The 54911-nt window shown below is 68.0% G+C and carries 58 protein-coding genes (2 of these 58 only partly in view); 29 read left to right on the top strand and 29 right to left on the bottom strand.

What is annotated here, in order from left to right; all coding sequences use genetic code 11:
* The 5 genes from AC07Q9_RS06970 to AC07Q9_RS06990 form a co-directional block, all read left to right on the top strand.
* A protein-coding gene (locus tag AC07Q9_RS06970; RefSeq protein WP_495308325.1) for an iron-containing redox enzyme family protein crosses the window boundary here: on the top strand, positions 1–841 show its 3' end. Its footprint begins 1079 nt before the window's first position; 841 of the gene's 1920 nt are visible here — the last part of the coding sequence; the start codon falls outside the window, past its left edge; it ends in the stop codon at positions 839–841.
* A complete protein-coding gene (locus tag AC07Q9_RS06975; RefSeq protein WP_495308327.1) occupies positions 825–1736 on the top strand; it encodes a DUF6999 family protein in 912 nt (303 codons plus the stop codon). The genes AC07Q9_RS06970 and AC07Q9_RS06975 overlap by 17 nt, the downstream gene beginning before the upstream one ends.
* A gap of 17 nt (positions 1737–1753) precedes the next feature.
* The gene (locus AC07Q9_RS06980) at positions 1754–2122 is read left to right on the top strand and encodes a hypothetical protein (RefSeq protein WP_159276639.1); all 369 of its coding nucleotides are present in this window, start codon (positions 1754–1756) and stop codon (positions 2120–2122) included.
* A complete protein-coding gene (locus AC07Q9_RS06985) occupies positions 2109–2357 on the top strand; it encodes a hypothetical protein (protein ID WP_056580179.1) in 249 nt (82 codons plus the stop codon). The genes AC07Q9_RS06980 and AC07Q9_RS06985 overlap by 14 nt, the downstream gene beginning before the upstream one ends.
* A 250-nt stretch (positions 2358–2607) precedes the next feature.
* Entirely contained in the window at positions 2608–3177 is a 570-nt protein-coding gene (locus tag AC07Q9_RS06990; protein WP_495300345.1) for a hypothetical protein, read from the top strand.
* 5 nt (positions 3178–3182) lie between these two features.
* On the opposite strand, the gene AC07Q9_RS06995 is transcribed toward AC07Q9_RS06990, so the two are convergent.
* A complete protein-coding gene (locus AC07Q9_RS06995) occupies positions 3183–4019 on the bottom strand; it encodes a metal-dependent hydrolase (RefSeq protein WP_495308329.1) in 837 nt (278 codons plus the stop codon).
* A 120-nt stretch (positions 4020–4139) separates the two neighbouring features.
* Between AC07Q9_RS06995 and AC07Q9_RS07000 the strand changes: the two genes are divergently transcribed.
* Positions 4140–4769, top strand: a complete 630-nt coding sequence (locus tag AC07Q9_RS07000) for a TetR/AcrR family transcriptional regulator (protein WP_489061504.1) — start codon at positions 4140–4142, stop codon at positions 4767–4769.
* On the opposite strand, the gene AC07Q9_RS07005 is transcribed toward AC07Q9_RS07000, so the two are convergent.
* From AC07Q9_RS07005 to AC07Q9_RS07035, 7 genes are all read right to left on the bottom strand, one after another.
* On the bottom strand, positions 4766–5908 hold the full coding sequence (locus tag AC07Q9_RS07005) for an ABC transporter permease (protein WP_495308332.1): 1143 nt from the start codon (positions 5906–5908) through the stop codon (positions 4766–4768). The genes AC07Q9_RS07000 and AC07Q9_RS07005 overlap by 4 nt on opposite strands.
* Positions 5908–7092, bottom strand: coding sequence for an ABC transporter permease (locus AC07Q9_RS07010; protein WP_495308333.1), 1185 nt, complete (start codon positions 7090–7092; stop codon positions 5908–5910). Before AC07Q9_RS07010 ends, AC07Q9_RS07005 begins: the two co-directional genes overlap by 1 nt.
* Positions 7093–7105: 13 nt before the next feature.
* Positions 7106–8092 carry an HlyD family secretion protein gene (locus AC07Q9_RS07015; RefSeq protein WP_495308335.1) on the bottom strand — a complete coding sequence of 329 codons (987 nt, stop codon included), beginning with the start codon at positions 8090–8092 and terminating at the stop codon, positions 7106–7108.
* Between the two features lie 2 nt (positions 8093–8094).
* Positions 8095–9534: a TolC family protein gene (locus AC07Q9_RS07020; RefSeq protein ID WP_495308336.1), complete on the bottom strand. Its 1440-nt coding sequence runs from the start codon at positions 9532–9534 to the stop codon at positions 8095–8097.
* A 5-nt stretch (positions 9535–9539) separates the two neighbouring features.
* Positions 9540–10271 (bottom strand): MerR family transcriptional regulator, encoded by a 732-nt coding sequence (locus tag AC07Q9_RS07025; RefSeq protein WP_070060925.1) that lies wholly within the window; start codon positions 10269–10271, stop codon positions 9540–9542.
* Between the two features lie 73 nt (positions 10272–10344).
* Entirely contained in the window at positions 10345–10713 is a 369-nt protein-coding gene (locus tag AC07Q9_RS07030; protein ID WP_489061493.1) for a nuclear transport factor 2 family protein, read from the bottom strand.
* A 1-nt stretch (position 10714) separates the two neighbouring features.
* Positions 10715–13231: a sodium-translocating pyrophosphatase gene (locus AC07Q9_RS07035; RefSeq protein WP_495308339.1), complete on the bottom strand. Its 2517-nt coding sequence runs from the start codon at positions 13229–13231 to the stop codon at positions 10715–10717.
* Between the two features lie 254 nt (positions 13232–13485).
* Between AC07Q9_RS07035 and ppa the strand changes: the two genes are divergently transcribed.
* Positions 13486–14013, top strand: a complete 528-nt coding sequence (gene ppa, locus AC07Q9_RS07040) for an inorganic diphosphatase (RefSeq protein WP_007834256.1) — start codon at positions 13486–13488, stop codon at positions 14011–14013.
* A 44-nt stretch (positions 14014–14057) separates the two neighbouring features.
* Here ppa and AC07Q9_RS07045 read toward each other — a convergent pair whose 3' ends face one another.
* Both AC07Q9_RS07045 and AC07Q9_RS07050 read right to left on the bottom strand, forming a co-directional pair.
* Entirely contained in the window at positions 14058–14810 is a 753-nt protein-coding gene (locus AC07Q9_RS07045; RefSeq protein WP_495308340.1) for a hypothetical protein, read from the bottom strand.
* Between the two features lie 77 nt (positions 14811–14887).
* Complete coding sequence (locus AC07Q9_RS07050; protein WP_495308342.1) at positions 14888–16048, bottom strand: GNAT family N-acetyltransferase; 1161 nt, start codon at positions 16046–16048, stop codon at positions 14888–14890.
* A 19-nt stretch (positions 16049–16067) separates the two neighbouring features.
* Between AC07Q9_RS07050 and AC07Q9_RS07055 the strand changes: the two genes are divergently transcribed.
* Positions 16068–17765, top strand: a complete 1698-nt coding sequence (locus tag AC07Q9_RS07055; RefSeq protein ID WP_495308344.1) for an NAD+ synthase — start codon at positions 16068–16070, stop codon at positions 17763–17765.
* The gene (locus AC07Q9_RS07060) at positions 17762–18100 is read left to right on the top strand and encodes a P-II family nitrogen regulator (protein ID WP_056580191.1); all 339 of its coding nucleotides are present in this window, start codon (positions 17762–17764) and stop codon (positions 18098–18100) included. The genes AC07Q9_RS07055 and AC07Q9_RS07060 overlap by 4 nt, the downstream gene beginning before the upstream one ends.
* Before the next feature lie 115 nt (positions 18101–18215).
* On the opposite strand, the gene AC07Q9_RS07065 is transcribed toward AC07Q9_RS07060, so the two are convergent.
* The 6 genes from AC07Q9_RS07065 to AC07Q9_RS07090 are packed head-to-tail and all read right to left on the bottom strand — an operon-like array spanning position 18216 to position 21658.
* Positions 18216–18806: an LOG family protein gene (locus AC07Q9_RS07065; RefSeq protein ID WP_495308348.1), complete on the bottom strand. Its 591-nt coding sequence runs from the start codon at positions 18804–18806 to the stop codon at positions 18216–18218.
* A gap of 31 nt (positions 18807–18837) precedes the next feature.
* Complete coding sequence (locus AC07Q9_RS07070; protein WP_495308350.1) at positions 18838–19236, bottom strand: diacylglycerol kinase; 399 nt, start codon at positions 19234–19236, stop codon at positions 18838–18840.
* A complete protein-coding gene (locus AC07Q9_RS07075) occupies positions 19233–19802 on the bottom strand; it encodes an RDD family protein (RefSeq protein WP_495308352.1) in 570 nt (189 codons plus the stop codon). Before AC07Q9_RS07075 ends, AC07Q9_RS07070 begins: the two co-directional genes overlap by 4 nt.
* Positions 19803–19812: 10 nt before the next feature.
* The gene (locus AC07Q9_RS07080) at positions 19813–20610 is read right to left on the bottom strand and encodes a DUF3106 domain-containing protein (RefSeq protein ID WP_495308356.1); all 798 of its coding nucleotides are present in this window, start codon (positions 20608–20610) and stop codon (positions 19813–19815) included.
* A 59-nt stretch (positions 20611–20669) separates the two neighbouring features.
* Positions 20670–21095: a DUF3619 family protein gene (locus tag AC07Q9_RS07085; RefSeq protein WP_489061481.1), complete on the bottom strand. Its 426-nt coding sequence runs from the start codon at positions 21093–21095 to the stop codon at positions 20670–20672.
* Positions 21092–21658, bottom strand: coding sequence for an RNA polymerase sigma factor (locus tag AC07Q9_RS07090; protein WP_489061480.1), 567 nt, complete (start codon positions 21656–21658; stop codon positions 21092–21094). Before AC07Q9_RS07090 ends, AC07Q9_RS07085 begins: the two co-directional genes overlap by 4 nt.
* A 283-nt stretch (positions 21659–21941) precedes the next feature.
* Here AC07Q9_RS07090 and AC07Q9_RS07095 point away from each other — a divergent pair, with 283 nt between their 5' ends.
* The 7 genes from AC07Q9_RS07095 to AC07Q9_RS07125 all read left to right on the top strand — a co-directional run bounded on the left by AC07Q9_RS07095 (position 21942) and on the right by AC07Q9_RS07125 (position 31319).
* Positions 21942–23726 carry an acetolactate synthase 3 catalytic subunit gene (locus tag AC07Q9_RS07095; protein WP_492676831.1) on the top strand — a complete coding sequence of 595 codons (1785 nt, stop codon included), beginning with the start codon at positions 21942–21944 and terminating at the stop codon, positions 23724–23726.
* A 130-nt stretch (positions 23727–23856) separates the two neighbouring features.
* The gene (gene ilvN / locus AC07Q9_RS07100) at positions 23857–24348 is read left to right on the top strand and encodes an acetolactate synthase small subunit (RefSeq protein ID WP_013540983.1); all 492 of its coding nucleotides are present in this window, start codon (positions 23857–23859) and stop codon (positions 24346–24348) included.
* Positions 24349–24496: 148 nt separating this feature from the next.
* Positions 24497–25513 (top strand): ketol-acid reductoisomerase, encoded by a 1017-nt coding sequence (gene ilvC / locus AC07Q9_RS07105; RefSeq protein WP_062478069.1) that lies wholly within the window; start codon positions 24497–24499, stop codon positions 25511–25513.
* Between the two features lie 193 nt (positions 25514–25706).
* Positions 25707–26531 carry a CDP-diacylglycerol--serine O-phosphatidyltransferase gene (pssA, locus tag AC07Q9_RS07110; RefSeq protein WP_056580207.1) on the top strand — a complete coding sequence of 275 codons (825 nt, stop codon included), beginning with the start codon at positions 25707–25709 and terminating at the stop codon, positions 26529–26531.
* A 208-nt stretch (positions 26532–26739) separates the two neighbouring features.
* Positions 26740–28443 (top strand): 2-isopropylmalate synthase, encoded by a 1704-nt coding sequence (leuA, locus tag AC07Q9_RS07115; protein WP_495308358.1) that lies wholly within the window; start codon positions 26740–26742, stop codon positions 28441–28443.
* 53 nt (positions 28444–28496) lie between these two features.
* Positions 28497–30035: a 2-isopropylmalate synthase gene (locus AC07Q9_RS07120; protein WP_495308360.1), complete on the top strand. Its 1539-nt coding sequence runs from the start codon at positions 28497–28499 to the stop codon at positions 30033–30035.
* 117 nt (positions 30036–30152) lie between these two features.
* Positions 30153–31319: a serine hydrolase gene (locus AC07Q9_RS07125; protein ID WP_095950197.1), complete on the top strand. Its 1167-nt coding sequence runs from the start codon at positions 30153–30155 to the stop codon at positions 31317–31319.
* 104 nt (positions 31320–31423) lie between these two features.
* Here AC07Q9_RS07125 and AC07Q9_RS07130 read toward each other — a convergent pair whose 3' ends face one another.
* The 3 genes from AC07Q9_RS07130 to aat are packed head-to-tail and all read right to left on the bottom strand — an operon-like array spanning position 31424 to position 33790.
* Positions 31424–32248 (bottom strand): IclR family transcriptional regulator, encoded by an 825-nt coding sequence (locus AC07Q9_RS07130; RefSeq protein WP_070060913.1) that lies wholly within the window; start codon positions 32246–32248, stop codon positions 31424–31426.
* Between the two features lie 30 nt (positions 32249–32278).
* The gene (locus tag AC07Q9_RS07135) at positions 32279–33028 is read right to left on the bottom strand and encodes an arginyltransferase (protein ID WP_495308361.1); all 750 of its coding nucleotides are present in this window, start codon (positions 33026–33028) and stop codon (positions 32279–32281) included.
* A gap of 6 nt (positions 33029–33034) precedes the next feature.
* Positions 33035–33790: a leucyl/phenylalanyl-tRNA--protein transferase gene (aat, locus tag AC07Q9_RS07140; protein WP_495308363.1), complete on the bottom strand. Its 756-nt coding sequence runs from the start codon at positions 33788–33790 to the stop codon at positions 33035–33037.
* Between the two features lie 226 nt (positions 33791–34016).
* Between aat and AC07Q9_RS07145 the strand changes: the two genes are divergently transcribed.
* From AC07Q9_RS07145 to AC07Q9_RS07165, 5 genes are read left to right on the top strand one after another with little or no spacing between them, the layout of a single operon-like run.
* The gene (locus AC07Q9_RS07145; protein ID WP_495308364.1) at positions 34017–36347 is read left to right on the top strand and encodes a xanthine dehydrogenase family protein molybdopterin-binding subunit; all 2331 of its coding nucleotides are present in this window, start codon (positions 34017–34019) and stop codon (positions 36345–36347) included.
* Positions 36348–36386: 39 nt separating this feature from the next.
* Positions 36387–37301: a helix-turn-helix domain-containing protein gene (locus AC07Q9_RS07150; protein ID WP_495303816.1), complete on the top strand. Its 915-nt coding sequence runs from the start codon at positions 36387–36389 to the stop codon at positions 37299–37301.
* Entirely contained in the window at positions 37280–37642 is a 363-nt protein-coding gene (locus AC07Q9_RS07155; RefSeq protein WP_099789834.1) for a VOC family protein, read from the top strand. The genes AC07Q9_RS07150 and AC07Q9_RS07155 overlap by 22 nt, the downstream gene beginning before the upstream one ends.
* A gap of 19 nt (positions 37643–37661) precedes the next feature.
* On the top strand, positions 37662–38069 hold the full coding sequence (locus tag AC07Q9_RS07160) for an SRPBCC family protein (protein WP_495308367.1): 408 nt from the start codon (positions 37662–37664) through the stop codon (positions 38067–38069).
* 8 nt (positions 38070–38077) lie between these two features.
* A complete protein-coding gene (locus AC07Q9_RS07165) occupies positions 38078–38512 on the top strand; it encodes a nuclear transport factor 2 family protein (protein WP_495308368.1) in 435 nt (144 codons plus the stop codon).
* Here the strand turns inward: AC07Q9_RS07165 and pobA are convergent.
* Positions 38482–39663 (bottom strand): 4-hydroxybenzoate 3-monooxygenase, encoded by a 1182-nt coding sequence (pobA, locus tag AC07Q9_RS07170; protein ID WP_495308370.1) that lies wholly within the window; start codon positions 39661–39663, stop codon positions 38482–38484. The genes AC07Q9_RS07165 and pobA overlap by 31 nt on opposite strands.
* Before the next feature lie 154 nt (positions 39664–39817).
* On the opposite strand from pobA, the gene AC07Q9_RS07175 reads away from it, so the two are divergent.
* The 4 genes from AC07Q9_RS07175 (at position 39818) to AC07Q9_RS07190 (ending at position 44223) form a co-directional block, all read left to right on the top strand.
* The gene (locus AC07Q9_RS07175; RefSeq protein WP_139704142.1) at positions 39818–40588 is read left to right on the top strand and encodes an IclR family transcriptional regulator domain-containing protein; all 771 of its coding nucleotides are present in this window, start codon (positions 39818–39820) and stop codon (positions 40586–40588) included.
* A gap of 62 nt (positions 40589–40650) precedes the next feature.
* Entirely contained in the window at positions 40651–41310 is a 660-nt protein-coding gene (locus AC07Q9_RS07180) for a response regulator (RefSeq protein WP_062478105.1), read from the top strand.
* Positions 41311–41321: 11 nt separating this feature from the next.
* Positions 41322–42662, top strand: a complete 1341-nt coding sequence (locus AC07Q9_RS07185) for an ATP-binding protein (RefSeq protein ID WP_495308374.1) — start codon at positions 41322–41324, stop codon at positions 42660–42662.
* A gap of 76 nt (positions 42663–42738) precedes the next feature.
* On the top strand, positions 42739–44223 hold the full coding sequence (locus tag AC07Q9_RS07190) for a Do family serine endopeptidase (protein ID WP_159276681.1): 1485 nt from the start codon (positions 42739–42741) through the stop codon (positions 44221–44223).
* A gap of 15 nt (positions 44224–44238) precedes the next feature.
* On the opposite strand, the gene AC07Q9_RS07195 is transcribed toward AC07Q9_RS07190, so the two are convergent.
* The 3 genes from AC07Q9_RS07195 to AC07Q9_RS07205 form a co-directional block, all read right to left on the bottom strand.
* The gene (locus AC07Q9_RS07195) at positions 44239–46035 is read right to left on the bottom strand and encodes a sensor histidine kinase (RefSeq protein WP_495308377.1); all 1797 of its coding nucleotides are present in this window, start codon (positions 46033–46035) and stop codon (positions 44239–44241) included.
* A 79-nt stretch (positions 46036–46114) separates the two neighbouring features.
* Positions 46115–46753, bottom strand: a complete 639-nt coding sequence (locus AC07Q9_RS07200; protein WP_082818203.1) for a response regulator — start codon at positions 46751–46753, stop codon at positions 46115–46117.
* 108 nt (positions 46754–46861) lie between these two features.
* Positions 46862–47839 carry a helix-turn-helix transcriptional regulator gene (locus AC07Q9_RS07205; RefSeq protein WP_495308380.1) on the bottom strand — a complete coding sequence of 326 codons (978 nt, stop codon included), beginning with the start codon at positions 47837–47839 and terminating at the stop codon, positions 46862–46864.
* 91 nt (positions 47840–47930) lie between these two features.
* On the opposite strand from AC07Q9_RS07205, the gene AC07Q9_RS07210 reads away from it, so the two are divergent.
* Both AC07Q9_RS07210 and AC07Q9_RS07215 read left to right on the top strand, forming a co-directional pair.
* Positions 47931–48335: a GFA family protein gene (locus AC07Q9_RS07210; RefSeq protein ID WP_307588603.1), complete on the top strand. Its 405-nt coding sequence runs from the start codon at positions 47931–47933 to the stop codon at positions 48333–48335.
* A 67-nt stretch (positions 48336–48402) separates the two neighbouring features.
* The gene (locus AC07Q9_RS07215; protein ID WP_062478117.1) at positions 48403–48816 is read left to right on the top strand and encodes a PaaI family thioesterase; all 414 of its coding nucleotides are present in this window, start codon (positions 48403–48405) and stop codon (positions 48814–48816) included.
* A 1-nt stretch (position 48817) separates the two neighbouring features.
* Here the strand turns inward: AC07Q9_RS07215 and AC07Q9_RS07220 are convergent, their stop codons facing one another.
* The 3 genes from AC07Q9_RS07220 to AC07Q9_RS07230 are packed head-to-tail and all read right to left on the bottom strand — an operon-like array spanning position 48818 to position 51151.
* Positions 48818–49354 (bottom strand): GrpB family protein, encoded by a 537-nt coding sequence (locus tag AC07Q9_RS07220; RefSeq protein ID WP_495308383.1) that lies wholly within the window; start codon positions 49352–49354, stop codon positions 48818–48820.
* Positions 49351–50217, bottom strand: a complete 867-nt coding sequence (locus tag AC07Q9_RS07225) for an alpha/beta fold hydrolase (RefSeq protein ID WP_495308385.1) — start codon at positions 50215–50217, stop codon at positions 49351–49353. Before AC07Q9_RS07225 ends, AC07Q9_RS07220 begins: the two co-directional genes overlap by 4 nt.
* A gap of 31 nt (positions 50218–50248) precedes the next feature.
* Positions 50249–51151: a LysR family transcriptional regulator gene (locus tag AC07Q9_RS07230; protein WP_495308387.1), complete on the bottom strand. Its 903-nt coding sequence runs from the start codon at positions 51149–51151 to the stop codon at positions 50249–50251.
* A 118-nt stretch (positions 51152–51269) separates the two neighbouring features.
* Here AC07Q9_RS07230 and AC07Q9_RS07235 point away from each other — a divergent pair, with 118 nt between their 5' ends.
* Positions 51270–52283 (top strand): zinc-dependent alcohol dehydrogenase family protein, encoded by a 1014-nt coding sequence (locus AC07Q9_RS07235; RefSeq protein ID WP_495308389.1) that lies wholly within the window; start codon positions 51270–51272, stop codon positions 52281–52283.
* A 7-nt stretch (positions 52284–52290) separates the two neighbouring features.
* Here the strand turns inward: AC07Q9_RS07235 and AC07Q9_RS07240 are convergent, their stop codons facing one another.
* Together AC07Q9_RS07240 and AC07Q9_RS07245 are read right to left on the bottom strand one after the other, a co-directional pair.
* The gene (locus AC07Q9_RS07240) at positions 52291–53367 is read right to left on the bottom strand and encodes an MBL fold metallo-hydrolase (protein ID WP_495308391.1); all 1077 of its coding nucleotides are present in this window, start codon (positions 53365–53367) and stop codon (positions 52291–52293) included.
* Between the two features lie 81 nt (positions 53368–53448).
* Positions 53449–54336 carry a CsgG/HfaB family protein gene (locus AC07Q9_RS07245; protein ID WP_489061443.1) on the bottom strand — a complete coding sequence of 296 codons (888 nt, stop codon included), beginning with the start codon at positions 54334–54336 and terminating at the stop codon, positions 53449–53451.
* Between the two features lie 177 nt (positions 54337–54513).
* On the opposite strand from AC07Q9_RS07245, the gene AC07Q9_RS07250 reads away from it, so the two are divergent.
* Positions 54514–54744 (top strand): hypothetical protein, encoded by a 231-nt coding sequence (locus AC07Q9_RS07250; RefSeq protein WP_495308393.1) that lies wholly within the window; start codon positions 54514–54516, stop codon positions 54742–54744.
* Positions 54745–54786: 42 nt separating this feature from the next.
* Here the strand turns inward: AC07Q9_RS07250 and AC07Q9_RS07255 are convergent, their stop codons facing one another.
* Positions 54787–54911, bottom strand: the end of a protein-coding gene (locus AC07Q9_RS07255; RefSeq protein ID WP_495308395.1) for a GreA/GreB family elongation factor. Its footprint extends 277 nt past the window's final position; only the last 125 of its 402 coding nucleotides appear in the window; its start codon lies beyond the right edge, outside the window — the gene reads right to left on this strand; the stop codon is at positions 54787–54789.

Here is a 54911-nt window from a genome sequence, read left to right on the forward strand (position 1 = left end):
GGAGTCGGGGCGCTTCATGGCGGCGTACATGCTGCTCGAGGTCGAGGCGGTCGATGCGGCGCCTGTCGTGATCGCGCCCCGCGCGGCGGCGGTAGCGCCCGACGACGACCTCGTCATCGCACCCCCGCACGACCCGGCCGCCGCGCCCGAAGGCTTGGGCGCCTTGCTGACCGAGCTGGCCGCCATCTGGCACGACTACCGCTCGCGCGTGTGGCGCACGCCGCTGATCCGCCAGATCCGCGAGCGCCGTTTTGCCGTGCCCGACTACCTGAACTGGATGGAGCAGTGGGTGCCGCAGGTGCGCGAAGGCAGCCTGTGGATGCGCGAAGGCGCCGCCTCGCTGAGCGAGCCGTACCGCATGCTGTCGTCGCTGATCGATGTGCACGCGGGCGAGGAGCAGAACGACTTCAACATCCTCTTCAGCGACTACCGCAAGGCCGGCGGCACGGTCGAATCGATCGACGAACTGCGCCGCAACCCCGGCGGCGAGGCGCTCAACGCCTACCTGCACGGCCTGGCCGCCACGCGCGACCCGATCGGCCTCCTGGGTGCGATCTACATCATCGAAGGCACGGGCCAGCGCATCGTGCCGGCGCTGCTGCCGCTGCTCAAGGCCAGCCTGAAGCTGCCGCCCGACGCCTTCCGTTTTCTCGAGTACCACGGGCACAACGACGAGCACCACCTGAACCGCTGGCTCGCCGCGGTCGAGATGGTGATGGCCGTGGAAGGGCAGGCCCGCGCCGCCCGCCAGATTGCCGACACCGCGCGCCATACGGCGGCGCTGTACCTGATGCAGTTCCAGCACATCACCGAACGAATGCCCCATGGATCGAACACCTGATTTCCTGAAGCAGGCCCACGACGAGCGCGACCCCAGCCCGTGGCTGGCGCTGTATCTCGACCAGAGCACGCCGCTGCCCGACGACGTGAAGGCCGCGTGGCTGGCCGATTCGAGCTCGGCCTCGCGCCAGTACCTGCTGCCGTTCCTGCGGCCGATCGCGCGGCTGACGATCATCCTGATCCAGATCGTGAAGGTGTTCGTGCCGCGCAACTGGTCGCACTCGATGCTGCTGCACCGCTTTCTGGCGTGGGGGCTCAAGCGCTTCGTGTCGCCCGAGGCCAACTGGCTGATCCTGCGGCACTTTCACCTGGGCTCGCAGGTGCTGGCCTTCATCGGTCGCAACTCGCCCGCGCCCGTGGGCACGTCGCCGCTGGAGCCGGCCGACATCGACGCGCTGAAGGACGAGATGTTCCTGAAGCACGACCTGAACCTGTTCAACTTCGTGATCCGGCTGAACACGGCGTTGCGCGACAAGGGGTTGGCGCTGTGCAAGGCCGAGCAGGTCGATTTCTCGATGATCCAGCCGCCGGCGCTGCGGCTGGAAGACATGCCCCAGGGCAAGCTGAATTTTCTCGACCTGCAGAGCGCCATCGAGCTGTTCACGCCGCTGTACCAGCTGATGCTCACCGACAACGATTTCTGGCGCGCCGCCAACTCCTTGCAACTGGACGAAACCATCGGCATCTACGCGGCGACGATCCTGAACGCGCCGGAGCACCTGATCCTGGTCAACAACAAGCATCCGCTGGTGCCGCTGTCGACCTTGCGGGCCGGGCACCGGCTGGTGATCCATGGCCTGTCGACCGAAATGCTTCACAGCCTGCTCCAGCGCATGCGCGCGGCGCAGGAAGCCATGACGGCAGAGACACTTCCGCGCGACCCGCCCCTTGCATAGGGGTATGCTGTCCCCACATGCAAACCATGAACACGACCCGAAATCCGTCCCCCAAGACCGATCTGGCGGTGACCCACGTGCTGGCTCAACTGCTGGAGAGGCTTGAGCACAGCGCCGTGCCGGTTGGCGCCGAGCAGTACCGCTCGGTGGTCGAGCATCTGGTGCATGAATTCGAAGACGTCGAGCCCGGTGCCGAACTGGGCCAGTTGCTCGACGCCTATCCGGCCGCCTCCGAGGTCTACGAAAATATGAATTACCAGCACGCCGGCCTTTGCCGCTCGGCGCTGGACGTTTCCCTGGCCGCCGAAGGCGCAGCCAAGGAAGCCATTGCCCGCGCCATGCGCGGTGACGAATCGAACAAGGACAAGATGCATGGCCAAGGGTGAAGTGAAAACGGCAGTGGTGGCGGACGGGCTGCGCTACAAATCGAAGGCGCCGGGTTCGCCGTTCCGCGCCTCGGCGTCGTTCAGCGGGGCCACGATGTCCTGCTTCATGTGCGGCAAGCACCGCGTGCGTTCGCAGCTGCGCACGCGCCAGGTGCTGGGCAAGTCGCAGACCGTCTGCGCACCTTCGTGCAAGGCCCTCGATGAGGCCCTCGAGGCCGAAGCATCGTCGAGCTGAGCGCCTAGCACGGCACCGCGTCGCGTTGGCGACATGGCCTCATCGGCATGTCGTCGATTGCCTTCCCTCCCGGTCGCAATCGATATACAGTTGGACACAAATGATGCAAGTAATTGCATTTAATCTAAAGTTCTAATTTGTAGCCGATGACCACTCAAATCCAGCAAGAAGGCGATCGGTGCCCCGCAGCGGGCGTGGATTTTTCTCTGCGTGGAGGGCCTGAGCTGTGAACAAGCCGCGCCACGTTGTCATGCAGGTCGTCAAGCGCTCGTCCGGCAGCGCCACGCACCATGTCGAATTCCTCATGGACGACAACTTTGCCGAGCGCCTGCGTCAATTGCGCTCGCTGGTGCCGCCGCTGGGTGCCCTCAACAAGCAACGCGACCTCGTGATCGACAAGGTTCGCGTGCGCCTGCCCAACGCCATCTGGCGCTCGGGCAACGAGATCGCCATCGACGGCGGGGTGGACGGCTCCTGCATCGTGATCGCGGCCGAGGGCTCGTTCAACTGCGGCGGCAAGGACCGCCGCACGCGCGAAAAACTCGTGACCTACAACTTCTCGATCGCACGCCTGATCGAGCTGCACGGCGAGCGCCCCGAAGGCGAAACGCTCTACATCCGCGACGGCGTGTTCGCCAACGACGAACCGGCCGAATCACCGGCCGGCCGCTGGGTGGCATCCATGCACGAACTCGAAGTGGTGATGCGCGTGCCCGATGCGCCATCCGATTTCGACACGCTGCACGACCTCACGATGCGCGCCGACGGGCAGCCGACGCAGGCGGGGGCGCTGAGCCCGCACCGCGCCAGCATCTACTGACGAACTCAGGCCGACGTTGCCGCAGGCGCGCCCACGGGCGTGAACTGCGCGCCGTTGTCGGCCAGCCAGCGCGCCGAGAGGCTGCTGTCCTGCTGGTCGGGGTGGAAGTCGCTGCGCAGGTACTGGCGCCAGCCCGCGAGATTGCCCCGCAGCAGGCCGCCGCGGCCCAGCAGGATGCGCGCGGCGCTCTTCCAGGTGGCCCACTTCCACAGTTGCTTTTCATGCCGCAGGTTGTCGACCGTCTGGCGCATCAGGTCGCCGAGGAACATCACCGTCACGCGGCGGAACCAGCGCGTACGCCATTCGTCGGAGCCGCCCGCGGCCTTGTAGATGTCGAAGGCGACGCTCTTGTGCTCCAGCTCTTCCGCGCTGTGCCACAGCCACATCGTGCGCAGCCGGGGCTCGGCGCCGTCCAGGATCTCGGGGCGGGCCAGCAGCCACTCGGCGAACATCGCCGTGAAGTGCTCGGTGGCGGCCGTCACGGCCAGCGCGTGGCGCGGATCGGCGCCGTCCATGAGTTCCATGCGCTGGCTGGCGCGCGCGGTCCAGCGGTCGACCAGGCCCAGTTGCTCGAGGTGCGCGTTGAACAGCGAATGGATGCGCCGGTGCGTCGCCTCCTGGCCGATGAAGCCGCGCACGTCGGCGCGGTAGCGCTCCTGCACCTCGGGCGGCAGCGTGGCCATGGCGTCGCGCACGGCGTCGATGAAGAACTGCTCGCCGAAGGGGAAGCTCATCGACAGGGCGTTGAAGAAAGCCGTCGAAAACGCATCGCCGCCGCACCAGTCGCGCGAGAAGGGCGGTTGCAGATCAATCAGCAGGCGGCGGACAACGAGTTCGGTCATGGGATGGCAGTTCCTGAGGTCGTGGGCACAATGGTTGGTACAGATTCGTACCGCGTGCCGCCATGGTGCAATTGTGAACTGGTACTGTCAAGTACCAAGGCGTAGGAAAATGAATCGCACATGACTGCCACCATCGACAAAACCGCCACGCCCGATGCCGCCGAAGGCGCGCCCAGCGAGCACTACGCGCGGCTGCTCCAGGGCATGGCGCATGCCGTGGCGGCCAAGGGCTACGCCGACACCACCATCGCCGACATCGTGCGCGAGGCCGCCGTGTCGCGGCGCACGTTCTACGAGCACTTCAGCACCAAGACCGAGTGCCTGATCGCGCTGTACGAAACGGCCAGCCGGCTCGGCCTGCAGGCCGTGAGCGAGGCCTTCGACCCGGCCCAGCCCTGGCATACGCAGGTGGAGCAGGCGATGACCGCCTACATGGACTACCTCGCCCAAGACCCGGTGCTGCTGCGCACGCTGTTCGTCGAGATCCTCGGGCTGGGCCTGCCGGGCCTGGCGGCGCGGCGGCGCGTGAACGGCGAGATCGCCAACTTCATCCAGGTGGCGATCAACAGCAGCGATTCGGGTGAGGTGCCCGTGGCGCACATGAGCAGCCAGATGGCGATGACGGTGGTGGGCGGCATCAACGAACTGGTGCTGCAGGCCATCGAGCAGGACCGCGTAGGCGACTTGCGCGAGCTGGTGGCGCCCGCCACGCGGCTGGTGCGCGCCGTGGCGGCGGACAGCCGACGCTAGTCGCGTTCGTTCTGGCGTGGCGTGGCCGCAGCCCACAGCACGAGCAGTCCCACCACCACCATCGCCGCCAGCGCCCCGAGGTACGGCAGCACGTCGTGCAGCGGCGCCCCCATCTGGTTGAGCCGCAGCGAGGCCTGGATGCCCGCCGTGCTCGGGAACAGCCAGCGCAGCGCCTGCAGCGGCGCGGGCAGGGCCTCGACGGGCCACGAGAAGCCCGAGAGAAAGGCCATCGGCAGCGCAGTGAAGAGCAGCACCTGCAACGCACGCTCGCGGTCGCGGAACCAGCAACCCAGCAGCAGGCCCAGCACGCAGATCGCCGGCACGTAGAACAGCAGCAGCACCAGCGCGGCGAACGGATTGCCGCCGCGCGGGTAGTCCTGCAGGAAGAACACCCAGCCGAAATAGAACAGGCCGCTCAGCACGCCGAAGCCCGACAGCGCGCCCAGCCGCCCAAGCCACGCGCCCATGCCCGCGCGCAGCCGGCCGGCCTCGGCCCAGGTGCCGGCGAGCATCGCGGCGCCCATCAGCAGCGTCTGCTGCAGGATCAGCAGCGCCACCGCCGGCACCACGTAGCTGCCGTAGCCCTCGGTCGGATTGAACAGCGCCACCAGTTGCGTGTTGAGCGGGCTGCGGCTGCGCGCGGCCTGGACCGCGCTTTGGCCGCCGGCCTGCAGCTTGCGGATCTCGACACCGGCCGACACCGTGCCCACCGCTTCGGAGAAGCCGTACAGCACCGCCTTGTTCAGCAGCGCATAGGCGCCGTTGCCCTCGATGCTCACCACCGCCGGCGTGCCGCGCAGCACGTTGCGCTTGAGGTCCTGCGGCAGCAGCGCGTAGCCTTCGATCTCGCCGCGCCACAGCGCCTGCTGCGCCTCGTGCACGTCGGACGTGACCATGCGCACGTCGAGCCGCGGGCTGGCCATCGCGAAGCGCGCGATCTGCCGCGACAACCCGCTGTGGTCCTGGTCGACCACCGCCACCGGTACGCGCGTGACAGCCTGCGTGCCGTAGGGCCACGGGTAGAAGAAACCGTAGATGATGGGCGCGAGCAGCATGATCAGCAGCACGCCCTTGTCGCGCAGCACGTCGAGTGCGGTGTCGCGCCAGGCGGCGGCGAAGCCCCGGATGCGTGTGCTCATCAGCGGCCTCCCCACGTCTCGGGCGCCGCGGCCGCACGCACCAGCAGCGTGGCCGACACGGCCAGCAGCACCGCCGTGCCCACCACCATCCACAGCGGCGTGGCGGCCGAGTAGGCCAGGGGCGCGCCCATCTGCAGCTGCTCCATCTGCACGCGGATGTAGTGCGTGTACGGCAGCAGGCCGGCCCACAGCTGCGCGAGCACCGGCATGGCGACCAGCGGAAAGCCCACGCCGCCGAACGCGAAGGCCGGCGCGGTGATGAAGCCGGTGGCCGACAGCGCGGTGCGCAGCGAGCGCGTGAGGCTGGCCACGAAGGCGCCGAGTGCGATCGACAGCGCCAGGAACACCATCAGCGCGAACAGCGTCCATCCCACCGAGCCGACGGGGTGCCAGCCGCGGCCCGCCGTGATCCACAGCATGGCGGCCAGGCCCACCGCCGACAGGCTCGCGAACGGCAACATCAGCTTGCCAGCCAGCGCGGCCAGCGCCTCAGGCCAGCGCGGCGCGGCGCCGAGCCAGCCGCCCAGGCTGCGGTCGCGCAGCTCGCGGCCCACGGCCCAGGCGCCGGCCGTCATCGCGAGGATGTGCAGCAGCGCCGGAATGAGCGCGACGCCGAGAAACTGCTCGTAGTCGGTCGAGGTGTTGAACAGCGCCACCATGCTGGCCTTGACCGGGTCCATGCTGACGCGCGCGGCCTTCATCGACTCGCCGCGCTTGTTGCGCACCGCAAGCTCGACACCGGCCGACACCGTGGCGACGGCGGTGCGCACGTCGCGCTGGATCAGGCTCGAATGCGTGCCCAGCTGCGCGTTGTGCAGCAGCACGACCTGCCCGACGCGGCCCTGCTTGACGTCGCGGCTCAGTTCGCGCGGCAGCTGCACCGCGGCGTCGACGGCGCCGCTGGTGAGCGCGCGCTGCATCTCGCCTTCGTCGGCGTACCGCTGCGCCACGCGCAGGCCCGGCGTGGCGTCCAGGAAGCGCACCAGCTGGCGCGAGAGGGCGGAGTGGTCCTGGTCGAGCACGCCGATCGGCAGGCGCGTGGGCAGGCCGGCCGAGAAGATCCACCAGATCAGGAACACCGCGAGCAGCGGCACCCACGAGATCATGGCCAGGTCCCACGGACGCGTGCGCAGCAGCGCGAATTCGCGCCGGGCGCTGGCGGTGGAAAAGCCGCGCAGGCTCATGGCGGGTTCGGCCTCAGTCGACCAGCACGCTCATGCCGGGGCGTGCGCCTTCGATCGGCTTGAGCGGCCGGGCGCGGACCTCGAAGGTGCGCACGTCGAAGCCGGCGCCGCCGCGCGTGGCGCGCCAGGTGGCGAAGTCGGGCAGCACGCCGCTGTAATAAACCTTGAAGCGGGCGGTGCGCCGGTCCTCGGGCAGGGCGGGCAGGCGGGCGTCGAATTCCTTGTCGAGCGCGAAGCGGGACAGCCGGTCTTCGCGCACGTTGAGCACCACCCACTGGTCGTTCAGGTCGACCACCGTGACCACGGCCACGCCCTGCGGCGAGAGCTCGCCGACCTTGGCGAGCACCTTGGCCACCTCGCCGCCGACCGGGCTGCGCAGCTCGGTCTCGGCCTTGGCGGCTTCCACCTCGGCCACCACGCCGGCCACCTGTCTCGCCTGTGCGTTGGCAGCGGCCTTGTCCTCGGGGCGGGCGCCGGTGCGCGCCATGTCGTACTGCGCCTTGGCGGCCACGGCGGCGTCGCGCGAGGCCTTCCAGTTGGCCTCGGCCTCGTCGCGCTTCTGGTCGGCCACGAGGCCGTCGCGCGCCAGGCCGTCGACACGGCGAAACGACGTCTGCGCGAGCTGGGCGGCGGTCTCGGCGCGCTGCCATTGCATGCGCGCCATTTCGATCTCCTGCGGGCGGGCGCCGTTCTGTGCCTTGTCGGCCACGGCCTGTGCGGCCTGTTCGGCGGCGGTGGCCTGCGCCAGCTTGGCGCGCACCTCGGGGCTGTCCATGCGCACCAGCAGGGCGCCGGCCTGGATGCGGTCGCCTTCCTTCACCGCCACTTCGGCGATGCGGGCCGTGACCTTGCCGGCCACGTCGGTCTCGCGCGCTTCCATCTGGCCCTGGAACACCTCGGGCGCCGGCTGCGCGGCGCGCCAGAAGCCCCAGGCGAGCAGCACCAGCACGAGCAGTGCGGCGGCGATGGCGATCAGTCGGCGGGTCTTGGCACTCATCATGGTCAGTTCACCTTCACGTCGGCGCGCGCGATGTAGTCGGAAAAAGTCTCGGACAGGCCCGCGCTCTCGAGCAGCTGCGCGAGCGCCTGCACGTAGTCGTTGGCGGCCTGCGCGCGTTCGGTCAGCACCTTGGCCTGGTTGGTCTCGGCGTCGATCAGGTCGAGCGTGGTGCTGGTGCCTTCGCGCAGCCCGGCGGTGCGCAGCTTGACCACCTCCTGTGCGAGCTCGACCGAGACCTTCATCTCGAGGTACTGGCGGCGCGCGTTGTCCAGCGCGCGCCAGTTGCGTTCGACCAGCAGCGAGATGTCGCTGCGCGCCTGCAGGTCGGTGCGCTCGGCCTGTTCGACCTGCTTGTGCGAGGCGGCCGACAGCGCGTTGCGGTCGACCGAGTCGTACAGCGTCCAGCGCACGCCCAAGCCGGCCACCCAGTCGGCGTTGCCGCTCTTGATCTCGCGCGTGCCGAAGGCGATGACCTGCGGACGGCGCAGCGCTTCTTCGCCCTCGTGCAGCTGCTCGGCCTGCGCCTTCTTGGCCGCGACCTTGCCCAGGCCCGGATGCCGCGTGAGCGCCGCATCGATGAAGTGGCCGAGCGGTTCGATCGGTGCGCTGATGAGAAACAGCGGCGTCTGCGGCGTGACGCTGCCCTCGGCGCGCACGGTGCGCGCCAGGGCCACGCCGGCCAGTGCGGCGTCGTTCTCGGCCTTGCGGGCGTTGCGGCGCGCTTCTTCATACGCGGCGCTGGCCTGCAGCCGCTCGACGCGGGAAATGACGCCGGCCGCGAGCATCTTCTGCGCCGCCGCGTCGTGCTGGGCGATGGTGCGCTCGGCCTGCAGGCGCAGCGTGGCGGCGCGCTGTGCGAGCTGGGCGCCGAAGTAGCGCTGCACCAGCAGCGTGTCGACCTCGTGGCCGGCCTGTTCGGCGTCGGCCTGGGCTTCGCGTGCCTGCGCTGAGACAAAGCCACGCACCGCGTCGGTTGCGCCGCCCAGGTAGAGCGGCCACACGGCCGACACCGAGGCGTTGGCGCCGGTGTCGTGGCGGTTCAGCGTGTAGCTGTTGGGCAGCTGCGGAATCGGCACGCGCGAGACGAAGCTCTGGATCGACGGCGGCAGCGACGAGCCGATCTGGCCGAGCTTCTGGTTGAGCGGGTCGAGGTCGAGGTTCAGGTTCGCGTTGTACGCATAGGCCAGCCCCGAGATGCTGACCACCGGCCCGCCCAGGCGCTTGACGCCCTCGCTCTGCAGTTCCTTGGCCTCGACGGCGATGCGCGCCGCGGCCAGCTTGTCGGAGCGCTCGACCATGCGCTGGCGCGCGGCGTCGAAGCTCAGCGCCAGCGTGGAGGTGGTGTCGCCGCGGGCCTGCTGCTGCGCGAAAGCCGCGCCGCCGAGGAAGGCCGGCAACAGCAGCAGCAGGGACGGAAGAAGGGCGAGGCGAGGTCGTGTCATCGGCATCAGGCGGTCTTGTGCAGCAGGGCGTCGAGCTCCTGCTGCAGGATCACGGGAAAGGCGGCCTGCACCGCCCCGGTGGCCAATGGCCGTGCTTTCTCGAGCAGCTGCGCGGCGCGGCCGGCATCGAGGGTGTCGCCGGAGAGCAGGCTGTCGGCCAGCGTGCGCAGCCAGCGCCGCGCCACGGTGCGCAGCGTGCGGACCATGGTTTCCTGCATGCCGATCACCGCTTCGAGCGGCAGGCCGAGCGCGGCCAGCTGTTCGGCGACCTGGCCGAGCGCCGGGCTCAGCACCTGCACCTGGCCGTCGGGCAGTTCGCGCATGAGGCCGGCGCGGGTGGCGCGGCCGAGCAGGGCGGGCGTCATCTGGCCCTGCCACTTGGTGGCCAGCGCCTGGGCCGACACCACCACGGGCGTTTCTTCGGCGAACAAGCTGCCCGACACCGAGCGGGCCACGGCCAGCAGGTCGGGCCAGGTGGAAGCCGGCGCGCGCGTGAAGATGCGGCGGATCGCCTCGATGCCGAAGCCCTGTTCGCGCAGTTCGCGGATCAGCGCCAGGCGTTGGACGTGGTCGGGGCCGTACAGGCCGAGCCGGCCCTGCAGCCGCGGCGGCGGCAGCAGGCCGCCCGTGGTGTAGGCGCGGATGTTGCGCACCGTGACGCCCGTGCGCGCCGCCAGGGCCTCGATGGAGAGGTCCTGCGGGGCGGTGGAATCGGGCGTGGCGGTGGATGCGTTCATGTGACAGTTTCAATGTTACATCGAAAATGTTGCATAAAGCCAGCCCGGATCGCGCGGTCCGGGCGGGGCATCCTCAGCCCGGCTTGCGCTGCGCCGGGTCGTAGAAGAACTGTTCTTCGGCGATGCGCTCGCCGTCCCAGCGCTGCCAGGCGATCTCTTCCATGCGCATGCGCCCGCCGCCCTTGAACGTGAACTCGAAGATCCAGTGGATGCCGACGTGGTCGCCATTCACCAGCACCGGCCGCACGCAGGTCGATGCCACCGACTCGGTGCGTGCGAGCACGGCGCTTTCCTGCGCGACCAGCGTGTTGCGCCCGCGCCGCGGCTCGGCCTGGTTCTCGCGCATCGTGGCGTCTTCGGTGTAGAAATCTTCGATGACCTGGGCATGCGCGCCGCCTTCGACGGCGGCAATGAAGGCTTCGAGCCGGGCGGGCGTGGGCATGTCAGGACTTCACTTTCACTTCGACGCGGCGCGCTTCCGAGGCCGGCCCGTCGGCCTGCGACTGCTCGGGCTTGGCGAGTTCGATCTTGTCTTCGGGTGCGCCCCCCGCCTTGATGGCGTCGCGCACGGCCATGGCGCGCTGCTTGGCCAGTTCGGCGTTCTTGGCCGCGTCGCCGCTGGCGTCGTGGTAGCCGCTCACCAGCACGGTGCTGCCGCTCTGCACGGCCTTGATGACATCGGACAGCGCCTCCTTGGCATTGGGTGCGACCTCGGCGCTGGCGCTCGCGAAGTAGAACTTCACGATGCCGTTCTCGACCTTCACCGCGGCGGCTTCGGTGGCCCCGACGGCCGCCGAGGCGAGGGTGGCGGCCGGCGTGGCCGCCGGCGCCATCGCGGCGGGAGCGGTGGCAGCAGGCGGCGTCTCGACCTTGGTCGGCACGGCCGCTGCCGCATCGCCGGCGTGGAACTTGACCACCAGCGGCACGATCAGCAGCGCCACGATGTTGATGATCTTGATCAGCGGGTTCACTGCCGGGCCGGCCGTGTCCTTGTAGGGGTCGCCCACGGTGTCGCCGGTGACCGCTGCCTTGTGCGCCTCGGAGCCCTTGCCGCCGTGGTGACCATCCTCGATGTACTTCTTGGCGTTGTCCCACGCACCGCCGCCCGTGCACATCGAGATGGCGACGAACAGGCCGGTGACGATGGTGCCCATCAGCAGGCCGCCCAGCGCCTTCGGCCCGAGCAGCAGGCCGACCAGGATCGGCACCACCACCGGCAGCAGCGACGGGATCATCATTTCCTTGATGGCCGCGCCGGTCAGCATGCCCACGGCCTTGCCGTACTCGGGCTTGCCGGTGCCTTCCATGATCCCGGGGATCTCGCGGAACTGGCGGCGCACTTCTTCCACCACCGCACCGGCCGCGCGGCCCACGGCCTCCATGGCCATCGCACCGAACAGGTAGGGAATCAGGCCGCCGATGAACAGGCCCACGATCACCATCGGGTCGCTCAGGTTGAAGCTGATGTTCAGCCCGAAGCTTTCCAGCTTGTGGGTGTAGTCGGCGAACAGCACCAGCGAGGCGAGGCCGGCCGAGCCGATCGCGTAGCCCTTGGTCACGGCCTTGGTCGTGTTGCCGACGGCGTCGAGCGGGTCGGTCACGGCGCGCACGCTGTCGGGCAGCTCGCTCATCTCGGCGATGCCGCCGGCGTTGTCGGTGATCGGGCCGTAGGCGTCCAGTGCCACCACGATGCCGGCCATGCTCAGCATCGACGTGGCAGCGACTGCAATGCCGTACAGGCCGGCCAGTGAATACGACGCCAGGATCGCGATGCACACGAAGATCACCGGCCAGGCCGTCGAACGCATCGACACGCCCAGGCCCGCGATGATGTTGGTGCCGTGGCCCGTGGTCGAGGCTTGCGCGATGTGCTGCACGGGCTTGTACTGCGTGCCCGTGTAGTACTCGGTGACCCACACCAGCGCGGCCGTGAGCGCCAGGCCCACGAAGCAGGCGCCGAACAGTTTCAGCTGGCTGCCGCTGGCAGAGATGGCGTTGTCGGGAATGATCCAGCTCGTGACGAACCAGAACGCGATCAGCGACAGGATGCCCGCCACCGCCAGCCCCTTGTAGAGCGCCGGCATCACGTTGACCATGCCCGGTGAGGCCTTCACGAAGAAGCAGCCGATGATCGACGCGATGATCGACACGCCGCCCAGCGCCAGCGGGTACAGCACCGCGTCCAGCGGCGCTGCCGTGACCATCAGCGCGCCCAGCACCATGGTGGCGATGAGCGTCACCGCGTAGGTCTCGAACAGGTCGGCCGCCATGCCGGCGCAGTCGCCGACGTTGTCGCCCACGTTGTCGGCGATCACTGCCGGGTTGCGCGGGTCGTCTTCCGGAATGCCGGCTTCGACCTTGCCCACCAGGTCGGCACCGACGTCAGCGCCCTTGGTGAAGATGCCGCCGCCCAGGCGCGCGAAGATCGAGATCAGCGAGGAGCCGAAGGCAAAGCCGATCAGCGGGTTGAGCAGGGCCGCCAGGCCGTGGTCCGCCTTGGGCGCGCTGCCCGCCAGGAACCAGTAGAAGCCCGTCACGCCCAGCAGGCCCAGGCCCACCACCAGCATGCCGGTGATGGCGCCGCCGCGAAACGCCACGTCGAGCGCCGGGCCGATGCCCTTGGTCGCGGCTTGAGCGGTGCGCACGTTGGCGCGCACCGACACGTTCATGCCGATGAAACCGCAGGCGCCCGAGAGCACCGCGCCGACCACGAAGCCGACGGCCGTGGTCAGGTCGAGGAAGAGGGCGATGAGCACCGCGAGCACCGCGCCGACCACCGCGATGGTGGTGTACTGCTTGGCGAGGTAGGCCGAGGCGCCGGCCTGGATGGCCGCGGCGATTTCCTGCATCCGGGCGTTGCCCGGGTCCTTGGCGAGAATCCAACTTCGGGCCCAGAAACCGTAGCCTACGGCCACCAGGCCGCAGACGATGGCAAGAATCAGGGGGGTGTTGCCGCTCATGCTTTGCTTCTCCATTCGTTCGTTGTGACTTGTGGAGACGGACAGCCTGGGCCCTGCGCGCAACGCGTACGGGACCATGTTCTCCGCCGCGTTGCTTCCTCGAAGCTCACTGCACCGAAGGTGCGGAGCCGATTGGCCAACGCTTGCAATTTACAGGCAAAAACACACACGCGTGCGACCGGCCCGTGACACGGAAAGTAAACTCCGGGTTTGTCCCCATCCGTCTCATACTTTTCAACTACTCGAAAAACGTCATGTCCTTCGACAAAGTCTCCCCCGGCAAGAACGTCCCCGACGCCTTCAATGTCGTGATCGAAATCCCGATGAACGCCGACCCGATCAAGTACGAAGTCGACAAGGAATCGGGCGCGATCTTCGTGGACCGCTTCATGACGACGGCCATGTACTACCCCGCCAACTACGGCTACGTGCCGCAGACCCTGTCGGGCGACGGCGACCCGGTCGACGTGCTGGTGATCGCCCCGTACCCGCTGCTGCCGGGCGTGGTCGTGCCCTGCCGCCCCCTGGGCATCCTGATGATGGAAGACGAAGCCGGCGTCGACGGCAAGGTGCTGGCCGTGCCCACCGACAAGGTGCTGCCGATCTACAGCCACTGGAAGTCGGTCGACGACGTGAACCCGATGCGCCTGAAGGCCATCAGCCACTTCTTCGAGCACTACAAGGACCTGGAAGCCGGCAAGTGGGTCAAGGTGCTGGGCTGGGAAGGCATCGACGCCGCCAAGAAGGAAGTTCTTGACGGCATCGCCGCGTACAAGAAGTAATTTTTTCTTTCGCTTGAAAGAGACGGCCTGGATGCTCCGGGCCGTCAGCCCTGGACCGCATCCCCGGCCAGCCGCATCCATTCGCGGTTGACGCCTCGCGCATGCGAGTTCCAGTGGCGCGCAGCCTGCTGCAGTTCGTCCCATTGACGGCGCGCACCGGCGGTGTCGCCTTGCTGCGCCAGCCACGCGATGTAGCGGGCGCGCGTTTCCACCGTGTTGTAGCTGCTCAGCGCCGTCTCGAAGGCTTCGCGCGCTTCCGGCGTGCGGCCTTCGGCGGCGAGCGCGCGGGCGTTCAGCACGGCGACCTCGTCCTTGCGGTAGTCGTCGCGCGTGGCGCGCAGGGCCTGCAGTGCCAAGTGCGCCTCGCGGCCCGAGGCTGGGCTGCCTTCGGCGACCAGGGCGCTGGCCAGGCCGAACTGCAACTCGGGGTCGGACGCGAAGGGGCCCTTCAGCGCGTCGCGGTAGTGCCCGACGGCGTCGGCCGCCTGGCCGCGGTCGAGTGCCGCCTTGGCCAGGCGCAGCTTGTTCTGGGCCGTGGGTGCGAGGTCGTAGGCCTCGGCGGCGGCGCGGTATTCGCGCTCGGGGTCGATGAAGCCGATGGCTGCACTGGCCACCTTGCCGGCGGTGCGCTGCATGCGCGAGGCGGGCAGGTACTCGACCACGAAGTACACGATGCTGCCGAGCAACGGAAAGCTGAAGAGGATGATGAGCCAGTACATCTGCTTGCCGTGGCGCATGGCATGCACGGCGAAGTACAGCGCGATGAAGATGTGCAGTCCCAGTCCGACGAATGGCATCGGTGCTCCCTGTGTGTTGTGTGTGGTTGTTTGAGTGCCGGGCGGCTTTATAGCAGCCCCCGGCGCTCCCACGCCGCTCAGGTCGCCTTGAATGGGCTGCGTTCGCCGAGGTGGTCCAGGTAGTTCTCGATGCCGGCGCCTTCGCGCTCGAGGAAGCGCTCGACCGCATCCGCGAACGACGGGTGCGCGAGCCAGTGGGCGCTGGTGGTGCGCACCGGCATCAGCGCGCGGGCCATCTTGTGCTCGCCTTGCGCGCCGCCTTCGAAGCGTGCCGCGCCGTGCGCGATGCACCAGGCGATCGGCTGGTAGTAGCAGGCCTCGAAATGCAGGCAATCGACGCGCTCCAGTGCGCCCCAGTAGCGGCCGTAGGCCACCAGCGGTTGCGCCTCGTCGGTGGAGAGCGCGATCAGGCTGGTGGCGATGGGGCGCCCGTCGCGCTCTGCGACGAACAGCAGCCAGGCCTCGGGCAGCGTGTCGGCCATGCGCTGGAAGAAATCGCGCGTGAGGTAGGGCGGGTTGCCGTGCTCGCGGTAGGTGCGCTCGTAGCAGCGATAGAAGAAATCCCAGTCGGCGGCGGCGATGTCGGTGCCGCGCGACCAGCGGAAGCTGACGCCGGCCTCGGCGACCTTGCGGCGCTCCTGGCGGATCTTCTTGCGCTTGTCGTGCGAGAGGCTGGCGAGGAAGGCGTCGAAGTCTGCGTAGCTGGGCTGCGTGTTCGTCCAATGAAACTGCACCGTGTGGCGTCGCATCAGCCCGGCTTCGGTGCACGCGGCGATGTCGGCGTCGGCGCCGAACAGCAGATGCAAAGACGAAAGTTCCTGTTCCTTGCAGACCGCCACCAGCGCCTGCACCAGCAGCGTGCGGCTTGGCGCGTCGCGTGCCAGCAGCCGGGCGCCGGGCACGGGCGTGAAGGGCGCCGCCACCACCGCCTTCGGGTAGTAGGCGAGCCCGTGCTGCTCGTAGGCGTTGGCCCAGGCCCAGTCGAACACGTACTCGCCGTAGGAATGGTCCTTGAGGTAGAGCGCGCAGGCGGCTTCGAGCACATCGCCGCGCCAGAGCGTGACGAACTGCGGCGTCCATCCGCGCTCGGGCGAGGCGCTGCCGCTGTCGTGCATCGCCGCGAGGTATTCGTGGCGCATGAAGGGCGAGGGCTCGGGCTGCGCGGCGAGCAGGGCGTTCCAGGCTTGCGGGTCGATGTCCGACGGCGACGCCAGAACCCGAATGACATAATCGTTCAAGCCTTTTTCTTCCTTCTGTATGACGCTCAAGCTCGCCATCGCGCAACTCAATTTTGTGGTGGGCGACCTCGTCGACAATGCGCAGAAGATCGTCGGCGCCGCACGCGAGGCCTACGCGCAAGGCGCGCGCCTTCTGCTGACACCCGAACTCTCGATTGCCGGCTATGCAGCGGAAGACCTGTTCCTCCGTCCCGCCTTCACCGAAGCCTGTGATGATGCCGTGAAAGGCATCGCCGCCGCGCTGGCCGACCTCAAAGACATGGTCGTGGTGGTGGGGCATCCCAGCGGCGGCAGCCTGCGCAGCCGATCCGTGGCCGTGCAGCTGCGCCACAACGCGGCCAGCGTCCTCAAGGAAGGCCGCATCCTCGAGACCTACGCCAAGCGCGAGCTGCCGAACTACCAGGTGTTCGACGAGCGCCGCTACTTCACGCCGGGGCAGGGCACCTGCGTGTTCGAGGCGGGGGGCGTGTCGGTCGGCCTGCTGATCTGCGAGGACGCCTGGTTCGACGCGCCGGCCGAGCTGGCGCGCGCCGGCGGTGCCGAGGTGCTGGCGGTGATCAATGCCTCGCCGTACCACGTGGGCAAGGAAGGCGAACGCGTGGCGCGCATGGCCGACCGCGCACGCGCCGTGGGCCTGCCGCTGGTCTACGCGCACCTGGTGGGCGGGCAGGACGAGGTGGTGTTCGACGGCGCCTCGTTCGCGCTGCAGGCCGACGGCGCGCTGGCCGCGCAGGCCGAGAGCTTTCGCGAGCGGCTGGTCTTCATGGAGCTCGCGCGCGAGGCGCAGGGCGGCATTGCCGTCGTGGCCGACCCGTCGGCCATCGCCGCGCCGCGCGACGCCGAAGCGCAGCTGTGGGATGCCCTGGTGCTCGGCGTGCGCGACTACATCGGCAAGAACGGTTTCCCGGGTGCGATCCTGGGGCTGTCGGGCGGCATCGATTCGGCGCTGGTGCTCGCGATCGCGGTGGACGCGCTGGGCAAGGACAAGGTCCGTGCGGTGATGATGCCGTCGCCCTACACGGCCGACATCAGCTGGATCGATGCGCGCGACATGGCCGGCCGGCTGGGCGTGCGCTACGACGAGATTTCGATCCGGCACACCTTCGAATCCTTCAAGGCCGCACTGGCCGGGGAGTTCGCGGGCCGGCCGGAAGACACGGCCGAGGAGAACCTCCAGGCCCGCATCCGCGGCACGCTGCTCATGGGGCTGTCGAACAAGTTCGGCGCCATCGTGCTGACCACCGGCAACAAGAGCGAGATGGCCACCGGCTACTGCACGCTCTACGGCGACATGGCGGGCGGCTTCGCGGTCATCAAGGACCTGCTCAAGACCACGGTGTTCGCGCTGGCGCGCTGGCGCAACGCCCACGACCCGTACGGCACCGGGGCGGTGCCGATTCCCGAGCGCATCATCACGCGGCCCCCGAGCGCCGAGCTGCGCCCCGACCAGACCGACCAGGACAGCCTGCCGCCCTACGACGTGCTGGACGGCATCCTGGCACGCTACATGCAGGACGATGAAGGCATCGACGAGATCATTGCCGCGGGCTACGACCGCGCGGTGGTCGAGCGGGTTGCACGGCTCATCAGGATCAACGAATACAAGCGGCGCCAGGCGCCCGTAGGCATCCGGGTCACCCACCGAAGCTTCGGCAAGGATTGGCGTTACCCTATCACCAGCAAGTTCAACGAAACCGCCGGAGCACAAAAACCATGAAGCAGATCACCGCCATCGTCAAACCCTTCAAGCTCGAGGACGTGCGCGAAGCCCTCGCCGAGGTGGGTGTCACCGGCCTCACGGTGACCGAGGTCAAGGGTTTCGGCCGCCAGAAGGGCCACACCGAGCTGTACCGCGGCGCCGAGTACGTGGTCGACTTCCTGCCCAAGATGAAGGTCGAAGTGGTCGTCAACGAGAGCGACGTGGAGCGCTGCATCGAGGCCATCGTGAGCTCGGCGCGCACCGGCAAGATCGGCGACGGCAAGATCTTCGTGACCGAGGTGGAGCGCATCGTGCGCATCCGCACCGGCGAAGAAAACGAAAACGCAGTTTAGGCTCGCCCCCAGGCTACGCGCACTTCGTGTCGCTACGCCAACCCCCTACCGGGGGCAACACCAGAGGCCCGGCAAAGCCGGTTCCGCGGTGTTCGCTGGAATGGGACGGGCCCGGTCAGAGGTTCTCTGACAGGCGGTCGTCGCGGGGGTGCAGGGGGACTTCGGTGCGCAGCGCGGTCAGCAGTTCGGGCACGTCGGTGCCGGTGCGCACCAGGTCCATCTGCCATTCGCCCATGAAACCCTCGCGCACGCTGTGCGCCAGGAAGCTCAGCAGGCCGTCGTAGTAGCCGGCGGTGTTGAGGATGCCGGTCGGCTTGTCGTGGTAGCCGAGCTGGCGCCAGGTCCAGATCTCGAACAGTTCTTCGAAGGTGCCGATGCCGCCCGCCATCGCGAGGAAGGCGTCGGCGCGCTCGCCCATCATGGCCTTGCGCTCGTGCATGGTGTCGACCACGTGCAGCTCGTCGCACAGGGGGTTGGCCAGTTCCTTGTCGACCAGGGCCTTGGGAATGATGCCGACGACGCGGCCGCCCGCCATGCGGGTGGCCTCGGCCACGGTGCCCATCAGGCCGGTGCGCCCACCGCCGTAGACCAGCTGGCCGCCGTTCTGGCCGATCCATTGGCCCACGGCCTGGGCGGCCTGGGAAAACTCGGGGCGCTCGCCGGGGCGCGAGCCGCAATACACGCAAATCGAAAATTCAGGAGTCATCCTGCGATCATGCCGCAGGCGGCAGACCCGCTCATGACATGAAGCGTTGCCACAGGGCTGCGGCCCAGATGCCGCCGCACAGTGTGAGCGACAGCAGGACGGCGGCACTGCCCATGTCCTTCGCGCGCTTGGAGAGGTCGTGCCATTCGGGGCCGATGCGGTCGATGGCGGCTTCCACAGCCGTGTTGAGCAGCTCGACGATCATCACGAGGACGGCGCTGCCGGCGAGCAGCGCCACCTCGACCCAGCTACGCCCCAGCCAGAAGGCGGCCGGGATCATGATCATCGACAGGATGGCCTCCTGGCGGAACGCCGGCTCGGTCCAGCCGGCACGCAGGCCGTGCAGCGAGATCAGCGTGGCATGCCAGACGCGCTCGAGGCCCTTGCGGGCCTTTTGCGGGTTCACGGCGGGGTCGGGCAAGGCACTCATTGGCGGCTCATCGGTTTGGAGGTGATGAGCCGCGTACCGGCCCAGGCGTCGTGCCAGAACTGGCGCTCGGGGTGAAAACGGGCCAGCAGCGCCCAGACGGCAACCCAGCCGAAGATCAGGACGGTCGATTCGCCGCCGGACAGCTTGAACGGGGCGATGGCGGCCAGCGGCGGCAGGAACCACACCCAGCTCAGCAGGTAGCGCGCCAGCGCACGGCCCTGGCTGACGGGCTGGCCCTGGCGGTCGACGATGCGGATGTTCCATGTCTTCATGGCCAGCGTCTGGCCCTTGGCCCAGAACCACACGAAGTAGACACCGAACACCACGAACAGGAAGGCCTGGAGCAGGTGCCGCCGCTCGTCCATGGCGTCGCGCATCTGGCCCAGCGTGCTGAACAGCCAGCCGGACACGAACACGACCGCGAACAGCAGCATGCCTTCATAAAGCCAGCAGGCCATGCGACGCCAGAGGCCAGGCACGGCCGGCGAGACGCCGTGGCCGGTTGTGGCGGGAAGGGGCGAGGCCGACTGGCCGGGACCCGAGGTCTCGGGAGAACTGGAAACCATCGACGTCTTGTCAGGGAGCGGAGGACGGCGCCGGCACCTGCGCTTCGGCGGGCACCGGGGGCGGCGTGACGCCGTTCGGCGTGGAGGTCGAGGCCGCCGGGACGGCGACGGTGCTGGTCGGTGCGGGCGCGCGTTCCGTTGCTGCGGGCGACGTTGCCGGCGAACTCACCACGACGGCCGCCGGCGGCGGCACGGGCGTGGGGAGCGTGGCCGGCACGATGCGGGGCGTGTGCTGTCCGGGCGGCGTGACGGCCGGCACGGGCACGAGTTTTTGCGATGAAACCGGGCGCACCGGCACGGCGGCGCCGCGCGGCTTGGGCGGTGCGCGCTCGGCGAGCTTGCGCTTTTCTTCTTCGCTCAGCGCCTGGTACTGCTCCCACTTGAGCCTGCGCTCGTCGGCGGGAACCCGCTTGACCTCGGCGAAGTTCAGGCGGGCCTGGGTGCGCTGCTGGTTGCTCAGTGCCGCCCACTCGATCATGCGGCTGTGCAGCGTGACCTGATCGTCGGCGGGCATGTTCGCGTAGTTGCGCGACAGGGCCAGCCATTTGCGCTTTTGGCCGACGTTCAGCGTGTTCCAGTGCAAGGCCAGCGGCTTCAGGGCGTATTGCTGCTCGGTGCTCAGGTCGCTCCAGAGGGGCCTGGTCGTGGTGGCGACGCCCTTGGGGCTTGCTGCGCCATTGGTGCCTGCGGCGTGCGTGGCGGGCTTGGTGGCTTCGGGCAGCGTCTGCGCATCGGCCAGTGTCAGGCCGAAGACGGCGGCTGCCAGCGCACCCGCCCAAACGACGGCGCCCGCCGGGAGCGGGCGCAACGGAAGCAGGGCTTTCGCACGGGAAACGGAGCGGCGTCGCATTCGGTCGGGCAAGGTGTTCAGTCGGAGGCGCTGTCGGACTTCAGGAATTGGGCGAAGCCGGGATCGGTGTAGGCGGCGGGCGGCAGGTCGCCCGTCAGCAGGGCCGAGTCGACCTCGGCGAGTTCGCTGGCGCGGTCGTCGTCCTGCATCACGCTGATGGTGATCAGGCCGGCCACCAGGGCGATGAGTGGCACCACGGAGCCGATGCGGGTCCACCAACTGCCACCCAGCGTGACCGTGTGGCCCGACTGGACCGCGACAGGTGCCGTGCGCAGCTGCGGGGCCAGCTTGCGCGCAGCCACGGCCTGCGAGCGAGCCACGCGCAGGCGCTCGCTGATGTCGTGCGGCAACGCTTGATTGCCGTCCGACAGCCGGGCCGCCAGCCGTTGGCCGAAGCGGTCTTCTGCAGCGTTGGATTGAGAGGTTGGAACCTTGGTATTCATAGCGATATTCCCTTGGCTTTGAGCGCCTTGCTCAGAGCGTGGACGGCTCGCGAACAATGGGTTTTGACGCTGCCCTCGGAGCAGCCCATCGCGGCGGCCGTCTCTGCGACGTCCATTTCCTCCCAGTAACGCATCAGGAAAGCCTCGCGTTGACGGCCGGGCAAAGCCGCGATCTGTTCTTCGATTTCGTGAAAGACCTGGCTGCGGCGGGTGGTGTCTTCGGCGCTCTCCGATTCTCTGGAGTCGGTGGGCGAGACAAAGTTCTCCAGCAGGTCGAAATCCTCGCCGTTATCGGCCGGTTCGAAGTCGCTGAGGTTGGAGAAAAGGGCCCGGCGGGTTTTCTGGCGGCGGAACCAGTCGAGCGTGCAGTTCGACAGGATGCGCTGGAACAGCATCGGCAGTTCCTCGACAGGCTTGTCGCCGTAGTGCTGCGCCAGCTTCATCATGCTGTCCTGCACGATGTCCAGGGCCGCTTCTTCGTCCCGCACGTGATAGACCGAGCGCTTGAAGGCCCGTCGTTCGACGCTTTTCAGGAAGTCGGAGAGTTCGTGTTCAGTAGCCAAATGAGAGGGGGCGGCGGGACGCGCCGCGTGGGGAGGATGTTTGGCGAACGCTCATGTTTTTATGCCGCGGATTATGCCTTTGTGCCAAGACAGGGCACCTGAAGCGAGTCTGAACGCGCCGGTAGTGTCATAATCCGCCTTGCAAGTCAAAAGGCAAACGGGTCACGGTCCGGCGGAACATCAGTCCGCTCATGGCTTTGGCCTCAAGTCCTGGCGCGGCCCCACAAGGGCTGGCAAGGGGCACCCAAGGTTTTTCGTTCCCGAAAAAACACAAAGGTTGATCATGGAAATCTCGAAGGCGGAACTCGCTTCCGCAGCAGCCGCGTCCTCTGGCGCCGGCAACACCACGCAAGAACTCATGGGCGCTGAAGTGCTGATCAAGGCACTGCAGGCCGAAGGCGTTCAGTACGTCTGGGGCTATCCCGGCGGCGCGGTTCTCTACATCTACGACGCGTTCTACAAGCAGGACACCATCCAGCACGTGCTGGTGCGCCACGAACAGGCCGCCGTGCACGCAGCCGACGGCTATGCGCGCGCCACCGGCGAAGTCGGCGTGGCCCTGGTCACTTCCGGTCCCGGCCTGACCAATGCGGTCACCGGCATCGCGACGGCGTACATGGACTCGATCCCGATGGTGATCATTTCCGGCCAGGTGCCGACGGCCGCCATCGGCCTCGACGCCTTCCAGGAATGCGACACGGTCGGCATCACGCGCCCCATCGTCAAGCACAACTTCCTCGTCAAGGATCCGAAGGATCTGGCCATGACGATGAAGAAGGCCTTCCACATCGCACGCAGCGGCCGTCCTGGCCCCGTGGTGGTGGACGTGCCGAAGGACGTGTCCTTCAAGAAGGTTCCGTACAGCGGCTATCCCGACAAGGTCGAGATGCGCTCGTACAACCCGGTGCGCAAGGGCCACGGCGGACAGATCCGCAAGGCATTGCAACTGCTGCTGGCAGCCAAGCGCCCCTACATCTATACCGGCGGCGGCGTGCTCCTGGGCAATGCCACGAACGAGCTGCGCACGCTGGTCGACATGCTGGGGTACCCCGTCACGAACACGCTGATGGGCCTGGGCGCCTATCCGGCGAGCGACCGCAAGTTCCTGGGCATGCTGGGCATGCACGGCACCATCGAAGCCAACAACGCGATGCAGAACTGCGACGTGCTGCTGGCCGTGGGCGCGCGCTTCGACGACCGCGTGATCGGCAACCCGAAGCACTTCGCGCAGAACGAACGCAAGATCATTCACGTCGACATCGACCCGTCGAGCATCTCCAAGCGCGTGAAGGTCGACATCCCGATCGTCGGCGACGTGAAGGACGTGCTCACCGAGCTGATCTCGATGATCCGCGAGAGCACCGCCAAGCCCGACGCTGGCGCGCTGGCCGACTGGTGGAAGACCATCGAAAGCTGGCGCTCGCGCGACTGCCTCAAGTACGACCGCGACAACAAGGACGTGATCAAGCCGCAGTTCGTGGTCGAAACGCTCTGGAACATGACCAAGGACGCCGACACGTACATCACGTCGGACGTCGGCCAGCACCAGATGTGGGCTGCCCAGTACTACCGCTTCGACGAGCCGCGCCGCTGGATCAATTCGGGTGGTCTGGGCACCATGGGCGTGGGCATTCCCTACGCCATGGGCATCAAGCTCGCCAAGCCCGACTCGGAAGTGTTCACCATCACCGGCGAAGGCTCGGTGCAGATGTGCATCCAGGAACTGTCGACCTGCCTGCAGTACAACACGCCGATCAAGATCTGCTCGCTCAACAACCGCTACCTGGGCATGGTGCGCCAGTGGCAGGAGATCGAATACTCGGGCCGCTACAGCCACAGTTACATGGACGCGCTGCCCAACTTCGTGAAGCTCGCCGAGGCCTATGGCCACGTCGGCATGCTGATCGAGCGTCCACAAGACGTGGAGCCGGCGCTGCGCGAAGCGCGCAAGCTCAAGGACCGCACGGTGTTCATGGATTTCCGTACCGACCCCACCGAGAACGTGTTCCCGATGGTCAAGGCCGGCATGGGCATCACCGAGATGCTGCTGGGTTCCGAAGATCTCTGATCCGGAACGTTCGTTCGTTCAACTTTTTACTGACGAATCTATTGCCCGCCGAGCCCGCGCATTACCGTGCACGGGGGAGGGCGGCGAAAGCGAAAGCTTCCGCGTAGGCGAAAAGAGGAGTCACGCCAACATGAAACACATCATTGCAGTGCTGCTGGAAAACGAGCCGGGTGCTCTTTCCCGCGTGGTGGGCCTCTTTTCGGCCCGTGGCTACAACATCGAATCGCTGACCGTGGCTCCGACCGAGGACGCAAGCCTCTCGCGCATGACCATCGTCACCACCGGCTCGGACGACGTGATCGAGCAGATCACCAAGCACCTGAATCGCCTCATCGAGGTCGTGAAGGTGGTCGACCTGACCGAAGGCGCCTACACCGAGCGCGAGCTCATGATGGTGAAGGTGCGTGCGGTGGGCAAGGAACGCGAGGAAATGATGCGCATGGCGGAAATCTTCCGCGGTCGCATCATCGACGTGACCGACAAGAGCTACACCATCGAGCTCACCGGCGATCACGGCAAGAACGACGCTTTTCTCGAAGCGATCGACCGCAGTGCCATTCTGGAGACGGTTCGCACCGGCGCCAGCGGCATCGGACGCGGCGAACGCATCCTGCGGGTCTGACACCATGATTCGGAGCTCAGTCGTTGCCCGTTCGGGCTGAGCTTGTCGAAGCCTCCGCGCAAGCGGGGACTGCATTGAGCCCTTCGACAGGCTCAGGACGAACGGCACAACAACACACTGCAACTCGCATATCTATCTGGAGAACATCATGAAGGTTTATTACGACAAGGACGCGGACCTGAGCCTCATCAAGGGCAAGACGGTTGCCATCATCGGTTACGGCTCGCAAGGTCACGCACACGCGCAGAACCTGAACGACAGCGGCGTCAAGGTCGTGGTCGGCCTGCGCAAGGGCGGCGCTTCGTGGGACAAGGTCGGCAAGGCCGGCCTGCAGGTCGCTGAAGTCGCTGACGCCGTGAAGTCGGCCGACGTCGTCATGATCCTGCTGCCCGACGAGCAGATCGCCGCCGTCTACAAGAACGACGTGGCCCCGAACATCAAGGAAGGCGCTTCGCTCGTCTTCGCGCACGGCTTCAACGTGCACTACGGCTTCGTGCAGCCGCGCGCCGACCTCGACGTGTGGATGGTGGCTCCCAAGGCCCCGGGCCACACCGTGCGCGGCACGTACACGCAAGGTGGCGGCGTGCCGCACCTGATCGCGGTGCACCAGGACAAGAGCGGCAAGGCGCGTGACCTCGCGCTGAGCTACGCCACCGCCAATGGCGGCGGCAAGGCCGGCATCATCGAGACCAACTTCCGCGAAGAAACCGAGACCGACCTGTTCGGCGAACAAGCGGTTCTGTGCGGCGGCACGGTCGAGCTGATCAAGGCTGGTTTCGAAACGCTGGTGGAAGCCGGCTACGCGCCTGAAATGGCGTACTTCGAATGCCTGCACGAGCTGAAGCTGATCGTCGACCTGATCTATGAAGGCGGCATCGCCAACATGAACTACTCGATCTCGAACAACGCCGAATACGGCGAGTACGTCACGGGCCCGCGCATCGTGACCGACGAGACCAAGAAGGCCATGAAGAAGGTCCTGCAGGACATCCAGACCGGCGAATACGCCAAGAGCTTCGTGCTCGAAGCTGCTGCCGGCCAGCCGGTGCTGATCAGCCGCCGTCGCCTGAACGCCGAGCATCAGATCGAAGTCGTCGGCGAAAAGCTGCGCGCGATGATGCCCTGGATCAAGAAGAACAAGCTGGTCGACCAGACCCGGAACTGATCTTCAGAGGCAAGAGCCAACAGGGTGCTTCGGCACCCTGTTTCGGAGGGCCACCCGTCGCGGTGGCCCTTTTGTTTGAAGGGGTGCGCACAGGTCCCCTGAACTACACTGCGAAGCATGCGATTCACAGACCAAGACGCTATCGAATGGATAGCTGATCGGGCAGTTCCCACGAGGGACGGAGGCCATTTCAATGCATGACGACACGCTCCCCGACGATGTGCAGCCGCGCAAGCGTCGCAAGGGCATCTACATCCTGCCGAACCTGTTCACGCTGGCGGCGTTGTTCGGCGGCTTCTACTCGGTCGTGATGGCCATGAACGCGCGCTTCGACCTCGCGGCGCTCGGCGTGTTCGCCGCGATGATCCTCGACAGCCTCGATGGCCGCGTCGCGCGCATGACCAACACGCAAAGCGCGTTCGGCGAGCAGATGGACTCGCTGTCCGACATGGTGTCGTTCGGCGCCGCGCCCGCGCTCATCGCGTACGAGTGGTCGCTCAAGGGGCTGGGACGTTGGGGCTGGATTGCCGCCTTCGTGTACTGCGCCTGCGCAGCACTGCGGCTTGCGCGCTTCAACGTCAACACCGGCGTGGTCGACAAGCGCTGGTTCCAGGGCCTGCCGTCGCCGGCGGCGGCGGCGCTCGTGGCCGGCTTCATCTGGCTCATGACCGAGTGGGGCAAGCGCGGCGGCGAAGTGCTGTATCTCTCGTGGACGCAGATCACGTGGATCACTTTCGCGTTCACGCTCTATGCCGGACTCTCGATGGTCACCAATGCGCCGTTCTACAGCTTCAAGGACGTCCAGATGAAGAAGAGCGTGCCCTTCGTCGTGATCGTGCTGATCGCGCTGGGCATTGCGGTCATCAACATCCATCCGCCGACGGTGTTGTTCAGCCTCTTCGTGGCCTATGGCCTGAGCGGCTACGTGGTGTACGCATGGCGCAAAGCCAAGGGCCAGCCGGTGAGCGTGATCAGCACCTCGACCGAAGAGCCCGACGAGCGGGGGCTGCACAACTGAAGTCCCGGGCCTTCACAGGTCCGCGAAGGCTGTGCTACATTCGCAACCCTCATGACCAAGATTTCGCTGCTGGCCCTACTAGCCCTCCCTCACGGGCGGAGACGGTAGCGCACGCGCTAATCCCTCATCACGGCCCGTTCGCACCAGCAACGGGCCGTTTGTCTTTTGGGGTTGCTGGTTGAGTTCCAACCATCACAGAGAAATCGACATGCTCAAGCAACCTCAAGCCAAATACCGCGCATTCGCCCCGATCGGTCTCAAGGACCGCACCTGGCCCGATGCCGTGCTGACCAAGGCCCCGATCTGGCTGTCGACGGACCTGCGCGATGGCAACCAGGCCTTGGTCGAACCCATGGACATCGCGCGCAAGATGCGCATGTTCGAAACCCTCGTGGCCATCGGCTTCAAGGAAATCGAAGTCGGCTTTCCCTCGGCGTCGCAGGTCGAATTCGACTTCGTGCGCAAGCTCATCGAAGAAGACCGCATTCCCGACGACGTGACGATCCAGGTGCTCACGCAGGCGCGCGACCACCTCATCGAACGCACCTTCGAAGCGTTGCAGGGCGCACCGCGCGCCATCGTTCACCTCTACAACGCCGTCGCGCCTGTGATGCGCCGCGTGGTGCTCGGCATGGACGAAGACCAGATCGTCGAACTCGCGAGCAGCCATGCCCGCATGTTCAACGACTTCGCCGCCAGGCAGCCGAACACGAAGTGGACCTTTCAGTACTCGCCCGAAATGTTCTCGGGCACCGACGTGGTCTTCTCCAAGCGCGTGGTCGATGCGGTCACCGCGGTCTGGGCGCCGACGCCTGAACGCAAGTGCATCGTCAACCTGCCCACGACGGTCGAGCATTCCACGCCGAACATCTTCGCGGACATGATCGAGTGGATGCATCGCAACCTCGAGCGTCGCGATTCGATCGTGCTGTGCGTGCACCCGCACAACGACCGCGGAACCGGCACGGCCGCTGGTGAACTGGCCTTGATGGCCGGCGCCGAGCGCATCGAAGGCTGCCTCTTCGGCAACGGCGAGCGCACCGGCAACCTCGACCTCGTGAACGTCGCGCTCAACCTCTACACGCAAGGCGTTTCGCCCGAACTCGACTTCTCGAACATCGACGAGATCCGCGCAACGGTCGAGCACTGCAACCAGATCCCGGTACACCCGCGCCATCCGTATGTAGGCGACCTCGTCTACACCTCGTTCTCGGGCTCGCACCAGGACGCGATCAAGAAGGCCTTCGCCGCGCGCAAGGACGGCGACATTTGGGATATCCCGTACCTCCCCATCGACCCGAAGGACGTGGGCCGCAGCTACGAAGCCGTGATCCGCGTGAACAGCCAGTCGGGCAAGGGCGGCATGGCCTACCTGCTCGAGAGCGAGTACGGCCTCGAGATGCCGCGTCGCCTGCAGATGGAATTCATGCAGGTCGTGCAGCGCGTGATGGACGTGGGCGGCAAGGAACTCACCGCCGCCGACCTCTGGCAGATCTTCGTGAACGAATACGGCATCGAGACCGCCAAGGCCTTGCAGCACCGCGTGATCCAGGAAGAAGGCGAGGGCGCCGAGGCCACCGTGGTGCTGCGCGGCGACCTGCCGTGGGACGGTGAAACGCGCGCCATCGAAGGCCGCGGCAACGGTCCGATCGACGCCTTCACGCAGGCGCTGAGCCAGGCCACCGGCCACACGGTGCGCGTCATGGACTACCACCAGCACGCCATCGGTGCGGGCGCCGATGCCAAGTCGGTGGCCTACCTCGAACTGCGCGTCGACGAGTCGCAGACCCTGTTCGGCGTTGGCATCGACGCGAACGTGATCTCGGCCTCGCTGAAGGCGATCGTGTCGGGCGTGCAGCGGGCCAGGGGCCGGGGCGCGCACAGCGCACAATCGGTGGCTGAAGTCGCCTGACGCACCGGCACCAGCCGTACGCGCAAGGTGGGAACGAACAAAGGAGCTCCACGATGACCGACCAACTCATTATTTTCGACACCACCTTGCGCGACGGCGAACAGTCGCCCGGCGCCTCGATGACGCGCGACGAAAAATTGCGCATCGCCAAGCTGCTGGAGCGGCTCAAGGTCGACGTCATCGAAGCGGGCTTTCCGGCCAGCTCGAACGGCGACTTCGAGGCCGTGAAGGCCATTGCCAATGCGATCAAGGACTCGACGGTGTGCGGCCTCTCGCGTGCCAATGACCGCGACATCGCACGCGCGGCTGAGGCCCTGAAGGGCGCGGCGCGCGGACGCATCCACACCTTCATCGCGACCTCGCCGTTGCACATGGAGAAAAAGCTGCGCATGTCGCCCGACGAGGTGCATGAGCAGGCCAAGCTGGCCGTGCGCTTTGCGCGCAACCAGATCGCCGACGTCGAGTTCAGCCCCGAAGACGGCTACCGCAGCGACCCGGACTTCCTGTGCCGCGTGCTCGAAACCGTGATCAACGAGGGCGCCACCACCATCAACGTGCCCGACACCGTCGGCTACGCCATCCCCGAGCTGTACGGCAACTTCATCAAGATGCTGCGCGAGCGCATTCCCAACAGCGACAAGGCGATCTGGTCGGTGCATTGCCACAACGACCTGGGCATGGCCGTGGCGAACTCGCTGGCCGGTGTGAAGATCGGCGGCGCGCGACAGGTCGAGTGCACGATCAACGGCCTGGGCGAGCGCGCGGGCAACTGCTCGCTCGAAGAAGTGGTCATGGCCGTGAAGACGCGCAGGGACTACTTCGGGCTTGACCTGAGCATCGACACCCAGCACATCGTGGCCGCGAGCCGCATGGTGAGCCAGACCACGGGCTTCGTGGTGCAGCCCAACAAGGCCGTGGTGGGTGCCAACGCGTTCGCGCACGCCTCGGGCATCCACCAGGACGGCGTTCTCAAGGCGCGCGACACCTACGAGATCATGCGGGCCGAAGACGTGGGCTGGAGCGCCAACAAGATCGTGCTGGGCAAGCTCAGCGGTCGCAACGCCTTCAAACAGCGCCTGCAGGACCTGGGCGTGACGATGGAGAGCGAAACCGAGGTCAACGCCGCGTTCTCGCGCTTCAAGGAGCTGGCCGACCGCAAGTCCGAAATTTTCGACGAAGACATCCTGGCGCTGGTCAGCGCGGAAGAGTTGTCAAACGTTGGTGAACAGTTCGCTTTTGTCTCTCTCTCCCAGCACAGCGAAACCGGCGAGCGGCCCCAGGCCAAGATCGTGTTCACGATCCAGGGCAAGGAAGTCACCAGCGAATCCGATGGCAACGGGCCAGTCGATGCGTCTCTCAAGGCGATCGAGGCCCACGTCAAGAGCGGTGCGGAGATGGTTCTTTACTCTGTCAACGCCATCAGTGGCTCGACGGAAAGCCAGGGAGAAGTTACAGTCCGGTTACAAAACGCAGGGCGGGTGGTCAACGGTGTGGGTGCAGACCCAGACATCGTGGTCGCTTCGGCAAAGGCTTATTTGAGTGCGCTCAACAAGTTACAGAGCCAAGCTGAGAGAGTGGCGGCACAAGGTTAGGTTTTGAGGCGTTCCTTGGTATTCGAATGAAGAAGGGGATGCAAGTAACTGATATTGCGTGCCTTTTTTGATTTCGATACACTGCGGTCCTCGTTTGTTGCCGCTGGAGATTTATTGATGCCTGAAACCCGTCTACGTCGAGTTTCCATCCAGCGGTTCCTACCCGCCTTCAAGTTCCTCGCCGTGGCGCTGTGCGCCTCGGCGTTTTTGCTGCCTGGCGCCCAGGCCGCGAAGAAGGAAAAACCCGCTGCCGCCAAGTCTGCCGTCGCCAAGAAGGCGAAGGCACCCGCCGAGGCCAAGCAGCGCAATGCGTCCGCTTCCAAGGTGGCACGCGGCGGTCGCGCCGAGCAGGCCGACAAGGTCGTGCGCGGTGGCCGCAACGTCGTGGCCACCATCCACAAGAAGAACGGCAAGACCGTCGTTGCCGTGCAGCGCCGTTCGGTGGTGCGCGTCGAAACGCCCGCCCGCCAGTCCTTCGGCCAGATGGCCGGCCTGCACAGCACCGACGACGCACTCGACCTGAAGTCGAGCGTCGCTCTGGTGATCGACCAGGACACCCACGAAGTGCTGTTCAGCAAGAACGACCACGCCGTGCTGCCGATCGCTTCGCTCACCAAGCTTATGACCGGCCTGCTGATCAGCGAGGCCCATCTGCCGAACGACGAACTCATCACCATCACGCAAGACGACGTCGACACCGAAAAGGGCAGCCGCTCGCGCCTGACCGTCGGCACCACGCTGTCGCGCGGTGAGCTGCTGCACCTGGCGCTGATGTCCAGCGAAAACCGCGCGGCGCACGCGCTGGGCCGCACCTACCCGGGCGGCCTCACGACCTTCGTGAGCATCATGAATGCCAAGGCCCGCATGCTCGGCATGAAGGACACGCGCTACGTGGAGCCCACGGGCCTGTCGAGCCGCAACCAGTCGAGCGCGCAAGACTTGGCGCTGCTGGTCAACGCAGCCTATTCCGACGCTACGGTGCGTTCGCTGTCCACGTCGCCGGAATACCAGGTCGAGGTCGGCAACCGCGTGCTGCAGTTCAACACCACCAACCGCCTCGTGAAGAGCCCGGAATGGGACATCGGCCTGCAGAAGACCGGCTACATCTCCGAAGCCGGTCAGTGCCTCGTGATGCAGGCCAAGGTGGCCGGGCGCAAGCTGATCATGGTGTTCCTGGATTCGGCCGGCAAATTCAGCCGCATCGCCGACGCCGAGCGGGTTCGCCGCTGGGTCGAGGCCACGCACGCTGTCTCCGGTCCGCGCGGCTTCCAGGTCGCTGGCTAACCTGAGCGGGGAGGCCGTTCAGCGGCCTGCCTGCAGCCCTCGTGGAGGGCTGACCGGCTGACTCGCCGGGACAGAGAGGAAAAGAGTCGAAAGCAAACGGGCGCTCAGGCGCCCGTTGTCACGTTTGCGCCCGACGCTGGCGTTGCAGCCATGCCGTCCTTGAAGCCCAGCGCGCCCGAGATTTCGTTGGCGGTTGCCTGCAGCTTGGGCAGCCAGCCTTCGTCGAGGCGATCCGCCGGGGCCGAGATCGACAGGCCTGCCACCAGCTTGCCCTGGTCGTCGTAGATGCCGGCCGCCATGCAGCGCACCCCCAGTTCCAGTTCTTCGTTGTCGCGGGCGATGCCGTACTGGCGCGCCTTCGACAGCTCGCGCTCGAGTGCGGGCAGCTGGGTGATGCTGTTGCGGGTGTGGCCGGCCAGGCCGGTGCGCGTGGCGTAGCTGCGCACGCGCTGTGGGTCGTCGGCGGCCAGGAACAGCTTGCCGGTCGAGGTCAGGTGCAGGGCGGCACGGCCGCCGATGGCGCGCACCACCTGCATGCCCGAACGCTCGCTGTAGGCGCGCTCGATGTACACGATCTCGTCGCCCTGGCGCATGCTGAGGTTGACCGGCTGCTGCGTGAGCTTGTGCAGCTCGCGCATCGGGCCCAGGGCCGCGTCGCGCACGTTCAGGCGGCCCTTGACCAGGTTGCCCAGCTCGAGCAGGCGCATGCCGAGGCGGTAGCTGCCGGCCTCCGGCCGGTCGACGAAACGACCGACCGCGAGGTCATTGAGGATGCGGTGCGTGGTCGACGGGTGCAGCCCCGTCTTTTCGCTGATTTCCTTCAGCGAGATCGCCTCTTCGCGCGAGGCGAGGACATCGATCAGCGAGAACATGCGCTCGATGACCTGGATGACGGGAGTGGCGGGAACGTCGGATAGGTTTTTTCTCATGGCGCAATGCGGTGATGACCGTGCGCCATTTTACCTTGTGAAATCGCCCGGTGCCTGCCAGTGGCCGTCCACCAACACTTCGTGCGGGGAAAAGCGCGCTTTGTAGTGCATCTTGGGGCTGCGCTCGATCCAGTAGCCCAGGTAGACATGCGGCAGGCCCAGCTTGCGGGCTTGTTCGATCTGCCACAGCACGCTGTAGGTGCCGTAGCCGGCGCCGTCCTCGGGCTCGTAGAAGGTGTAGACGGCCGAGATGCCGTCGCTGAGCACGTCGAGGATCGACACCATCTTCAGCGCGCCCGGACTGCCGTCGGGCAGCGTTTCGCGGAACTCGACCAGCCGCGAGTTGACGCGGCTTTGCAGTAGGAACTGCGTGTACTGGTCGATGCTGTCGTGGTCCATGCCGCCGCCCGAGTGGCGACCGGTCTGGTAGCGCAGGTAGAGCTGGTAGTGCTCGGGCACGAAGCACAGCTTGAGCACACGCGCCTGCAGGTCGGCGTGCTGCCTGGCGGTGCGACGCTGACTGCGGTTCGGCTTGAAGCTGTGCGCCAGCACGCGCAGCGGGATGCAGGCGCGGCAGCCGTCGCAATACGGCCGGTAGGTGAACATGCCGCTGCGCCGGAAGCCGCTGAGCACCAGGTCGGAGTAGGCGTCGTTGTGGATCAGGTGGCTGGGCGTGGCCACCTGCGAGCGGGCCTGGCGATCCGGCAGGTAGCTGCAGGGATAGGGCGCCGTCGCGTAGAACTGCAGCGTGTGAAGCGGAAGATCCTTGAGGTGCGTCACGTCACGTCACGTCGAAAGAGAAGGTCGCTCGGAAAGGAGTTCGGACCAGTATACGGGGTCGAATTGCCACTGCGGGCCCTCCTGTTTTCGGGCCTGGGCCACGTGCGCGACGAAGCGCGCGCGGGGCATTTCGCGGGCGCCGAGGCTGGCCAGGTGCGCGGTGTTCTGCTGGCAGTCGATCATCGCGACGCCGGCTCGTCGGCACAGCGCGACCAGGCCGGCCAGCGCGATCTTCGAGGCGTCCGGGCGGCGCGTGAACATCGATTCGCCGAACACGGCCCGGCCCAGCGCCACGCAGTAGAGCCCGCCCGCGAGTTCGCCGTCGATCCAGGTTTCAACGCTGTGTGCGTGCCCGGCGCGGTGCAATTGCGTATAGGCCTTCACCATGTCCGGCACGATCCAGGTGCCCGACTGGCCGGCCCGCGCCGACTGCGAACACGCCTGGATCACCGTTCCAAAATCGTGATCGATGCGCAGCTCGCAGCCGGGCGTCGCGGCAAAACGGCTCAGCGTCTTGCGCAGCGAGCGATGCAGCCGGAAGTCGTTCACCCGCAGCACCATGCGCGGGTCGGGGCTCCACCACAGGATGGGCTGGTCGTCGCTGAACCAGGGGAAGACGCAGCGGCTGTAGGCCTGCATCAGAGTATCGACATCGAGCGAGCCGCCGGCCGCCAGCAGGCCGGGCACGGGGTCTCTTTCGTCCCATGCCGACGCGGGGTCGGGCAGTGCATCTCCGGGTTCGAGCCAAGGCAGTTGTCGCATGGTTGCAGGTATACACGGCTTCTCGCAACGCCCGCCACTTGAGGGAAAATCCCGCTCACACGGGAACAGCCCACAAGGCTGCGGCCCCAGTGCCACCGCCGATGGCACGCGAGACAACCCCACAAGACCCGTCGAAAAACCTATAGTGCACAGCTTGCTTTCGCAGTACCACAGCGGATCCGGCAGGCATGTGCAGGGCGCCGGGGATCAGCACAAGAGGACCACGTTGACCACTGAACCCAACCCCACGCGCTTCGGCAGCGGCCAGGCGGTGCGCCGCCTCGAGGATGAGAGCCTGCTCGCAGGCGCCGGCCGTTACACCGACGACGTCACGCTCGCCGAGCAGGCGCATCTCGTTTTTCTGCGTTCCCCGTATCCGCATGCGCGCATCGTGTCCATCGACACGTCCGCGGCCGTCGGCATGCCCGGCGTGCTGCGCGTGATCACCGGGGCCGACCTGGCCGCGGCCGGCGTCAAGCCGATGCCCGGCGCCGCCGGCTTCAAGCGCGCGGACGGCAGCGACAGCGCCAGCCCGCCGCGCCGCGCCCTGGCGCACGAGCGCGCACGCTTCGTCGGCGAGCCGGTGGCGGCCGTCATTGCCGACACCGTGCAGCAGGCGCGCGATGCGGCCGAGGCCGTCATGGTCGACTACGAAGAGCTGCCGATGGTGGTCGACCTGCCGGGCGCGACCGCCGACGGCGCGCCGCTCCTGTGCGAGGAGGCCACGGGCAACATCGCCGCCGAGATGCGGCACGGCAGCAGCGAAGCCGCCACCGCCGCGTTCGAGCGCGCCGCCCACGTGATCGCGCTCGACGTGAACAACCAGCGCGTGGTCGCGCTCACCATCGAGCCGCGCGCTGTGCTCGCCACGCACGACAGCAAGACCGACCGCCTCACGATCCGCATGAGCACCCAGATGCCCTCCGGCGTGCGCGATTCCGTCTGCGCGGCCATCGGGCTGGCCAAGGAAAAAGTGCGCGTGGTCGTGGGCGACGTCGGCGGCGGCTTCGGCATGAAGACCGGCGCCTACCCCGAGGACATCGCCGTGGCCTACGCTGCGCTGCAGGTGGGCCGGCCCGTGAAGTGGGTGGCCGACCGCAGCGAAGAGTTCCTCTCGAGCGCGCACGGCCGCGACATCGAGGCGCGCGCCGAAATGGCGCTGGACGCCGACGGCAAGATCCTGGCCCTGCGCATCAAGACGCTCGCCAACGTGGGCGCCTACGCCACCGGCACCGGCGTCGCGATCCAGCTGCTGATCGGCCCGTGGGTGCAGACCAGCGTCTACGACATCCAGACCATCGACTTCCATTTCAAGGCGGTGCTCACCAACACCGCGCCCACCGGCGCCTACCGCGGCGCGGGCCGGCCCGAGGCCATCTTCACCATCGAGCGCCTGATGGACGAGGCCGCGCGCCAGACCGGCATCGACCGCATCGCGCTGCGCCGGCGCAACTTCATCCGCCCCGAGCAGATGCCCTACAAGAACCCGATGGCGCAGACCTACGACACCGGCCAGTTCGAGTCGGTGATGGACCAGGCGCTGCAGCTGGCCGACTGGCAGGGTTTCGAGGCCCGCGCGGCCGAGTCCGCGGCGCGCGGTAAGCAACGCGGCCTGGGCATCGCCACGTTCCTCGAGTGGACCGGCGGCAACGTGTTCGAAGAGCGCGTCACCGTCTCGGTGCAGGCCGACGGCGTGATCGAGGTGTTCTCGGCCGTCAACGCCATGGGGCAGGGCATCGCGACCTCGCTCGCGCAGCTGGCCGTCGATGCCTTCGGCGTGCCCATCGAGAAGGTGCGCGTCGTGCTCGGCGACACCGACCGCGGCGACGGCTTCGGCAGCGCCGGCTCGCGTTCGCTCTTCACCGGCGGCTCGGCCGTGCGCATCGGCGCGGAACGCACCATCGACAAGGCGCGCGAGCTCGCGGCGCAGGAGTTCGAAGCCTCCATCGACGACATCGTCTACAGCCGCGGCACCTTCATCGTGGCCGGCACCGACCTCGAACTCGACCTGTTCACCCTGGCCGCCAAGCAGCCGGGGCGCGAGATCTTCGTCGACTCCACCAGCACCGTGGCTGGCCCGAGCTGGCCCAACGGCTGCCACATCTGCGAGATCGAGCTCGACCCGCCCACCGGCGAGATCAGCGTCGTGGCCTACAGCTCGGTCAACGACGTGGGCCGCGTGGTCAACCCGATGATCGTGCGCGGCCAGCTCGAAGGCGGTGCGGTGCAGGGCATCGGCCAGGCGCTGTACGAGCAGGTGGTGTACGACAGCGAAACCGGCCAGCCCGTCACCGGCAGCCTCATGGACTACGCCGCGCCGCGCGCCGACATCGTCGACACCATGTTCCAGATGGAAATGGACGAATCCACGCCCTGCAAGAACAACCCGCTGGGCGTGAAGGGCGTGGGCGAGCTGGGCACCATCGGCGCCACGCCGGCCATCGTCAACGCGGTGGCCGACGCCTTCGCACGCAACGGCCTCGGCGCCCGCGCACCCCGCCTGCACATGCCGCTGAGCCCGTCGCGCGTGTGGCAGGCCATGCAGACGATCGACTGAGCGCCGCCGGCCGGTGATCGAAGGGCGACGAAAGTCATCATGCGCGTCACCACCGAACTGCAGACCGACGCGATCCGCGTCTCGACCTACCGCTGCGACGCGGGCGTCGGCGCGGCGCCGTTCACCGAGATGCATGAGACGCACTCGGTCTCGTACGTGCGCAAGGGCAGCTTCGGCTGCCGCGCGCTCGGCCGCGACTACGAGCTGGTGGCCGGCGCGGTGCTGGTCGGTGCGCCAGGCGACGACTACGTCTGCACCCACGAGCACTTCGCCTGTGGCGACGAGTGCCTGTCGTTCCACTTCTCGCCGGGCTTCGTCGACCTGATCGGCGCCGACCGGCGCAGCTGGCATGCCTCGGCGTTGCCGCCGCTGCCCGAACTCATGGTGCTGGGCGAACTCGCGCAGGTCGCGGTCGAAGGCGGCAGCGACGTGGGACTGGACGAGCTGGGCATGGGCTTCGCCAGCCGTTTCCTCGACGTGGTGAAAGGGCGCGGCAAGCCCGCGGCGCCGCCGTCGGCCACGCCGCGCGACCGCCGCCGCGCGGTCGAGGCCGCGACCTGGATCGAGGCCCACGCCGCCGGTGAGATCGGCCTGGAAGACGCGGCCGCCCAGGCGGGCCTGAGCGCCTTCCATTTCCTGCGCCTGTTCTCCCAGGTGCTCGGCGTCACGCCGCACCAGTACCTCGTGCGCTCCCGGCTGCGCCGCGCGGCGCGCCTGCTGGCGGACAGCGACCTGGCCGTGACCGACGTTGCCCTCGAAGCCGGCTTTGCCGACCTGAGCAACTTCGTGCGCACCTTCCACCGCGCGGCCGGCGTGTCGCCGCGCGGGTTCCGGCTCGCCGCCAAGGGCGACCGCAAGATTTTCCAAGACCGCCTGGCCGCGCTGCTTCACGATGACCGCTTGATCCACCCTTCAAGCAGGAAGTCATCGCCATGTACGACCACATCGGACTGAAAGTCAAAGACCTCGCCGCGAGCCGGCGCTTCTACGAAGCCGCGCTCGCGCCGCTCGGCCACGTGCTGGGCTCCCACGACGACGAAAGCTACGCGGGCCTCGGCCCGGCCGGCGAACCGGCGCTGTGGCTCTATGCCGCGAAAGATGCCAAGGGCCCGGGCACGCACATCGCGTTCCGCGCGCCCGACCACGCGGCCGTCGCCGCCTTCCACAAGGCCGGCCTGAAAGCCGGCGGCACCGACAACGGCGGCGCGGGGCCGCGCGCCGACTACAGCCCGACCTACTACGCGGCCTTCCTCATCGACCCCGACGGCAACAACGTCGAGGCCGTCTGTCCCTGACACGAAAGGCACCGACCCCATGGCCACCGTCTACAAGGAATTCATCGTCGAGCGTGATGTGGCGCAGGTGTGGGACGCGCTGCGCGACTTCGGCGCCGTGCACACACGCCTCGCGCCGGGCTTTCTCACCGGCTGCGAACTCGACGGGCAGGGCGCCCGCATCGTCCACTTTGCCAATGGCCTCGTGGCGCGCGAGCTGCTCGTGGCACTCGACGAAGAGAACCGCCGGCTGGCCTACACCGTGACCGACGGCAAGGCCACGCACCACCACGCATCGGCCCAGGTGTTCGCGCACAGTGAAGGCCGGTCGCTCTTCGTCTGGATCACCGACGTGCTGCCCGACGGGCTCGCGGCGTACATCGAGCCCATGATGGCGCAGGGCGGCGCGGCCATGAAGAAGACGCTGGAGAAGGCCAACGAACGATGAGCACGCCGATGACCCCTGTCGCGAGCGAGATCCGGGCGGTCGTGCAGCGCTACGCGCAGGCCTGGGCCGCCAACGACCTCAAGGCCATCGTCGACTGCTACCACGACGAGGTCGTCTTTCACTACTTCGGCCGCAGCCCGCTCGCGGGCACGCACCGGGGCAAGGCGGCCTGCCTCGCGGTGCTCCAGCAGGTGAAGGCGCGCACGAACCGCCGGCTGGTCGCGGTCCGCGACGTGCTGGCCGGCGAGCATTTCGGGCTGATCGTCGCCGTCGAGCAGTTCGAGCACCAGGGGCGCCCGGTCGAACTGGAGCGCCAGCTGCGCTATGCCGTGAAGGACGGCAGGCTCAGCGAATGCTGGATCTACGACGAAGACCAGCGCTGGGTCGACGAGGTGCTGTCGTCGCCCGCCGTTCAGAAGTCTTCGAGCGGCAGCCCCACGTAGTTTTCCGCCAGCGCGGTGGACGCCGCGCGCGAATGCACGAGGTAGTCGAGCTCGGCTTCCTGGATCTTCTGGCCGAAGGCGCCCGTCTCGGGAAAACGGTGCATCAGCGAGGTGAACCACCACGAGAAGCGCTCGGCCTTCCAGACCCGGCGCAGGCACAGGTCGGAATAGCGGTCCAGCGCCGAGGCCGATTTCTCGTTGTAGAAGATCTCCAGGGCGCGCGACAGGTACCCCACGTCGGCGGTCGCGAGGTTGAGCCCCTTGGCGCCGGTCGGCGGCACGATGTGCGCCGCGTCGCCGGCCAGGAACAGCGAGCCGAAGCGCATCGGCTCGGCCACGAAGCTGCGCAGCGGCGCAATGCTCTTTTCGAGCGACGGGCCCGTCACCAGCCGTTCGCGCGCTTCGGGGTCGAGGCGCGCGCGCAGCTCGTTCCAGAAGGCTTCGTCGCTCCAGTTCTCCACCTTCTCTTCGGTCGGCACCTGCACGTAGTAGCGCGAGCGCGTGGCGCTGCGCATGCTGCACAGTGCAAAGCCGCGTTCGGTGTTGGCGTAGATGAGTTCGTGCGAGACCGGCGGCACGTCGGCCAGCACGCCGAGCCAGCCGAAGGGGTAGACCTTCTCGTAGGTCTGGATCGCGTCGGCCGGCACGCTGGCGCGGCTCACGCCGTGGTAGCCGTCGCAGCCGGCGATGAAGTCGCACTCGATCTCGTGCGTCTGGCCGTCCTTCTCGTAGCGCACGCGCGGCTTGGCCGAATCGAACTCGTGCAGGCTGACGTTGGCTGCGCTGTAGATCGTCGTGAGGCCTTCGGCCGTGCGCGCTTCCATCAGGTCGCGCGTCACCTCGGTCTGGCCGTACACCGTGACCTGCTTGCCGCCCGTGAGGCCGTGCATGTCGATGCGGTGGCGCTCGCCCTTGAACAGCAGTTCGATGCCGTCGTGCGGCAGGCCCTCGGCCTTGGCGCGAACGTCGACGCCTGCGCGCGCCAGCAGGTCCATCGTGACCTGTTCGAGCACGCCGGCGCGGATGCGGCCCAGCACGTAGTCGCCGCTCTGGCGCTCCAGGATGATGTTGTCGATGCCTGCCTTGTGCAGCAGCTGGCCGAGCAGAAGGCCGGCGGGGCCTGCGCCGATGATGGCGACCTGGGTGCGCATGTTCGTGTCTCCGAAAGGGTTTTGCCAAGCGTAGGGCGCGGCCGGCCGGTTGGGGCGGCGACTGGCGAGGCTCTGTGCGATCATGCGAACGCGTGCGCGATCATCGCGCAACACTTCTTCAGCCGACCGATCCACGACGAACTCCCGACGACGAATGACCATCGCCCGCGCCGACTTCATCGAGGGCATCGCCAAGGGCATGGCGGTGCTCGAAAGCTTCGACACCGAGCGCCAGCGCCTGAACGCCACGCTGGCGGCCGAGCGCGCGGGCCTCACGCGCGCCGCCGCCCGGCGGCACCTGCTCACGCTGGCCCACCTGGGCTACCTGGAAACCGACGGCAGCTACTTCTGGATGGCGCCGAAGGTGCTGCGCTTCTCGGGCAGCTACCTGGCCTCGTCGCGCCTGCCGCGCGCGCTGCAGCCCACGCTGAACCGGCTCGCGGCGCAGACGGGCGAGTCGTTCTCGGCTGTGGTGCTTGACGGCGAGGAAGTGGTCATCGTCGCGCGCAGCGGCAGCTACGGCACGCCGACGCGCGTGCTGGCCTACGGCCTGCACCTGGGCGCGCGCCTGCCGGCTCACGCCACCTCGACCGGGCGCGTGCTGCTGGCCGCCATGGCCGCCACGCAGCTCACGCAGTGGCTCAAGGGCCGGCACCTGGCGCGGCTCACGCCGCACACCCTCACCCAGGCGCGCGCGCTGCGCCAGCGCATCGCGCAGGTGCGCAAGGACGACTACTGCTTCGCCAGCGAAGAGCACGAACTCGGCGTGCAGGCGCTGGCGGTGCCGCTGCGCGACATGCAGGGGCACACGGTGGCCGCGCTCAACGTGGTGCTGTCGGGTACGCGCTACCAGGAAGAGACCTTGCAGCGCGAGATGCTGCCGCTGCTGTTCGAGGCGGCGCGCGAGGTGCGCTCCCTCCTGTGAACTGAGGTGCGCTGAACTTTCAGCTTCGGCGCGGCCTCGAACCTCCGACAACGGACACCACCATGCGACTCCTGCTTCTCGAAGACGACGTGATGATCGGCGAGGCCGTGCTCGACCTGTTGAGGGCCGAGCAGTACGCCGTCGATTGGGTGAAGGACGGCGACGCTGCCGAATCCGCATTGCGCACCCAGCAGTACGACCTCGTGCTGCTCGACCTGGGCGTGCCCCGCCGCGACGGCCTGGAAGTGCTGCGCGCCCTGCGTGCGCGCAAGCAGCGCATGCCGGTGCTGATCGCCACCGCGCGCGACTCGGTGCAGCAGCGCATCGAAGGCCTCGACGCCGGCGCCGACGACTACGTGCTCAAGCCCTACGACCTCGACGAGCTGCTGGCCCGCATCCGCGCCTTGCTGCGGCGCGCATCCGGGCGCGCGGAACCGGTGTACGAGCACATGGGCGTGAGCATCAACCCCGCCACGCGCGAGGTCGCGGTGAACGGCGAGCCGGTGGTGCTGTCGGCGCGCGAGTGGGCGGTGCTCGAGCCGCTGCTGGCCCGCCCGGGCATGGTGCTCTCGCGCGCCCAGCTCGAAGAAAAACTCTACGGCTGGAAGGACGAGATCAGCAGCAACGCGGTCGAGGTCTACGTGCACGGCCTGCGCAAGAAGCTGGGCGCGGAGTTGATCCGCAACGTGCGCGGCGTCGGGTACATGGTGCCCAAGGCATGAGGCGCCGCGTGATGCGCTGGACCGGATCGCTGCGCGCGCGGCTGCTGGTGTTTTTGCTCGCAGCCATCGTGCTCGCGGCCGGCGCGCAGGCGCTGGTGGCCTACCGCACGGTGCTGAAAGAGGCCGACGACATCTTCGACTACCACATGCAGCAGATGGCGCTGTCGCTGCGTGCGGGCCTGCCGCCGAGCGCGGCCGTGGGCGGGCTCGGTGGTGCGGAGCAGAACTTCGATTTCGTGGTGCAGGTGTGGACGGTCGACGGCGTGCGCATCTTCGAATCGGCCGAGGAAGCGGCGCTGCCGCAGCTGGCGGTGCTGGGCTTTGCCGACGTGCGCGCACGCGGCACGACCTACCGCGTGTTCTCGATGCAGACGCGCGGGCTGGTGATCCAGGTGGCGCAGGACATGGCGGCGCGCCGCCACATGGCGGGCTCGCTCGCGCTGCGCACCATCGTGCCCGTGGCGCTGATGGCGCCACTCCTGATGCTGGTCGTGTGGTGGGTGGTGAGCCTGTCGCTGGCGCCCGTGGCGCGCGTGCGCCGGCAGGTGGCATCGCGGCAGGCCGACGACCTCTCGCCCGTGAGCGAAGAGAACCTGCCTGAAGAAGTGCGTCCGCTGGTGCAGGAACTCAACCTGCTGTTCGGCCGCGTGCGCCATGCGTTCGATGCGCAGAAGCACTTCGTGGCCGATGCCGCGCACGAGCTGCGATCGCCGCTGGCGGCGCTCAAGCTGCAGGTGCAGGGCCTGCAGCGCGCGCCCGACGACGCGGCGCGCACGCTGGCTGTGAGCCGGCTGTCGGCCGGCATCGACCGCGCGACGCGCCTGGTCGAGCAGATGCTGGCGCTGGCCCGTCACGAGGCCAGCGTGGCCGCCGGCGCGAAGCCCGAAACGGTCGATCTGGCCGAAGTGGCGCGCCTGGCCATCTCCGATGCGGTGGCGGCCGCGCAGGCGCGTCGCATCGACATCGGCGTGGCGCAGTCCGACGCGGGCGCGACCGTGAGCGGCCAGCCCGAGGCGCTGCGCATGCTGCTGCGCAACCTGATCGACAACGCCGTGAAGTACACGCCCGAAGGCGGGCGGGTCGACGTCGGTCTCGTGAAGCGCACCGACGCGGTGGAGCTGCGCGTGGACGACAGTGGCCCGGGGCTGCCCGAGGCCGAGCGCGCACGCGTGCTCGACCGCTTCTACCGCTCGGGCGAGCCGCAGGCGCCGGGCAGCGGGCTGGGGCTGGCCATCGTGAAATCGATCGCCGACCTGCACGGCGCCACGGTGGCATTGGAAAAGTCCGCGAGCCTCGGCGGGCTGTGCGTGCGCGTGGTGTTCGCTGCCCCAGAGAAAGTGGATTCCGTTTAAGCGACGCCTAAGTCAAGGCCGCGACATTCCTTTCACCGTGTTTGCGCTTCGGCGCAGGATTGAAAGGAATCGAAGAATGAAAACCGCCTTGACTTCCCCCCGTGCCCTCGTGATCGCGCTGGCCAGCGCCGGCGTGATCGGTGCCGTCGGCGCCGGGGCCTACACCAGCGCCCGCGCCGTGAACGCCCCGGCCACCACCGCTGCCGTCGCCGCGCCGGCCGCCATGGTCACCTTGCCCGACTTCTCGACCATCACCTCGCGCGACGGCCCCGCCGTGGTCAACATCAGCGTGACCGGCACCGAGAAGGCCCCGGACGACGACACCATGGCGCAGCTGCAGGGCATCGACCCGGACGATCCGATGTTCCAGTTCTTCCGCCACTTCCAGGGCCAGATGGGACCGCGCGGCCAGCAACAACAGCAGCGCGCCGTGCCGGTGCGCTCGCAGGGCTCGGGCTTCATCGTGGACCCGAGCGGCATCATCATGACCAACGCCCACGTGGTGAAGGACGCGAAGGAGGTCACCGTCAAGCTGACCGACCGCCGCGAGTACCGCGCCAAGGTGCTCGGCGCCGATGCCAAGACCGACATCGCGGTGCTCAAGATCGACGCCAAGAACCTGCCGGTGCTCGCGCTGGGCAACACCAAGGACCTGAAGGTCGGCGAATGGGTGCTGGCCATCGGCTCGCCCTTCGGCTTCGAGAACACCGTGACGGCCGGCGTGGTGAGTGCCAAGGGCCGTTCGCTGCCCGACGACAGCTATGTGCCTTTCATCCAGACCGACGTGGCCGTGAACCCCGGCAACTCGGGCGGGCCGCTGCTCAATGCGCGCGGCGAGGTGGTCGGCATCAACTCGCAGATCTACAGCCGCAGCGGCGGCTACCAGGGCGTGTCGTTCGCCATTCCGATCGACGTGGCGGTGCAGGTGAAGGACCAGATCGTCGCCACCGGCAAGGCCACGCATGCGCGCCTGGGCGTGGCGGTGCAGGAGGTGAACCAGGCCTTCGCCGATTCGTTCAAGCTCGACAAGCCCGAGGGCGCGCTGGTTTCGAACATCGAGAAGGGCGGCCCCGGCGACCATGCCGGCCTGAAGGCGGGCGACGTGATCCGCAAGGTCGACGGTCAGGCCATCGTGTCGTCGGGCGACCTGCCGGCGGTCATCGGCCAGCAGGCGCCGGGCAAGAAGGTCACGCTCGAGGTGTGGCGCCAGGGCGAGCGCCAGGAGCTGCAGGCCAAGCTCGGCGATGCCAGCGACAAGCCGGCGCAGGTCGCCAAGGCTGACAACACGGCGGGGCAGGGCAAGCTCGGCCTGGCGCTGCGCCCGCTGCAGCCGCAGGAACAGCGCGCGGCCTCGGTCGACGGCGGCCTGCTGATCGAGGACGTGGCGGGCCCGTCGGCGATGGCCGGGGTGCAGGCCGGCGACGTGCTGCTGGCCATCAACGGCACGCCGGCCAAGAGCCTGGAGCAGGTGCGCCAGGCAGTGGCCAAGGCCGACAAGTCGGTGGCGCTGCTCATCCAGCGCGGCGAGGACAAAATCTTCGTGCCGGTGCGCCTGGGCTGACCGGCCCGGCCGGGTTCAAGGCAGCGCGCAGGGCCAGTCGAGCGACACGCGCGTGCCGCCGGCCTGCGCGTCGGCCCGCTCGATCTGCAGCCGCGCCCCGATGGCCTGCGCCCGCGAACGCATGTTCGCGAGGCCATGGCCGCCGGGGCGTTCGTTCGCCGGCAGCCCGCGGCCGTTGTCGGTGAGCACGATGCGCACCAGCGGCGGCGTCTGCTCGCCGTGCCAGCCCACATGCATCACGATGCGCGTGGCGCCCGCGTGCTTCAGCACATTGGTGAAGGCCTCCAGCAGGATGCGTTGCAGCTGCAGTGCGGCCTGCGCGGCAAAGGGCGCGAGCGTAGGGATGAGCGCTACGTCCCACACCAGCTCGATGCCGGCCGCGTCCAGCCGGGGCTGCAGGCGGTAGCGCAGCGTGGCCAGCACGGTGGTCAGGTCGTCGTGCATGGGCTGCAGCGAATCGACGGCCATGCGCATCTCGTCGAGCGCCAGCTTCACGTGCTCCTCGACCACGTCGCGGTCGGGCGCGGGCTGGTTCACCACGTTGAGCAGGCCCACGAGCTGCGAGCCCACGCCGTCGTGGATCTCCCGCATGATGCGCTGGCGCTCCAACAGCACGGCCTGTTCTTCCTGCTGCTTGCGCACGGTTTCGAAGGCGCCGCGCAGCTGCTCTTCGCGCTCGGCCACGCGCGCGGCGAGGTTGGCGTTGAGCGAGCGGTAGTCGGCCACGGTGCGGCTGTAGCGCTCCACCACCAGGCCGGCCAGGATCATCACGAAGAAGAAGATCGCGTGCGAGGTGAGCGTGTAGTAGGCGCCGCCGAACAGGCCCATGCGCACCAGCAGCAGGTCATGCGCGCCGGCCAGGATGGCCAGCGTGCCCGCCGCCATCAGCACGCCCGCGATGCGCCGCCGCGCCACCAGCGCGCCGTGCACCACGTAGGGCAGGCAGATGGTGCTCGTGACCTGCAGGATCGCCAGCCCCGTGGTCCACAGCGCCGGCAGCGCGAAGGCGAAGGAGGCGCAGGCCAGCACCACCGACAGCGCCAGCGCCCCGTAGATGGAGCGCACCAGCCAGGGCGGGTTGCGGTCGAGCACCAGCAGCACGAAGCGCGCGATCAGCCCGATGTGGCAGGCGTAGCAGACCGCCACCACCGCGCCCCACAGCGGCCAGGGCACGGGCCCTTCGGTCAGCACGCGGTCGAGGTTGCGCGCCACGCCCGAGAGCGCGGCCAGCGCAAAGCAGCCGTAGAGCGCGTCGCGCTGGCGCAGCCACAGCCCGGCGGCCAGGCCGCCCATCAGCAGCAGGCTCACGGCGTAGACGATGGCCGAGGTGTTGCGCCAGTTCTGCTGCGAGCGGTGCAGCGGGGCCAGGGAGGCTTCGGGGCCGTAGAGCACGCTGGCCAGCCCGCCGCCGCGCTGGCGCTGGATGGTGGCCTGGATGAGCAGCTCCTGCGGCTGGCCGTCGCCGCGCCGCAGGGCGGCGGCCAGCGGGATCAGCAGGTTGCCCTTGCCGGCGTCGTAGGCCGGATCACCGAGCACGCCGTAGTTGGCGACCAGCGCGCCGTTGAACCACACGGTGGCCTGGTTGCCCAGGCCCGACATCAGCAGCGCCTGGGCGTCGCCCGCGCGGGCGGCGTCCGGGGGCAGTGCGATGCGGTAGCTGGCCTTGCCGCCACGCCCCGGAAACTCGTGGTCCCAGCGAAAGGGCAGCGCCACCTGGCGCACCTGCATCGGCAGGCCGTCGGGTTCGAGGCTGGCTTCGGCCCAGTCCACGTCGGTGGTGCCCGGCGGGTTGGCGGCTTGGGCGAAGGGCACTGCGAGAGCCAGCCACAGCAGCAGTAGCAGCAGCGCGGCCCGCAGGGGGGAAAGGAAAAAGGCGGGGCGGTTCACGCGGCTAGGAAAGCCGGCCTGGAGGACGGGTCGCCAACACGGCTTCCGAGGGTGGGGGCGCATCCAGCTTGCCGTAGATGTTGCGGATATGGGTTTGAACCGTCGATGCGGAGACTCCCATCTGCGCGCCGATTTCGGCATAGGTGAAACCACGAGAGACCCGGTCGAGCACTTCGGCTTCGCGCGATGAGAGGTGCCCGGGCGCGCCGTCGGAGGCCTGCCAGCGGCGCAGCAACTGCCGCGCGATGCCCGGCGGCAGCGGGGAGCCACCGGTGCCCAGGTGGCGCAGGTGCGCCGCCAGGTCGGCCTCGGTGCCGTCCTTGAGCAGGTAGCCGCGCGCACCGGCCTCGAAGGCCTGCACCATGTGGGTCTCGTCGCCGAAGATCGTCAGCACCATCACCGCGCAGGCCGGCTGCATGCGGCGGCACTGGCGGATCACCTGCAGGCCGGGGTGGTCGGGCAGGCCGAGGTCGACCAGCAGCACATCGACCGGGTTGTCAGTGAGCCAGTTCAGGATGTCGACCGCGTTCGAGGCGCTGAAGGCCAGCGCCAGCGCCGGGTCCGCGCCGATCACGCGGGCGATGCGCTCGCGCATGCCGCTGTCGTCCTCGACCACGGCGACCTGGGTGGCGGTCAGGGGCATGGCGGGCTTCCGCAGGCGAGACCGGGGCCGAGGCGCATGGGCAGATCCGTTTCCGTTCGGAGGTTGCAGGTGCCGCAAGCCTATCGACCGGTATCGGGCGAGCCCATCCTATAGACGGGGGAGGGGGGGACCCTGCCGGCGCGCGATGGTGTCCAGCCGTGTCGCGACGCGCGCCACGTGCTGCACCAGTTCGGGAGGCGACTCGATCTCGATGGCGTGGCCCAGGCAGCCCAGCCACACGGCCAGCGCATCGAGCGAGCTGGCGCCGGTCACGACGCGCGTGCGGCCCGCGTCGAGGGCTTCGGGAACGCCGCCTACCCAGCCCAGGTGCGGTTCCAGCGCCGCGAGCGGGGCATGCACGATCACGCGCGCGTGGTGCAGGTAGGGCGAGACCTTGAGCGCGTGTTCCATGTAGGCCTCGACGTCGCCCAGCGGCAGGCGGCGCGCGGTGAAGCGCGCGCCCGTCGGTTCGGCGTCGACGATGCGGTCGAGGCGGAAGGTGCGCCAGTCCTGGCGCGCCGTGTCCCAGGCCAGCAGGTACCAGCGCTGGCCGGTCTGCACCACGCGGTGCGGCTCCACGGTGCGCGCCGTGGCCGTCTGGTGGTGGTCCTGGTAGCCGAAGCGCAGCTCGCGCCGCTCGGTGCAGGCCTCGGCGAACATCGACACCGCCTTCACGCGCACGCCCGACTTGCTGCGCATCACCGGCACCACCGAGGCGCGCACGCTGCCCAGGCGGCGCTGCAGGCGCGGCGGCATCAGCTGGTCGAGCTTGGCGAGGGCGCGCATCGACGCGTTGCCGATGTCGCCTTCGCCCGTGCCGGCATGGCCGAGCGCCAGCGCCACGGCAATGGCTTCCTCGTCTTCCAGCAGCAGCGGCGGCAGGGCGCTGCCCGCACCCAGCCGGTAGCCGCCGGCCACGCCCGAGGTGGAGTCGACCGTGTAGCCGAGGCTGCGCAGCCGGTCGACGTCGCGGCGCAGCGTGCGCTCGGTGATCTCCAGGCGCTCGGCCAGGGCGGCACCGGTCCAGGCGCGCTGGGCCTGGAACAGTGCGAGCAGGCGAAGCAGGCGGGCGGAAGCGGACAGCATGGGCCGCATCATGCATGCGATCGAGGACAGAATCTGTCCGCAATGGGTCGTAGCCTTGGGTTTCCTCCACTCGTTTCCACGGACACCGACCATGAAGAAGACCTATCACGGCAGCTGCCACTGCGGCAAGGTGCGCTTCCAGGCGCTCATCGATCTCGCCGCGGGCACCGGCAAGTGCAACTGCTCGATCTGCATGAAATCGCGCGGCTGGGGCGCCATCGTCAAGCCGGCCGACTTCACGCTGCTGTCGGGCGAAGAGGACCTGTCGAGCTACCAGTTCGGCTCGTTCAGCGCCGAGCACCTGTTCTGCCGCCATTGCGGCGTCAAGTCCTTCGGGCGCGGCAACGTGCCGGAGATCGGCGGTGCGTACGTCAGCGTGAACGTCGCCTGCCTGGACGACGCGACGCTCGAAGAGCTGTCCACCGCGCCGGTGCGCTACATGGACGGTCGCCACAACAACTGGTTCGAGGTGCCGGCGGAGGTGCGCTACCTCTGAGGTGACCGATGGCTCCCACGCTTTCGGCAGAGAATGCCCGTTGCTTCACCTGCTGCGAACGAAACCAATGAACGATGAACTCGAAGCCCGCATCCGCTCGGGCCAGGCGCTGTCCGAATCGATGGGCAACTTCCACGTGACCGGCTGGGACGCCGAGCACAAGACGCTGAAGGCCGCCTTCACCGTGCGGCGCGAGTACTGCCACACGAACGGCACGATCGCCCAGGGCGGCTTCATCACGGCCTGGCTCGACGCGGCCATGGCCCATGCGGTCATGCACGACACTGAGCAGGCGCAGACGGTCTTCAGCCTGGAGATCAAGGTGAGCTTCTACGAGAAGGTCGGCCCTGGCGAAGGGCGCGTCGAGGGGCGCGTGATCCGGCGCGGGAAGCGCGTGGCGTTCCTCGAAGCCGCGCTCTACAACCCCGATGGGAAGCTGGCCGCAGAGGCCACGTCGACCGGGATACTGGCGAGCCTCTAGGCTAGGCCTGCCCGACCTGGGCCTGTATCTCGCGGATCACTGCTTCTTTTTCCCGGTTGTAGACCTGCGGATTGGCCGGATCGATGGCGTGGGCGCGGTCCTTGGCTTCTTCGTACTTCCTGCGCAGGTCCGGGCGCCGGTCGAGCACTTCCATGAAGGCCAATGAGTCCACGTGCACCGGGTCGCCGCGATGGCAGATGTGCAGGTTGAGGTTGAACCTGCGCCCATCGTGCAGCACGGACGCGCAGACGTAGGGCTTCTCGTCCGTGTCGACCCACACGGGGCGACGGTGAAACCCGAGGGCTTCGAATTCCGACTGGGCGATGCGCAGGTTCTCGCGCTGCGTGATCGCCGCGATGTCGACCATCGGCTTTCCCCGCAGTCCGACGATCGCCGTGCTCCCGATGTGCATGAGTTCCACGCCTTCGAGCTGTGCCTGCACGTCACGCTGCACCTGCGCGAACACCTCGGCGTACGCCGGGTCGTAAGGCAGGATGTGGCGCTGGTCCAGGCTCTCGTCGAAGGCGAGGAGCTTCATCGCGAGATGCGCGCGAGCCAGGCCAGCAGCACGGCCACGACTTCGTCGCGGTTGGTTTCGTTGAGCGTCTCGTGGCGCGCGCCGCCGAACACATGGCACGACACGTCGCGCAGGCCGGCCTCGCGGTAGCGCTGCACCAGCGGATAGAACCACTCGGCCTTGTTGCTGACCGGGTCCTGGTCGCCGGTGAACAGGTACAGCGGCAGCTCGGGCCGGATGCGCGTCTGCATCGCGGCGGGCGTGAGTTCGTCGAGGCTGGCGAACATGGAGCCCATGCCTTCGGCCGACACGGTGAAGCCGCACAGCGGGTCGGCGATGTAGGCATCGACCTGGGCCGGATCGCGGCTGAGCCAGTCGAAGGGCGTGCGCACGTCGGGCAGCGCGGCGTTCATGTCTTCGAGCCGGAAGCCGCTTTGCAGCGCGCCGCCCAGCAGGTCGAGCGCCGTGGTGCCCGACAGCACCGCACCCGACAGCAGTTCGCTGTGCCGCACCAGGTAGTACTGCGTGGCGAACGAGCCCATGCTGTGGCCGACGAGGACCAGCGGCAGCCCGGGGTGCTCGGCGCGTGCGTGGCGGCTGAGCAGCGCCATGTCGTCCACGAGACCGGCGAATCCGCGCGGGCCGAACTCGCCGAGTTGGTCGCGCGCAGCGGCGCCCGGGCCATGGCCGCGGTGCTCGTTCGCGTAGACGACGTAGCCGGCCTTTGTGAGCGCGTCGGCCAGTGGCCGGTAGCGCAGCGAATGCTCGCCCATGCCATGCGCCAGTTGCACGATGGCGCGCGGCGCGGTGCCCTGCCAGCGATGGGCCTCCACCGGATGGCCGTCGTTGGCGGTCAGTTCGAAGTGGGTCTCGGTGCTCGGCATGCGGGGTCCTCCAGGGAAGTGGATCTGCATCCTAATCGTTGGCGGCCCGCAGCATGGCCTTGCGCAGCCACACCTGCGCCGGGTCCTTGTCGGTCACTGCGCGCCAGGCCATCCGCAACTGGTAGCTCGGGCTGTCGAAGGGCAGGGGCTCGCAGCGCAGGCCGCTTTGCGCTGACAGCGCCAGCGCCACGTGCTCGGGCACCGTGGCCAGCAGGTCGGTGCCGGCGAGCACGGCGGGCAGGCTGCCGAACTGCGGCACCGAGAAGAGCACGTCGCGCTGGCGTCCGAGTTCGCCCAGCGTTTCGTCGACGGTGCCGCACAGGTCGCCGGCATAGGTCACGAGCAGGTGGCGCCGGCGGCAGTAGTCGTCGAGCGTCAGCCTGCCGGGCGCGGTGTCGGCGCGGAGCACGGCAAAGCGCGCGGTGCGGACCTTGCGCACCTTCGCATCGGCGGGCAGGTCTTTCAGGAAGGACATCACCGCGCTGACACGGCCCTGGTCGAGGTAGCGCATGGCGTTGCGGTAGCAGACGGTGAGCGTCACCAGTTTGGCGCCGGGCACTTCGGTGCTCAGGGCGCGCAGCAGGCGGGGCAGCATCGCGATCTGCAGGTCGTCGGTCAGGCCGATGCGGAACACCGGCGCGGCGCGCGCCGGTTCGAAGTCGGCCTGCGCGCGGAACGTGGCTTCGATCTGCGCGAGGGCGGGGCCCAGGCCCTGCATCAGGGCGAGGGCCCGTGCGGTGGGTTCCATCACGCGGCCCTGGCGCACCAACAGCGGATCGCCCGTGAGCTCGCGCAGTCGCGCGAGCGCATGGCTCACCGCGGGCTGGCCGAGGTTCAGCCGCTCGGCGGCGCGGCTGACGTGGCGCTCGCGCATGAGCGCGGCCAGCACGGTGAGCAGGTTCAGGTCGATGCGGTTGAGTTCGATGGGTTTCATCGGGGTCGGGGCGTTATCGATCGTGCGCATAGCGACTATCCCGCGAATCGATTTCCTTGATGACGCCGCGGCCTCTAGATTGAAGCCGTCGGTCATTCAAGAAAGAAGGAGAGTTGTCATGAGCAGGATGGTTCGTTTTCACGCATTCGGCGGTGCCGAGGTGCTGAAGCTCGAAGAGGTCGCGGTGCCCGCGCCGGGCATTGGCGAAGTGCGCATCGCGGTGCAGGCCATCGGCCTGAACCGGGCCGACGCGTTGTGGCGCGAGAACCTGTACATCGAGGACGCGACGTTGCCGGCGGGGCTGGGCAACGAAGCCGCCGGCGTCATCGAGGCCGTGGGCGAAGGCGTCGAAGGGCTGCGCGTGGGCGACCGGGTCGCGGTGCTGCCGGGGGCAAGCCAGGGGCTGTATCCGACCTACGGCGACCGCATTCTCTTTCCGGCCGCGCACGTGGTGCGGTATCCCGACAACCTGTCGGCCGCGCAGGCTGCGGGCGCCTACATGGCGTATCTCACGGGCTACTTCCCGATGTTCGAGATGGCACGGCTGCAGTCCGGTCAGGTGATGCTCGTCACCGGGGCGTCATCGGGCACCGGCATCGCGGCGCTGCAGATGGCGCGCGTGGCGGGCATCGTCGCCATCGCGGTCACGCGCACGGCGGCCAAGCGCGACGCGCTGCGGGAGGCGGGCGCGACGCATGTGGTCGTGACGGACGAAGAAGACGTGGTCGAGCGCGTGTTGACGCTCACCGAGGGCCGCGGCGTCGACCTGGTGTACGACGGCGTGGGCGGCGCGCAGGTCGAGCGGCTCGGCGACGTGGTCGCGCATGGCGGCTGGTATGTGCTGTATGGCTTGTCGGGTGGCGCCGAATTCAGGTTTCCAGTGATTGCGCAGTTCCGCAAGAGCTGGCGCTTCCACGTCTACAAGGTGCTGGAGCACACGGGGGCCGCCACCATGGGGTTGCCGCGCGACGAGGGCGCATTGGGCCGTGCGCTGGCTTTCATCGATGCGGGGCTTGCCGATGGCACGCTGCACGTGCGCATCGACCGGAGCTTCGCGCTCGACGACGTGGTGCAGGCCCACCGCTACCTCGAGCGCGCCGGGCACATCGGCAAGGTCGTGCTCGAGGTCTGACCGGCGCTCAGGCAGCAGACGTCAGCCGGTACCAGGCCACGCCATCGTCGGCGACGTCGCACGCGATCTCGCCGCGGTGCCGCAGGTAGTTGAGGCAGGCGAGGCTTTCTCCCGTCGCCATGCCGAGCAGTTGCACATCGGACTCGGCGATGCTGCGCGCGAACAGGCTCGTGAACACATCGACCGCGCGCTTCGGCGTCTTCAGTGCGTTGCGCAAGCGGTCGAGCGAGCGCTCCTGCCCGTGCTGCAGCCGGTCGATGCGCGCATGCAGGCCGCGGAAGCACTCGTTGTGCGACGGCAGCACCAGCACGTCGTCGGGGACTTCGCGCTTGAGCTTGGCGAGCGACGCCAGCCAGTCGGCCATCGGGTCGGCGTCGGGTTCGACCGGCGAGACCGACACGTTGGACGAGATGCGCGGCAGGATCTGGTCGCCCGAGATCAGCACCTTCAGGTCGGGGCAGTACAGGCACGCATGCTCGGGCGAATGGCCGTTGCCGGTGACGACGCGCCAGTCGTGCGCGCCGATGCGCAGCACCTCGCCGTCGCGCAGGCGCCGGAAGCTGTCGGGCAGCGGGTGGATGTGCTTGCCGAAATTGCCGAAGCGCGTGCGGTAGGTCTCGATGGCCGCCTCGCCCCAGCCGGCGCGCCGGTAGAAGGCGATGGCGTCGTCGGGCGCTTCGCGGCCGGTGTCGGACACCATCACGCGGCACATCAGGTATTCGGAGCGGGTCATCCACAGCCGCACGCCGAACTTGCGCGTGAGCCAGCCGGCCATGCCGACGTGGTCGGGGTGCATGTGCGTCACGAAGACGCGGGTGAGGCCGCGCGTGTCGGGCGAATTGGCGAACAGCTCGCGCCAGACCGCCACCGTTTCCTCGGTACGCACGCCGGTGTCGACCACGGCCCAGCCGTCGCCGTCGTCCAGCGCCCACAGGTTGATGTGGTCGAGCGAATAGGGCAGTGGCATGCGGATCCAGTGAACGCCCGTGGCGACCTCGATCGACTTGCCGCGTGGCGGAAGTTCCGCAAAGGGATAAACAAGCTTGCCCTTGGCTGCTTCCGCCGACTCTTCCAAACCATCCATCGTGTTTCACCTCCAGAGGGATGAATTGTGAACCCGACCGGCATTCGGCCCGGGTCACTTCGAAGACGATGGACGGCGCGCTTACTTGCGGCGCGGGCGGGCCGCGCCCGGCGCCGAGGTCTGCGACGGGGCGGCGCCGCCGTCCACGCCCAGGCGACCACCGCCGCCGAGGCCCTGGCCGCGCACCGTCTGCGCCTTGTAGTTGCGCAGCGAACGGACCATCTGGTTGAAGGCGTCCATGAAGGCCGCCGCGATCACCTTGCCCTGCGCGGTGTTGGTGTAGCCGCCGATGCCGCCGGCACCGCCGCGGCCACCGAGGCCGCCGAAGCCCGCGAAGTCGGTCTTGGAGGCGCTGCCTTCGGCCGCAGCCACCTGCACGCCCGAGCGGTTGTCGATGAGCGTCAGCAGCGCGCTGGCTTCCTTGGTCTGCAGGCTGGCGCCGACGGCCGCGATGGCGCGACCGCGTCCGCCGCCCACGAGGCCGCCGAGCGCGCCGCCGATGCCGCCGGCGTCGTTGTTGCTGAACACGATCTCGGGCGACAGGCCGTAGTCGGAAGCCACCATCTGGCCGCGGCCGAAGTTGCTGCCGCCGCGCATCTCGCCCGATTGCATCAGCGCGCGCTCGCGTGTCATGGCGTTCATGCCGGCCGCGCCGCGCTCCACCACCACGAAGCAGTTCGACTGCTGCACCAGCAGGCGCAGCAGGTTGGCCGTGGGCGGCAGGCGGTATTCACCGGTGAGGATCGTGTACCAGCCGGCATTGACGTTCTCGATCAGCGAGACCGTGCCGAGCGGCGATTCGCAGCGCTCGAGCTGGCTGCTCTCGCCCGAGGTGGCGCCGCCGGCGGCGCTGCCCGTGGCCGTGGTCTTGGCCGCCGGGGCGCCCATCTGCATGTCCATGGTCTGGCAACCGGAAAGCGCGAGCAGGCCCACGAGTGCGCTGGCGAGAGAGAGTTTGGAAAAAGGCATGTCCCTGTCCGTCAAATGAAAACGATGTGGCGTCCGCGCAGGGGCGGGCGCCGCGCCCGCGCGACGATACGGGCCGCCCGATGCGGCGGCCAGTGTCGAAAGTCACACAGTCAGGAACATTTGTGACGCTTGTTGGGGCGTGGTTACAGTCCGAACTCCATTCGCAGGAGTTTTCAGATGGCCACAAAGAAGAGGAATGTCGTGGGAGAAGCCGCCGTCGAGCTGACGACGCAGCAGGTCGCGCAGGCCCTGGCCATTGCCGAGGCGTCGGGCTACAGCGGGAATGCCGACCCGTCGTTCGTCGGCGCGGTGCTGGTGGCGCTGGCGGTCAATACGAGCGCCGTCAGCGCGACCATCGACAGTGCGAAGGACCGGGGCCGCGGCGTCGTCGGCGTCATGCAGCACTGACTGCGTGAACGGGCGGCGCCGCCGGCCTGAACCGGCGCACCTTCAGGTCGTGTAGTCGCCGCTGGCTTCCGGCTGGAACAGCACGGCGATCACGCGCGCGCTGTGTTCCCCGCCGTCGGGCGTCTTCCAGCGCGCGACCGCGCCTGTCTTCTGGCCGAGCAGGCCGA

This window comes from Variovorax sp. GW821-FHT09A10 (assembly GCF_059418385.1).

Coding starts and splice junctions, on each gene's coding strand:
- AC07Q9_RS06975 (WP_495308327.1), top strand. CDS start 825: ATGGATCGAACACCTGATTTCCTGAAGCAGGCCCACGACGAGCGCGAC.
- AC07Q9_RS06980 (WP_159276639.1), top strand. CDS start 1,754: ATGCAAACCATGAACACGACCCGAAATCCGTCCCCCAAGACCGATCTG.
- AC07Q9_RS06985 (WP_056580179.1), top strand. CDS start 2,109: ATGGCCAAGGGTGAAGTGAAAACGGCAGTGGTGGCGGACGGGCTGCGC.
- AC07Q9_RS06990 (WP_495300345.1), top strand. CDS start 2,608: ATGCAGGTCGTCAAGCGCTCGTCCGGCAGCGCCACGCACCATGTCGAA.
- AC07Q9_RS06995 (WP_495308329.1), bottom strand. CDS start 4,019: ATGACCGAACTCGTTGTCCGCCGCCTGCTGATTGATCTGCAACCGCCC.
- AC07Q9_RS07000 (WP_489061504.1), top strand. CDS start 4,140: ATGACTGCCACCATCGACAAAACCGCCACGCCCGATGCCGCCGAAGGC.
- AC07Q9_RS07005 (WP_495308332.1), bottom strand. CDS start 5,908: ATGAGCACACGCATCCGGGGCTTCGCCGCCGCCTGGCGCGACACCGCA.
- AC07Q9_RS07010 (WP_495308333.1), bottom strand. CDS start 7,092: ATGAGCCTGCGCGGCTTTTCCACCGCCAGCGCCCGGCGCGAATTCGCG.
- AC07Q9_RS07015 (WP_495308335.1), bottom strand. CDS start 8,092: ATGATGAGTGCCAAGACCCGCCGACTGATCGCCATCGCCGCCGCACTG.
- AC07Q9_RS07020 (WP_495308336.1), bottom strand. CDS start 9,534: ATGACACGACCTCGCCTCGCCCTTCTTCCGTCCCTGCTGCTGCTGTTG.
- AC07Q9_RS07025 (WP_070060925.1), bottom strand. CDS start 10,271: ATGAACGCATCCACCGCCACGCCCGATTCCACCGCCCCGCAGGACCTC.
- AC07Q9_RS07030 (WP_489061493.1), bottom strand. CDS start 10,713: ATGCCCACGCCCGCCCGGCTCGAAGCCTTCATTGCCGCCGTCGAAGGC.
- AC07Q9_RS07035 (WP_495308339.1), bottom strand. CDS start 13,231: ATGAGCGGCAACACCCCCCTGATTCTTGCCATCGTCTGCGGCCTGGTG.
- ppa (WP_007834256.1), top strand. CDS start 13,486: ATGTCCTTCGACAAAGTCTCCCCCGGCAAGAACGTCCCCGACGCCTTC.
- AC07Q9_RS07045 (WP_495308340.1), bottom strand. CDS start 14,810: ATGCCATTCGTCGGACTGGGACTGCACATCTTCATCGCGCTGTACTTC.
- AC07Q9_RS07055 (WP_495308344.1), top strand. CDS start 16,068: ATGACGCTCAAGCTCGCCATCGCGCAACTCAATTTTGTGGTGGGCGAC.
- AC07Q9_RS07060 (WP_056580191.1), top strand. CDS start 17,762: ATGAAGCAGATCACCGCCATCGTCAAACCCTTCAAGCTCGAGGACGTG.
- AC07Q9_RS07065 (WP_495308348.1), bottom strand. CDS start 18,806: ATGACTCCTGAATTTTCGATTTGCGTGTATTGCGGCTCGCGCCCCGGC.
- AC07Q9_RS07070 (WP_495308350.1), bottom strand. CDS start 19,236: ATGAGTGCCTTGCCCGACCCCGCCGTGAACCCGCAAAAGGCCCGCAAG.
- AC07Q9_RS07075 (WP_495308352.1), bottom strand. CDS start 19,802: ATGGTTTCCAGTTCTCCCGAGACCTCGGGTCCCGGCCAGTCGGCCTCG.
- AC07Q9_RS07085 (WP_489061481.1), bottom strand. CDS start 21,095: ATGAATACCAAGGTTCCAACCTCTCAATCCAACGCTGCAGAAGACCGC.
- AC07Q9_RS07095 (WP_492676831.1), top strand. CDS start 21,942: ATGGAAATCTCGAAGGCGGAACTCGCTTCCGCAGCAGCCGCGTCCTCT.
- ilvN (WP_013540983.1), top strand. CDS start 23,857: ATGAAACACATCATTGCAGTGCTGCTGGAAAACGAGCCGGGTGCTCTT.
- ilvC (WP_062478069.1), top strand. CDS start 24,497: ATGAAGGTTTATTACGACAAGGACGCGGACCTGAGCCTCATCAAGGGC.
- pssA (WP_056580207.1), top strand. CDS start 25,707: ATGCATGACGACACGCTCCCCGACGATGTGCAGCCGCGCAAGCGTCGC.
- leuA (WP_495308358.1), top strand. CDS start 26,740: ATGCTCAAGCAACCTCAAGCCAAATACCGCGCATTCGCCCCGATCGGT.
- AC07Q9_RS07120 (WP_495308360.1), top strand. CDS start 28,497: ATGACCGACCAACTCATTATTTTCGACACCACCTTGCGCGACGGCGAA.
- AC07Q9_RS07125 (WP_095950197.1), top strand. CDS start 30,153: ATGCCTGAAACCCGTCTACGTCGAGTTTCCATCCAGCGGTTCCTACCC.
- AC07Q9_RS07130 (WP_070060913.1), bottom strand. CDS start 32,248: ATGAGAAAAAACCTATCCGACGTTCCCGCCACTCCCGTCATCCAGGTC.
- aat (WP_495308363.1), bottom strand. CDS start 33,790: ATGCGACAACTGCCTTGGCTCGAACCCGGAGATGCACTGCCCGACCCC.
- AC07Q9_RS07150 (WP_495303816.1), top strand. CDS start 36,387: ATGCGCGTCACCACCGAACTGCAGACCGACGCGATCCGCGTCTCGACC.
- AC07Q9_RS07155 (WP_099789834.1), top strand. CDS start 37,280: ATGTACGACCACATCGGACTGAAAGTCAAAGACCTCGCCGCGAGCCGG.
- AC07Q9_RS07160 (WP_495308367.1), top strand. CDS start 37,662: ATGGCCACCGTCTACAAGGAATTCATCGTCGAGCGTGATGTGGCGCAG.
- AC07Q9_RS07165 (WP_495308368.1), top strand. CDS start 38,078: ATGACCCCTGTCGCGAGCGAGATCCGGGCGGTCGTGCAGCGCTACGCG.
- pobA (WP_495308370.1), bottom strand. CDS start 39,663: ATGCGCACCCAGGTCGCCATCATCGGCGCAGGCCCCGCCGGCCTTCTG.
- AC07Q9_RS07175 (WP_139704142.1), top strand. CDS start 39,818: ATGACCATCGCCCGCGCCGACTTCATCGAGGGCATCGCCAAGGGCATG.
- AC07Q9_RS07180 (WP_062478105.1), top strand. CDS start 40,651: ATGCGACTCCTGCTTCTCGAAGACGACGTGATGATCGGCGAGGCCGTG.
- AC07Q9_RS07185 (WP_495308374.1), top strand. CDS start 41,322: ATGCGCTGGACCGGATCGCTGCGCGCGCGGCTGCTGGTGTTTTTGCTC.
- AC07Q9_RS07190 (WP_159276681.1), top strand. CDS start 42,739: ATGAAAACCGCCTTGACTTCCCCCCGTGCCCTCGTGATCGCGCTGGCC.
- AC07Q9_RS07200 (WP_082818203.1), bottom strand. CDS start 46,753: ATGCCCCTGACCGCCACCCAGGTCGCCGTGGTCGAGGACGACAGCGGC.
- AC07Q9_RS07205 (WP_495308380.1), bottom strand. CDS start 47,839: ATGCTGTCCGCTTCCGCCCGCCTGCTTCGCCTGCTCGCACTGTTCCAG.
- AC07Q9_RS07210 (WP_307588603.1), top strand. CDS start 47,931: ATGAAGAAGACCTATCACGGCAGCTGCCACTGCGGCAAGGTGCGCTTC.
- AC07Q9_RS07215 (WP_062478117.1), top strand. CDS start 48,403: ATGAACGATGAACTCGAAGCCCGCATCCGCTCGGGCCAGGCGCTGTCC.
- AC07Q9_RS07220 (WP_495308383.1), bottom strand. CDS start 49,354: ATGAAGCTCCTCGCCTTCGACGAGAGCCTGGACCAGCGCCACATCCTG.
- AC07Q9_RS07225 (WP_495308385.1), bottom strand. CDS start 50,217: ATGCCGAGCACCGAGACCCACTTCGAACTGACCGCCAACGACGGCCAT.
- AC07Q9_RS07230 (WP_495308387.1), bottom strand. CDS start 51,151: ATGAAACCCATCGAACTCAACCGCATCGACCTGAACCTGCTCACCGTG.
- AC07Q9_RS07235 (WP_495308389.1), top strand. CDS start 51,270: ATGAGCAGGATGGTTCGTTTTCACGCATTCGGCGGTGCCGAGGTGCTG.
- AC07Q9_RS07240 (WP_495308391.1), bottom strand. CDS start 53,367: ATGGATGGTTTGGAAGAGTCGGCGGAAGCAGCCAAGGGCAAGCTTGTT.
- AC07Q9_RS07245 (WP_489061443.1), bottom strand. CDS start 54,336: ATGCCTTTTTCCAAACTCTCTCTCGCCAGCGCACTCGTGGGCCTGCTC.
- AC07Q9_RS07250 (WP_495308393.1), top strand. CDS start 54,514: ATGGCCACAAAGAAGAGGAATGTCGTGGGAGAAGCCGCCGTCGAGCTG.